Origin of the sequence: Granulicatella sp. HMSC31F03 (assembly GCF_001807725.1) — a bacterium.
GTDB lineage: Bacteria > Bacillota > Bacilli > Lactobacillales > Aerococcaceae > Granulicatella > Granulicatella adiacens.
Genome location: NZ_KV790853.1, coordinates 22,774 through 80,444, shown reverse-complemented (window position 1 = coordinate 80,444; position 57,671 = coordinate 22,774). Strand labels below are relative to the sequence as shown.

Here is a 57,671-nt window from a genome sequence, read left to right as displayed (position 1 = left end):
CCTTGTCACTACAATGACGAGAAACTTCACCAACAATCGAGTCATAATGAACCCCTGCTTCTGCAAAGGCTGATAATAATTCATCTGGACTTAGACTCAATCCTAAATTAGAATTTGTTAAAGAATCATACAAACTCTGTGCTTTATATTGAGTCCCTTCCCCCGAATGTTCTATTAGTTCTAACGATGATGTTGACACATTAATTAATCCCTCTGAAAGAATTTTCGCTTGCATTGCATCTAGATAAATCAATTGAGAACTTGTTACCCCTTCGAGGCTAATAGAATTAGAGTTGGCAAAGGATCTTTTTTTCTTCTTTAGAGATTGCATCCTACTACTTACCATTTCTATTGTCGAAACCAATTGTTCTTCTGCATTAATAATTCGTAATATATTTGCAACTTGTTCATCATTTTCCACAATAGGGTCTAATCCATGTTCACTCAAAATTGGCAGAGTAAATTTATCTCCTACAAATACGCCATTGGAATTTTCACTAATGTTTGTTAACGGATCATTTTTTGCAACGATACGAACAATTCTACCAGTATAGTTCGCAATATCCTCATTTATTTGATTAATATTTTGAGAAACTATGGGACTAATTTTTATTTGAATCCCTTTCATATAAAGCGGAGCTGAATTATAGACTATGGCCATCTTAGAATTGTACCTAAGCGCAACACGCATTGCGACGTTCCCACCAAGAGAATGACCAGTTGGAATTAAATTCTCAGCACCATATTTTTCTGCTAGTTTTTCATAGAATTTGAATGCAGGCGGATAGTGAAACCCTGTTCCTAAGAAAATACCTGAAGCATCGGCATAAATATCTTCCCCTGCATTCCCATCCAGATTGGTCCCAGTATAAGAAACAATTATCTTACCAGTATTTTTGTCACGAAAAGCCGTTCCACTTGTCCCTGTTACCTTATCATAAAAATCATCAAGATATTCTAAATTCTCTGGAATTTTTTTGTTTAAGTTCACTCTTTTAATTACAACAGAGATATCTTGTTCTTTTGGATTAGCAACTCTGTCTTTTTCAAATTCATATGAAAGATTAGAACCATCTAAAGAAGGTATCAAACTTCCAGTTTCTTGAACTCTCCCCATAACTTACCTCCTGCATTAGTCACTAATTCGCTCTATAAATATTAAATTACTACCTACCTCAACTGAAAGTGAGTAGTAATAACCTCTATTCGCATTGCTGCCATGGAATCCCAATGTGACTTGTTGTTGGTTATCCAAATCAAGAAATTGGTTTATTTGTTCATTCTTACCGACATATTCTAAATCAAAGCTACCATTATTATCATTGTAATGGGTTTTCTTCAGTTTAAATTTCGAAAGAATTTCTTTATTCAATGTCATCTTTTGGAATAAAAATTTTTCTACTGGTAAAAGTTTTCTTGCTGCTTCTTCGTTGTCATACAAGAATTTCCCCTTATAATACTTGACTGGAATTTTCTCTTCCTCAGCTCCACTTTTTCTATTTATTTGTTTTATTGTTCCTTCTAAAGGTTTTCCTTTTTCAATTCCTTCTAATTCAAAATCAATAATTCTATCTTCAAACAGATAAGATTGTTCAATCAAAAAACCATTAGGAAATTGCTCAAATAAATCTTCCAAGTTTTTCGTTGGATACACTCGACTAATTTGATTCCCTATTCTGTCCTCTAAGTATGCTCTACTATTTCTTCCGCTACACCCAAAAAGAATCATTAACAATACCCCCAATAAACTAAATTTAATAAATCTTTTCACTAACATACAGAACTCCTCTCTTGTTGAGTTTGTTGCTTTAATCTTATCACACTTCACAAAAAACACAATATATCATCATAAACACTTTTCATTATTCTAGACCCTCTCCTGTCTTCCCTATCTATCAACAATATTTAATATCCAAGATTAGAATTCCTAAGCTACAAGTTAGAAGATTTCCCTCCTTTCGAATGAAGGAATACTTGCACTCACTTCATCGAAGCAAAGCAACAACGTTAAGATACAAAGAAAAAAAGCTACGCGTTTTCGGATAACATAGTAGCCATTATAGCGATTACTAATCGATGCGAATTACGGATGGTTGGAAATTCCTTTCCTACCATCCGTTTGAGGCTCGATAGGATTGAGACGTAGGCTCAATCCGGTACAGCTATATTGGCTAACTCTTCTCATTTCGAATGAAGGAATACTTGCACTCACTTCATCAAAGCGAAACAACAACTTAAACGCTGATAAAACGAAAAACTCCTCAGAGGTTATAGAAAGCATTATAGGGGATGATAACCAATGTGAATTACAGTCTCTAGAAATTCATTTCGTAGAGACTGTTTGAAGCTTGGTAGGTTTGAGACCTTAGACTCAAACCGGTATCCTATAATGCTTTTCTATAACAAACTCTGAGGAGTTTGAAGTGTCTTTATATTATTTCACCACAGTCTTAAAGTTGTTGTTGACTGTTGCTTCGATGACTGGATGTTTGCGCAAGTATTCCGCAATGAGTTCCGTCATGTCAATCTGCACCTCACGCACAATTTTCTCTGGCTTAAACATACTATAGTTTCCGCCACCAACTGCACGATATTGATTTGCCACCACTTCTAATTCATCAGTCGGTTGAACTGGTTTTCCATGATAGTCTAAACGTGTGACACGGTCTCCAAATGGTCTTGTAAAGTCTAAAGTGTACTCGATTCCTTCATACATATCATAGTTGTAGAATTGAGGTTTTGGCTCCACATATTTAGGATTGAAGACTGCTTTTCCATTTTCAACAATGAAATAAGTAGCTACACGTTCAAGAGCCGCTTTCAAGTCCGCCCCGCTCACTTTTAGAACGGCTAATGTATTTGGATAAATGTAGTTTGTAATCACGTCACGCATGCGAATTTCAGAATTGAACCCACGCCCATCATTATTAAATAACGCCGTTCCTGAAATATCCGCACCACTAGCATCCATTTGAACTTTGTTAATAAATTCAACATATGGATGTTCTTTTAAACGCGCTTCGTGAGGATCTTTAATCGTCATATCCCCGACTACTGTTCCAACAGTTGTATCTAACCAATCTTCCACTTCTGCTTGTAAGTCGCTAAACATTTCTACGACTTTTGGATTTGCTGGAACTTCTTCAGTTGGATGAAGTTTTGCTTCGCTTGAAACAACGGTATACTTTCCGTCTACTTTTTCCACTTGTAAGCTGATTTCACCCACATATGCTCCGCGGTATCCTGGCTGAATCACTGGAATCCCATTCACTTTTTGGGCAATCACTCGGTGTTGGTGTCCTGTCACTAAGGCGTCGATTCCTTCTACTTGAGTTGCAATCGCATACCCTTCATTTTCTCCTGTTAATAACTCTGTTGGATCCCCACATGAAAGATCGCACTCGAATCCTCCGTGGTAAGTTACCACAACAACGTCCGCCACTTTACGCATTTCTGGAACGTATTTCTTCGCCGTTTCCAACGCGCTCACGAATACTAAATCTTTCACCGTTGCAGGTTGTTCCCAATTTGGAATATAGGGTGTTGTAATCCCTAGAACAGCGACTTTTACACCTTCTTTTTCAAACACCTTGTAAGGTTCACCGAATGCTGGCTTACCGTCTTTTGTTAAAATGTTTGCACAAAGAATAGGATGATTATAAGACGTGATTGCTTCTCTTAAGTAGTCTAGCCCATAGTTGAACTCATGATTCCCTAGAATCCCTAAATCATAGCCTAAATAGTTTAATACTTTAGTTAAATCTGCAGCTACTTTTGCATCATTTTTACGTACATAATAGCTTAAAGGCGACCCTTGAATAAAGTCTCCATTTTCAATTTGGATTACTGGTCCTTTGGCTTCTTGTTTTAATCGTTGAATGACCGTCGCAGCCTTTGCGGTACTGAATCCTAAATCCAAGTTTCTTTCAGTATAATTCGTTGGCAATACATACCCATGCATATCACTTGTTTCAATAATTTTTATTTCCATAATGCGCCTCTACTTTCTACAAATTCACAGATTATTGTACCATAAAAAAGCCCTATCATAAAGGCACTTCTTTCTACTTCATATCTGGCTTACACACTGATTTCTCTTTCATTTTAAATAAAAAAACAGTAAATTCATCGACTTACTGTTTTCAAACTATTTTACTTCTATAAATATTACTGTTCTTTTTGCAGTAGTTCTGCAATTTTGTCAAAGGTCTTACCATTTCGAATTGTAATCGTCTTATAAAAAGGTTGTTTCAACAACTTCTTATGATAAGTCGTCTTCAAAAACTTCCCTTCATCCATCTTAGCCCAAAAGACTGCATTCTTTCCGATATACACTTTTTCATTATAAAGCTCAGAGTTTTTTGCAAATTCAACGACCTCATCCGAATTGGTCCCCTGAGAATAAAACAAAATATCTTTTCTAGCAAAGTCTTCGTTCCACCACTCTGGAAGATTTGCAATTTCTTCTAAATAAGTTTCTTTTGAAAGTAAGGCAAAAGGAATCGAGAAGTCATAATTCTCTTCTAATAATTTTTCAACTTTCGAAACGATTTTCTCCACACTCTCGCTACTTGTAAAAAATAAATTCCCGCTATTAATGTAAGAATCCACCTCACTGAAGCCTTCACTCTTTAATAGTTCCTTCAGCTCGCTCATTACGACTTTATTTTTTCCTCCGACATTAACGCCCCTTAATAAAAGCACGTACCGCATTAAAATCACCTCTTCTATCTGCCCATTATAACATACTCTCCATAAAAGACACTCAATCCCATCCTGCACCGGTCCGTCATGAATGAGAAACACAATCTAGGGAAAGCCACTCAGCTCTGTTGTGTGGAATCCCCTCAGGAGGCTTTTAGGTGTAGACCGAAAATGTTGATTGCGAAAGAAATAGCGGTTTTGTTGAAAGATTAGTGAGAACATCCATTGAATGCGAATTAGAGACACTTACGAATCCATTCGTTAGTGTCTCTTTGAGGCTTCAAAGACAAGAGACCCTAGGCTCGAGTCGATGGCTCACTAATTCTCTTTCAACAATAAAAACCGCTTGTTTCTAAAACAATCATCACCTCACCCTGCACAGGTCCGTCGTGAATGAGGAACACAATCTCAAGAACGCCTCCCAACTTTTCTCAGCTTTGTTGTGTGAAATTCCCCTCAGGAGGCTTTTAGGTGTAGACCGAAAATGTTGATTGCGAAAGAAATAGCGGTTTTGTTGAAAGATTAGTGAGAACATCCATTGAATGCGAATTAGAGACACTTACGAATCCATTCGTTAGTGTCTCTTTGAGGCTTCAAAGACGAGAGACACTAGGCTCGAGTCGGTGGCTCACTAATCCTCTTTCAACAATAAAAACCGCTAGTTTCTAAAGCAATTAGCACCGTACTTCATACACCTAAAAGCCTCCCCCGAAAGGGGCAAGCACACGCTCCTACACCAAATGTTTCCACACAAAAAGCCTGAGAAAAATTTCCCAGGCTTTCATTGTGATTGTGTTGTGAATGAACTTTATAAGTGATTATTGATTCCACGCAGCATCAAATTGCGCTTTAGAATCTTGAATTAATTGATCTACATTGCCGTTTTGAGTTGCAAAGATTTTTTCTAAAATCGTACGAACTTCTGCATATGCAGGATCTGAGTTTTCAACTACAGGAATTGAGAATAAGTTCTTAGTAGCATCTGCTAAGATTGCAGGAACTTTAGAACCTGATTTCTTGTATTCATCTTTTTCTAGCACTGAAGCAACTGTTGGCATGTAACCAGTTTTTTGTGCCCAGTATAATTGAGATTCAGCTGAAGATAAGAATTTCAAGTATAAGAATGCTGCTGTACGTTGTTCTTCAGTAGTAGAACCTTCGAACATGTAAATATCAGTACCTTGTTGTAGGTTGAATTTATCAGGACGTGGAGCTACGCCGTATTCGTATCCAGCTTCTTTAGCACCTTTAGCTACAAATGATTCACCAGCTGTTGAACCAACATACATTGCTACTTTTTTGTTTTGGAATGGTCCTGATAAGTATTTATCTGAACCAGCTGTACGGAAGTATCCGTCACGAATTCCGTCTGCATAGTATTTAACAACTTCTTTTGAAGCATCACTTGTGAAGTCTAATTCTTTAGTGAAGTCAACGCCTTTGTTCTTCATACCAATTGCATAGTAGTTATTTAATGAGTCGAAACCAGCACCCACAACTTCGTGGTTTGATTTTTCGTAAATTGTTTTAGCGGCTTCTTTTAATTCATCTAAAGTAGTTGGAACTTTAACACCGTATTCTTTTAATAAATCTGCATTGTAGAATAATACTTCTGTAGATTTGTTGAATGGGATACCGTATTGTACTCCGTTGATTCGAGCACCTTCCATTAAGTCTGAACGAATTTCTTCACCTTTCTTGAATCCGATTGTTTCGTTTTCAAGATATGGTTTGAAATCTACTAACGAATCTTGACTCGCAGCATTGAATAACCAGTTAGGATATGCTTGAGTGATTGTTGGTAAATCTTTTGGTGAAGTTAAAGTTGAGTTGATTTTAGCTTGTAAATCTTTATAAGTAGATTGGTTTTGTAACTCTACTTTAATATTTGGGTTAGCTTTCATGAAGTCTTCTGTTAATTTTTGAAGAGCTTTTTCAAGCTGACCGTTCATGGCATGCCAGAAAGTGATTGTTGTTTCTGATTTAACCTCTGTTACGATATCTTTTTTAGTTTCAGCTTGTTGTGAGCCGTTTGATGAGTTAGCTCCACATGCTGTTAACGCTACAACTGATGCTGTTGCTAGTGTCGCTTTTACTAAAGATTTGAATTTCATTTTTCTTCTCCTTTTGTTATATAGTTTTTACAACACAATTTTTTCGCCGCGATACGGCAATATTCTTTTGCCATACGGATTTTCCAGAAGTTCTGGTTTTAACGTATGGATTGGAATCAAACACTTAGGCTCAATCATCGCAATAATTCGGTCTAAATCTTCCGGTTTTGCGTGACCTGAGCAAGCAAGGCGAACAAACTCAATGTTTTTTTCCGCCAATAAGTCCAGAAACGGTTGATAGTTTGGATCAAAGTCTCCTAGAGGCTGTGCATCACTATGGACGTATAAGCTTCCCTCTTGCAAGCGTTCGAAGTGGTCGACCGCTTGCCATAGGTACTTCGAAGTATCCTCTAATAAAGTTTCGTATGGAATTTCTAATGCTGGATCTAGTTCTTCTAGTCGAGGCTCCCCTTCACGATAGTAGTAATGAGCTTCTTTTTGGAAGACTTCTTTAAGAAGTGCTGCCATTGTTGCTTCAAGAACAACAGTACGTCTTGTTCCTTCAACGATTTTTTCAAAACGACGAACATTTGCCGGATATCCATTAAAGGTAATTTGTCGATGTGGATTTTCTTTTTCTAGAAAAGCAATTTGACGAATCACATCTTCTTCTGTCTCTGGTTTGTAAGCCTCCACTTCTACTGGACGGTCACCAAAACTGATAGAGACACCTTCCATCATTAAAATGTCCGTATGTTTTGCTTTTTTACAGAACTCAATTGTATCTTCGGCATTATGACCGTGAAGTCTTAAATCACCTGTATACGTAATATGATGGCCGGGTGTTTTGATGATTAAAGCAGCAGCCCCGTATGCATCGTGATCGACACGAACGATTTCTACTTCGATTTCTCCAACTTTAATCACATCACCAGCATCTAAGCCAATCATGTCTCTTGTAAATGTCTCGTCTTCAAACGGTGATGGTAGCAAAAATACTCCGTTCCGATTGAGAGAGTTTACAATCATTTTTGTTTCCTTCAATGTATATAAAGGAATATTTGGATCTAAATAATTCAACATTCTCGTATGGTCTAGATGCGCATGTGAGATAAAGACGGCCGTATTGGCATAGTCTTTATCTTCATCCCCTTCATATTTGTAAGGAATTCTTGCATCATAAACATTTTTTAAATGTGGAATGACTCTATGATTTACGAGCGTTTGTACCGATTCATCGATCAATTCTAATTTTGGGAGGAATTCTGTTCCAAAGTCGAAAAAGATATGACTATCTTTATAAGCAACTTCAATGACAGTCCCACCAATGGTTAAAATTCCGCTATGAAAGGTAATCGTTGTTTTATCCTTTGATACCATTCTTTGCTACCCCTCTAATAATTTCTTTTCTGAATACAAAGTAAATTAACAGAATTGGGATAACCGTTAAAGTAGCAGCGGCCATTTGCAAATGAACGTCACTTCCGGCTTCAGTTGTGAAGGCAGAAAGACCATTGTTCAATAGACGGAATTCTTTCGTATTTGTAACCAATAATGGCCATAGGAATGAATTCCAGCTTTGGATAAATGTTAAAATCCCTACTGTCACCAATGCTGGTTTACACATTGGCACTAAAATTCGACGGATATATTCCAAATCACTGGCACCGTCAATTTTAGCAGCCTTGTAGAATGTACTTGGGATTCCTTTTAAGTAACCGTTCAAGTAGTAAATATAGAAGATACTTGTTAAGAACGGAATGATTAATGCAATATAAGTGTTTAACAACCCTAATTGAGCGATTGTTTGGTAGTTTGTGAAGATGATTGATTCGTAAGGAACCATTAATAATGAAACTAAAATCATCATTACAATATTTTTTCCTTTGAACTGTAAGCTTGTTACAGCAAAGGCTGCTAGTAACGAAGTAATGACCGTAGCTACTGTTGTAAATAGAGACACAAATAATGTGTTTCCAAAGTAACGTAAGAACGGCGCACGGCTAAATACTTCTAGGTAGTTACTAAATTGGAATGAACTAGGAATAAATGATGGCGGAATGCTTGTTGCTTCTGCATACGTCATTAACCCAGTCATAATCATATAAATAAATGGGAATACTGTAATTAACGCTAAGAAAATTAATAGCGCAACCGAAAATCCATTAAATACTTTTTTCATCTTATCCCTCCGCCTTTCTTAGGAATTTGTTTTGGAGGAATGTTGCAAAAAGAATGATTGCAAATAAGATTACAGTTGCTGCCATGGCAACCCCCGGTCTTCCTGCCACATGGAATTTATCGTAAATATAGTACACAGCAGTTGTTGCTGAGTTGGCTGTACCAGCACTTCCTCCGAACAACGCATAAACTTGAGTATACACTTTGAATGCCCCAATTAAGTTTACTGTTGATAAGAAGGCAATTGTAGGTACTAATTGAGGGAAAGTAATCCGCCAGAAGATTTCACGATCTGTTGCACCAAACATTTTTGCAATTTTGAAATGCTCTGAATCGATGTTTCTTAACCCTGCTAACAAAATAATGATATTGAACGCTAAACTTGTCCATACCCCAAAAATAATTAATGTTGGCATGCTCATATTTACATTATCAAGCCAGTTAACAGCTGGAATACCAATCAAGCCTAAGAAGAAATTGATAATCCCGTAGTCTCCATTGAAGAAGTAACGGAATACAATCCCGATAGCGATTGTACTTGTAACATATGGCATGAAGAAGATAGTTTCAAAGAAACTCTTATGTTTAATCTTCTCAAAAATAATCCACGCAACGACCACTGAAATAAGTAGCGCAACGGGTACAACCGCGAACGCATATAATGCAGTGTTCATAAGCGCTTTATGGAAAACTGGATCTGAGATTACTTTTTTGTAATTGTCCAAGCCTGTATATTGTAATTTTAATAGTGACCCTTTTTGGAAACTCATCCAGAACGAACGAAGTAATGGATAAATATTAAATAAGAGAATCACTCCTAAAGATGGGAGAAGGAAGAACCAAGCTTTAGGTTGGTTTTCTGGATTATATTTTCTCATTAGTAAACACGCGCTCCATCTTTATCAAATAAGAAGATTTTGTGTTTTAGAATGTTAAATGCAAGTGTGTCTCCTTCTTCAATCTTATGTTCCACACTTACGATTGATTTCAAGTATTGTTCGCCTAATGGGAAGTGAAGAATACGTTCACGTCCGATTAACTCAACTCCACTGATCGTTGTAGAGAATAAACCTTCTCCTTCAGCAGCTGGAACTACGTCTTCTGGACGCATTCCTAAATAGTAATGTCCATCTGCTAATTCTTGACGTTTGCGGTCTTGTGATAATTCAGAAGTTGGTAAGTTGAATGATGGGTGAGTAATCACACCGTCTTTAATTTCCACTTCTGTAATATTGATGATTGGGTTACCGATGAATTTCGCAACAAATAAGTTACTTGGTTCTAGGTATAAGTTTTGTGGGTCATCATGTTGTTGAATGTACCCTTCGTTTAAAAGAATGATTTTATCTGAGATAGATAATGCTTCTTCTTGGTCGTGCGTTACGAAGATTGTTGTGATTCCTACTTCTTTTACAAGACGACGGATTTCTTCACGAATTTTCAAACGTAAACGAGCATCCAAGTTACTTAACGGCTCATCTAGTAAGAGCACTTCAGGTTTTTGAACAAGCGCACGAGTGATGGCCACACGTTGTTGTTGTCCCCCTGATAAAGTACCAGGTTTTTTACCTGCTAACTCTTCAATGTTCGTTAATTGCATATATTCTTCTGCAATTTTTTGAGCTTCTTCTTTAGAAATTTTGTTTTTCCCAACAGTTAGTGGGAACATGATGTTCTCTAACACTGTCATATGCGGATATAACGCATAGTTTTGGAATACAAATCCAATGTTACGGTCTTTTGGTTCTGTCGTAACAACTGACGCTCCTTTAAATTGGATGTCTCCCCCAGTAGGTGATAATAATCCCGCGATTAAATTTAAAATTGTTGATTTCCCGCATCCACTAGGACCTAGTAAACATACTAAATCTCCTTGTTCAATTGAGAAATTTACTGACTTCAATGCTTCAAAGCCGTTATCGAATACTTTGTTTAAGTCAATAACATCGATCATGACTAATCCTCCAGTTTTATTTACTTCAATACATTCTATTCTACCATGTTTTTTAGTTTCTGAAAACCGAAATCTTGTTTTTTTTGAAAGCTTTTTATTGTGGACAGTTATCCTATTTTTGAGCACATAAAAAGGACAAGAAAACCTTGTCCTTTTGTGTGATTTTTAATGTGAAAGAAGCCATCCAAAATAGGTTTCTTATTCGAAACAGTCTGCTCTTTGTGAACGTTTTTTTATCGTTTCACAATCTTAAAGTAACTTCTAGAGGTTACTTTGTAGACAATAAAGTAAACAATTAAGAAAATAATCCCAATGACAATCGATGCAATCAATGTGATTTGAGTATTTACTCCGAATAATTGTGCAATCTTCGTATACATTTTAAACGCAAAACCTGTATGCAAGAATGCGGTTAATAGAGGCATGAAGAAGACAATTAATACTTGGCGATTGATGGATTGTTTAACGGTTTTATGATCAATCCCCATTTTTTGTAAGATGACAAAACGGTCTCTATCCTCATATCCTTCAGAGATTTGTTTGTAATAAATCACTAATACCGCTCCCACAAAGAAGGAAACTGAAAGCAAAGCCCCAATGAAGAGAAGACTTCCCATAAATCCATATATTTCTTTCGCAGCTTCTGTTTTACTAGACATGACTAGAGGAACATTATATTGATCCACGTCTATATTTTGATACGCATCAAATTCTTCCTTCAAACGATCTTCTTTTGTATCTGTGTTCCATAGTGAATAGTACTGTACTCTCTCATGATTTTCTGGATTGATAAAGTCATATACATCTTTCACAACCACCATATAAATATTATCCACTAAGAATGATAGTTGAGGCAAGGTCGTCTTATACTTATCGTCGTTTAAATCTCCAACGACTTTATAGGTTTTTTTGGTAGTAGTCAGTGTTGAAAACTCTTTACCGTCTCCTTTTGTATGGCCCACTACCATTTCATTTTCTTTTAAGGAAAGATTCGTTCCAAAAATGCGGTTATAATCCTCTTGAGACATCACCGTCAGAGCTACTACGTTCTCTGCCCCGGGAAAAGAATTCATAATCTCAACAGAATCCCCTTTTTGAAGGCCAAAACGAACGGATTGTCCAAATGAAATTTCATTCTTAACAGTTGATAAAGATTTAGCTTGAATATCTTTCATCGCTTTATTTGCTTCTGCTTCTTGATCTTTGGAAGTCAAAAATGAAGAAGCTGAATATTCCGTAGGATAAGATTCATTTAGTGTTTTAAAAGCTCCTGCTTGTAGGGAAACCGTCGTCCCTAGTGTTACTAATACCATGGTAGATAAAATACACACACTAGCCAATCCAGCAGCATTTTTACGCATACGGAATTTTAAATTGGAGATTGAAATAAAGTTTGTTGGTTGATAGAACAGCTTTTTGTTTTTTTGCAATGCACTTAAAATCGCAATAGAACCTGCATCAAACAGAATGTACGTTGCAATAACAACCATAACAACCGCAACAAAGAACATCACGATGGCTGCCATCGGACTTTCAATCGTTTGGGACATATAGTACGCTAGCCCTAAAATCACAAAACCAATGACTGCGCGCGTCTTCATGAAACGACCTTTTGTTTCACCAAATTTCTTTGTTTTTAGCAATTCTAACGGACGGCTTGTATAAATTTTCGTAGCGTTCAAGAAGAACACGATCAAGAAGATGACGCCCATGAAAATATATACAAAGAAGACACTACCGATTTGTAAGTGATACTCTAGTCCGATTGGATATTGAATCAGTTTCAAAAGAACAGCAAATGCAAAACGGTGAAAAACCATCCCGAGAGCAATCCCTGCCGTCACACTGACGAGTGCAAATAGGAACAATTCCATAAAGCTAAGAATTTGTACATTTTTACGGTCTAAGCCTAAAATTCCATACAAACCGAATTCTTTTGAACGATTCTTCATTACAAAGCTATTGGCGTAAAGTACGATTAATAACGCCACAATTTGAATCACAATCACTCCCAACCCTAAGGAAAGAGCGATAGAAGAACCCCCTCTTAAAGTGGAAAGTTCTGGCATTGAAGATAATGCGTGAACGATATAAGAAATCATCGTAACCATGACTGTTGCAAGTCCAAATGGTAAATAAAGCGAATGATTCTTTTTCAAATTCGTCACGGCTAATGAACTTAGTAGTTTAAACATGTGCCTCACCTCTGTTTGCCATCACGGTTAACGTTTCAGAGATTAACTCAAACATTTGTTGGTCACTTCTGTCTCCACGATACAATTGATTATAAATTAATCCATCTTTAATAAAGAGCACTCGTTTAGCACGACTTGCCGCAACCGTACTATGCGTTACCATCAAAATTGTTTGACCATTTTCGTTGATTTTATCGAACAAATCTAATGTGTTGCTAGCTGATTTAGAATCGAGCGCTCCTGTCGGTTCATCGGCCAACAGTAAACTTGGATCGGTAATCATGGCACGACCAATGGCCACACGTTGTTGTTGACCACCTGATAATTCATAAGGATATTTTTTCAATAAGTCTGAAATCCCAAGCATTTCAGCAATCGGCTTCACTTTTTGTTCCATCTCCGCAATCGGACGTCTTGCTAAGACAAGTGGCAATACGATATTGTCATATACTGATAAAGTTTCTAATAAGTTGAAGTCTTGGAACACGAATCCTAAATGGTCACGTCTGAATTCTGTTAGTACTTTTGAAGAAATCTTTTGGATGTCTTCTCCATTTAATAGAACACTTCCGCCTGTTGGACGGTCTAGAGTCGCTAAAATATTTAATAGCGTTGTTTTCCCTGAACCGGATTCCCCCATCACTGCCACATATTCGCCTTCCTCAATTGAGAAATTAATGTCTTTTAGCGCTGTTACTTCCGCAGCTCCGAATCTTGTTTGATATACTTTTTGTACATGTTGTACGTCTAATAATGTCATTGTTTTCACCCTTTGTTTTAATTTGTTGAACACAGTATAACCGAAATAAAAAGTGAATTCATGACACCATCCTATCATTTTTTATTCGTTTCTTACATTTTTGTCACTTTAAAAATTTCATCAAAAAAGAGGCTCCCTTCGGAAACCTCTTTAGATATTCTTAGGCAATTATCGCTTGATAATTCTGAAGTAACTTCTTGAAGTGATTTGATAAACAACGAGATAAACCACCACGAAAATAGCTCCAATCACCATTGTTGCATTTAAGGTGACACTACCGTCAACGCCGAAGAGTTCGATAATCTTACGGTACATCTTAAAGGCAAACGCCGTATGAATAAACGCCATGACTAATGGTAAGAAGAAGACGATGAGCACTTGGCGATTGATGGATTTCTTAATCGTTTTTTGATCAATTCCCAATTTTTGCAAGATAACAAATCGATCTCTATCTTCGTATCCTTCAGAAATTTGTTTGTAGTAAATGACGAGCGCTGCTCCGATAAAGAAAGCAATAGATAGAAGAGCTCCCACAAAGAGCAAACTTCCCATAAAGCTATATAATTCCTTAGCCGCTTCATTCTTACTAGCTAAGAGTAAATTGCCATTTTTATACTGATTTGCTACTTTTTGATACGCTTTGAATTCTGCATCTCGTTGAGAGAATTCCGTTGTTGTATCCCACAACGAATAATACATAGCCTTTCCGACAGAAGGTTCCATAAACTTCATCGGATCTTGGACAATCGCCACATAAATATTATCAGATACATACGGAAGCTGAGGCATTACTTTTTTATACGCTTGGGCATCAATCATTTCTTTGACTTTCAAAGTCGCATTAAATACAACAGACCAGGTCTTCACCTCGTCCACTTTTGAGACATTCCCTTTGACAAGACCTAGAATGATTTCTTTATCTCCTACCGAATAGTTCGTTCCAAACAAGCGATTATACTCGTCGACCGAAATAATAGTCAACATTGCAGCTGGGCTGTCCCCAGAGTGTACTCCTGTTAAATCAAATCCTTTCTCAGTGCGAGCACCAAAACGAAGTACACTTAAGTAACTTCTTTCATTAGAAAGTTTTCCCTTCGATTGCGCCTTGATTTGTTGAACGATTTCTGGGTATTTGTTCACTTCTGATTGGTCGATAATATATCCAATTGCGGAATAGGCCGTTGGATAGTTTTGATCTAGCTTTTCAGTCGTTCCTTTTTGTAAAGCCACTGTCGTCGCCAATGTCACTAAAACCATAGTTGATAGTACACACACACTTGCAAGACCTGCAGCATTTTTACGCATACGGAACTTTAAGTTTGAAATCGAGATAAAGTTCGTTGGTTTGTAAAATAACTTTTTATTTTTTTGCAGTAGAGCCAGCAACGCAATTGAACCCGCATCAAATAAAATATAGGTTGCAATGACTACTAAAAGAACTGCTAAGAAGAAATAAAGAAGTGCTTTAACAGGTGACTCAATGGCTTGAGACATCGTATAAGCAGTTCCTAGCATCACAAAACCAACAATGGCACGGACGGCTACAAAACGACCTTGTTTTTCTCCTTTTTTCTTTTCCTTCAAGAGTTCAAGCGGACGACTCATATATAATCTTGTCGCATTGATAAAGAACACCAGAGCGAAAATAACCGCTAAAGTAAAGTACACATAGAAGATACTTCCGATTTGTAACGAATATTCAATCCCGATGGAATATTGAATCAACCCCAACAATAAGGCAAAGGATATGCGGTGGAAAATCATTCCAAGAACAATCCCTAGCGTAACACTGACAAAAGCAAAGATGACTAATTCAATAAGACTGAGTAATTGAATATTTTTACGGTCCAGACCCAAGATTCCGTATAAACCGAACTCTTTCGAACGGTTTTTCATCACAAACGCATTCGCATATAAAATAATAACAAGCGATACAATTTGAACAATAATAACCCCAAATTGCAATGTTTTAGCCATCTGGGCACCGCCGTTTAAGGTTGCAAGTTCCGGCATTGCAGATAAGGCATGTGTAATATAAAGAACAACGGTTACCAATACCGTTGCTAGAGCATAGGGTAGGTATAACGAATGGTTCTTCCGTAAATTCGTAATCGCCATCGAACGAAGTAAATTAAACATGTGCCTCACCTCTGTTTGCCATCACAGTGAGCGTTTCTGAGATTAATTCAAACATTTGTTGATCCGTTCTGTCTCCACGATACAATTGATTATAAATCAACCCATCTTTAATAAAGAGCACTCGTTTAGCGCGACTGGCAGCCACGGTACTATGCGTTACCATTAAGATTGTTTGGCCATTTTCATTGATTTTATCAAACAAATCTAATGTGTTGCTAGCTGATTTAGAGTCCAGAGCTCCAGTTGGTTCATCGGCCAGTAGTAAACTTGGATCGGTAATCATGGCACGACCGATTGCCACACGTTGTTGTTGACCACCTGATAATTCATATGGATATTTTTTTAGTAAATCTTCAATCCCAAGCATTTCCGCAATTGGTTTCACTTTCTTTTCCATTTCTTCGATTGGTCGACGAGCCAATACGAGCGGAAGCACCATATTGTCATACACCGATAATGTTTCTAATAAGTTGAAGTCTTGGAACACAAACCCAAGATGATCGCGACGAAATTCTGTTAATACTTTGTCTGAGATTTTTTGAATATCTTCACCATTTAGAAGAACTTTCCCTTCTGTTGGACGGTCTAGAGTCGCTAAAATATTTAAAAGCGTCGTTTTCCCTGAACCAGATTCCCCCATGACGGCTACATATTCTCCCTCTTCCACAGAGAAGTTAATATCTTTCAAAGCTGTTACTTCAGTTGCTCCGAATCTTGTTTGATACACTTTTTGTACGTGCTGTACGTCTAATAATGTCATTATTGTCACCTTCATTTTGAAATTGTTAACCATAGTATACCGTAAAATAATTACAAATTCATGACATTCTACTATTATTTTATGGACTTCCCCCTCTTTGGATCAAAATCATTAGTGTTTCCACTTGCAAAAACGAACGAATTTAAAAAACACCATCTTTATAGTACGTATATTTTACCAATTCACGAACTATTTCATAAAAACGTTTCTTATAGTTTGTTTTTAAGATTGACAACCTTCTTTATTTCTAGTATAGTCTTTATATAACTTATTTGAAACGCTATGAAAAGAGAGTCAAAAATAGAGCTTACCGCAAACCGAATATCACTCTATTTTTAACGAGGTTTTTGAGCTGATTGTCTAATTCGCTAAGACAATACGGGTTCTCCCGTTACAGAGTTACCGTATAGTTGTACGGAAGTAATCTTCTATAAGAAGACTGTAATGGCGCCACCACAACTTCAACTCGTCCTTTTAGCGTTGGCTAGAAGTGCGGGCTTTTTTTATTTTGTTTCAATGATCGGAGGAATAAACATGGCTGAAGTAGAAAGCTTTACACTCGACCACAACAAGGTCATCGCTCCTTATGTTCGATTAATTGCGAATGAGCACGGAAGAAAAGGAGATGTGATTTCAAATTTTGATATCCGTTTCTTACAACCGAATAAACAAGAAATGCCAACAGGTGTTGTTCATACCTTTGAGCACCTATTAGCCGATCTTTTACGAGACCGCTTAGAAGGAATTATCGACATCTCTCCTTTTGGATGCCGTACAGGATTCCACTTGATTTTATGGGAAGAGCGCTCACCAGAAGATATCGCTCGCGCATTGAAATCAACGCTAGAAGAAATCGTTGAGAAGATTCAATTTAAAGATATTCAAGGCGTCTCCGCCGTTCAGTGCGGAAACTACCGTGACCATTCATTGTTTGGCGCAAAAGAATACGCCAAACAAGTATTGGAACAAGGTATTAGTATCGATCCATTCGAGAGAAAAGTCATTTAATCACTCATTCAGTAAGAAACATTAGACACCTAGACTGGAGGAACCCCCAATATGAAATTAAAAACGATCGCTAAATCCCTTATCGCACTCTCTACCGTATTCATCTTAGGCGCTTGCGGAAATAACACTGCTTCAAGCTCTCAAGCTTCAAAAGGCTCAGAGAGTGAACTTAAAACCGTTAAAATTGCTTCGGTTGGTTCTGATGCGGATATTTGGAGACATATTGCCGAATCTGAACAAGCTAAAAAAGCTGGCCTTAAAATTGAAGTCCAAGAAATTAACGGTGGCGTGCCATTGAACGAAAGTGTGGCTGACGGAACAGTCGATGCCAACGCATTCCAATCAATCGGATACTTACAAGGATTTAACGAGTCTCACTCAAACAAACTCGTTCCAGTGGGAACAACATATATTGAACCAATGGGGCTTTACTCTAAGAAAGTGAAAAGTCTAAACGAATTACCAAACGGTGCAAAAATTGCACTTCCAGATAGTCCATATAATACAACTCGTGCCCTTCGTTTATTAGAAAGCGCGGGACTGATTAAACTATCTAGTTCTTTCAAAGATGGAACAGGAACTACCAGTGATATCATTGAAAACAAGAAAAACTTTGAGTTCTTAATGATTGATGATACGACTAGCGTACGTGTCTTAGACGATGCTGATTTAATCGCAATCGGAAACACCATCGCACTTGAAGGTGGATTAAATGTATTAAAAGATGCTTTATTCTATGAAAAAGCGGATGAATCAACCATTACTAGTATCAATGTGATTGTTGTAAAGGCGGAGAATGCCGATAAAGAAGAATACAAAAAATTAGTAGAACTTTACCACGACCCAGAAATCCAAAAATATATTTCTGAACAATTCGCAGGAACTAAGGTAGAAGTAAGTAAACCTATTTCTGAAGTGTGGGGGAAATAATTCATGAAGATTGCGATTGTTGCTGCCATGAAAGAAGAACTCCTTCCGTTTGAAGAGCACTTTTCTCCGGGAAACGTCATCTTTTCAAAAGGACCTATTCGTATTTTAGAAGTGCATGAGAATCTGATTCTCGTGCAATCGGGTATTGGAAAAGCGAATGCTGCTGCGGCTAGTGCTTGGTTATGCGATAAAGTCCATCCAGATCTCATCATTAACACCGGAACTACAGGAAGCTTTAATCCAGAATTAGGCTTAGCAGACGTGATTGTCTCTACGAAATTTGCCTATAGCGATGTGGATGCGACCGGATTCGACTACGCTTGGGGACAAGTCCCTCAAATGCCAGCCGATTACCCTGTCGATGTAAAATTACAACAAAAAGTACTCACGCTTCTTCGCGAACAAGTCCAAAATTTCTCTGTCCATAGCGGATTCATCGCCACAAGTGATTCCTTTATGAGTTCGGTTGATGCGGTTGCGAACATTCGTGCTAAATTACCGGATATCACAGCCAGCGACATGGAAGCAGCACCTATTGCGCAAGTGGCTAGTTTCTATGACATCCCTGTGTTGAACATCCGTGGCATCAGTGATCATGTGGGGAAAGACGCTCCGGATACTTTCGAGGAAACCCTTGAAAAAGCTTCTCAAAACGCATTCGAAGCAGTACGGATACTTGTTGAGAACTTCTTATAAATCTTCCTAGATTTACTTAAATACTAAACACAAAAAGGAGCAGGCTACTCGCCTCGCTCCTTTTTGCGTGTTGTCGAAGCTCATCGCCTCCCTACTTTGGTTGAATAAAAAGAGATATTAGCATTGAAAAGGCACTCTCCTCATAAAAAAAGAATCAGTTGATTGAAAGAATGGTGAGGCTCAAGACGGTGCCCCACTATGACTCTTTCAATAACAAACTGATTCTTTCAATTTTTTTACTCTTTTATCATTTCACTTTCAAGATATCTTCTTTCGCGTGGATAAGCTCTGTAATTAATTGACAGTACGGGGTTGGAATGCCATATTCCTTCCCTTTTCTAGCAACAAATCCATTCAAGAAGTCCACTTCAGTAAAGCGGTGATTTTGAATTAAATCTTGATGCATTGAAGGATAGTGACTACGAACTTTATTAGACGCAGTATACACATAATCTTTCATTGCAGCTGGATCAAGATGCACGCCTTCTTTTTCCGCAACAGCGACAAATTCAGCAATAATTTGTGTTACAATCGCTTCGGCTGTTGAAGTATCGAACACTTCGCCGATGTTGGCATCTAAGATGGCACATGTTGCGTTCATCGTACCGTTTACACACGCTTTACGCCATGTTGAAAAATGAACGTCTTCGCTGTAGCTTGCGTTCAAGCCCGCTTTATCCATCACTTCTACTAATTCTTTAGCAATCGCTACACCACTTGGGTCAGCCGCTTGCATTTCCACCGTACCAGTTCCACCTAGACGTGCTACCCCTGGTTCGATTAGACCCGCAGTCCAAATCGTTACCCCCATAATAATGTTTTTACGAGGAACGTATTTTGCCATTGTGTCTTCATGCCCTAAACCATTTAAAAGACAAAGTACTTTCGTATCTTCGTGGATAATCGGTTTAATCTTTTCTAGCATTTCGCCTAACTTCATTGATTTTGTAAAGGCAATAACTACATCTACCTCATCTGTTGCTTCTTCTGGTCGAACAATCTTAATATCAATCGTATCGGTATTGTCACCATCGACCACTTTCAAGCCATTCTTTTGAATCGCTTCGATATGCGCTGGCCATTCATCGATCAGCGTCACCTCTTGTCCTGTTTTTGTTAACATGTAGCCAAAACGGCATCCCATTGCTCCTGCTCCTGCAATCGCGATTTTCATTATAACTCCCCTTTTCTCTTAAACGGTTAATTTGTAATCCTCTGGTTGAATCCATTTTAACACTTTTTCAAACAAATGAACGAATACGATGTTTAATGCAATTGGCGCAACGACGAAAATAAGCGTCACAATAACGATATTCATCACACTCCATCCGCCCTCTGCTAAGTTTAGCGCATTGATAGGTCCCACTAATCCACTGAACCCAAACCCTGCACTTTGAGGGGTTCCTTGGATATTAAATAGAGCCGCTAATACTCCTAGTACGGCAGATGTGCACATCATTGGTAATAAGATTTTTGGCTTTGCTAAAACATTTGCCATCGACATTTTTGGTGAACCGATGAAATGCGCAATTGCAGTTCCTTTTGGATTCACTTTCCATCCAGCAATCGCAAGACCAAACCCAGCTGCACAGATACCAAGGTTAGCTGCCCCTGAACCAACACCGCTAAGGCTAATCGCCACGGCAATCCCTACCGTTGTAAATGGAGAAACGATTAACATACAGAAAATAACGGCTAATAATAAACACATAATAACGGGTTGTAATGATAATAGATTTCCAATTCCTTGTCCTAGTAAGGTTGTTAAAGTTTTGATGGTTGGTAATGCAAGGCGTCCCACCCCACCGACACCCACTAATAACACCGTTGGAATAACGATAATCGAGTAGGCTTTTGCTTTATTGCCAATCCATAAAATGACTGCTGCACCTAATGCTGCAGTAAGCCCCATCGTAATGATGTCTCCTGTACCACTAAACACAATTCCTTTTACGTCCGGATTAAAATTCGCAACTCCGCCTGCAAATAAGACTGCAAGTGCCAACGCTCCTGTTTGAATTGGAGTGAATTTGAAGAATTGACCGACCATCAATCCGATAATTGCTCCCATTAATGTATTGGCCACTTGTGTTGCTTGGATAATCAATTGGCCTTGTGGGAATACTGGAAGGAGTGCCTTTACTAATTCGCCCAGTAGTGCTCCAGGGATAAGAGTAACCACAACGCCTAATGCAAGTGCGTTAAGGACGTTCATCGTGAACTCTTTCCCGCTGTATTTCTTTTGCTCCATAAAGCTTCCACCTTTCATAAGATTGGCTTTATTATACCATATCCCCCCACTTCTATTGTGATATTTTTAACTAAAATGCAAAATAAAATAAAAAGCCTGCGGCTGATTGGAGTTCTTCATAATGGCTGTAATAGCTGTACCGGCATGAGCCAGAGTCTCATTGCCTATTAAGCTTCAAACTGACTCTACAAAATAAATTTTTAGAGTCAGTAATTCACATTAATCACACTCGCTATTACTGCCATTATAGACTCCAATCTCCTCCGGCTTTTTATCTACCATTTTACTTAAAATAGAATAGTGCTGCGAAGAGTATTAAAGCCAATCTTAAAAAAGCTTCGTTAAGGTGGGATGAGTTCCAGATTGTGTGTGCTTCTAACGGCTTGCTGATGAGGGGGTTACACTTCGGAACATTACGTTGGTGAAATTATCATATATGGTAATTATCATATATGATAATTTTCAGAATTTAGGCAAAAGAAAAAGGCCGGACAAACTGCCCAGCCCTAGAGTCTTCAAAAATTATAAACCTGGTGCTTCGTTGATTGTTGCTGTAAGCATCCAAACTAATTTTTCTAATGCACCTTTTGCACCAGTGAAGATATCTTGTGTAACATCGTCGCCTTCTTCGCCAGCTACTTCAATACCTTTTTGGTAAAGGTCGATTAAGTAACGGTATCCTACTAATAAATGACGGATACGGTCTTCCATGCTGTCGCTGTAGTTTCCTTTAGCATCGGCAATCTTAGTGTTTTCAGCAAATTCACGTAATGTTGAATAAGGTGCTCCACCTAATGTGATTAGACGTTCTGATACTTCATCTAATTGAGCGTCTAACAATTCCATGTGTTGATCCATTAATGGATGCATTGTAATGAAAGTTGCACCGCGCATGTACCAGTGAGCTTGGTGTACGATTACTGATTGTTGGCTTAAATCAGCCACTAATTGATTTAATACTTGTTTTGTTTGTTCTTTTGACATATCTATTACCTCCTGTTTCTAGTTTAGAATTATTCTAAACTATATATAAAGTATATCCCCATTTTGGAACATTGTCAATAAAAAGATACGAAAAAAAGGGTTAGATTTTTCTAACCCTAACTTAGTTACTATATCCATTCATAAAGTAATTTTTATAATTTAAAAAATATCTTTCCGATAACGCATCATTTTCTCTATATAAACTCTCTGCAATCAGAAAAGATTTTCTAATAGCAGAAACATTATTAGAGTCACATAAAATTACATACGCTGTCGACAACTCCCCACTTGGAACAGTTAATGCAAAACAGTTTGCCATATTAGCTATTCGGAGAAAACCTTTATTAGCAGCAACCTGTATCTTTTTGGTTTTATCAGCAAAATGTCCAAAGACAGTATCTCCAAACCCATTCAAATCTACTGGACCTTCTTTACTCACAATAATATCGTATTTCTCCAATAATCTTTTTGCGGTTTCTATTAATGCTAAACGTTCATTATCATATTTCCCTTCAAACGAGCTAACTTCAAGATTCTCGTCCTTCAGCAAATTACAGATGTTTTCGTCATCAACCAGTATTTTCGTTTCTCGATTAGAATTTTCTAAAGCTCTTAAATTTAAGTATAATTCTCGAAGTAACTTTAGATTTTTAGAAATTAAACCTATAGATGGTATAAATGAAATTCCATCGGTCGATACTTTCTCAATTTCTTTTTTTCGTTCTTCTTGAAACAATAATGGATCAATTACAGAAAATAAATTTAAAGAAATCGCCGGGGCTAGAACCGACCCACCACCGTCTGTACCCATTCCTATATCATTTATCCCTAAGAAGACATTGATTGCTGTTCCACTAGAAGAGCCTGTCATAGGTAAACCTGTTATTGGATTCTTTAAATCAATATCAATAGCACGGCCACCTAAACTAGATTGATCTCGAGTATGCAAATAGTACGAACATTGTTTTAATTTTTCTTCCATCGCATTCGTTAGATATAGACTATTTTTAACTCCAAAATAATACCCATCATGATTAGAAATCTCATCAAAAGCCAAGGGATATACCCTATCTACTGATTTTAACGGATTCTTCATCGCCAGCATTGTTTTATAAGCGTATTTTTGTATTTTTTCCATAGTAAAAACCTATTTTTCAAAAATTCTATTTAAGAAGGAATGTCCATGCTGCGGAGAATCCACATTAAAGTATTCTCCAACAGTAGCAGCAACATCAGCCATAGTATCACGTTCTCCAACATATTTCCCTGTAATACCAGGACTGTGTATCAGAAGAGGGACTCTTTCTCTCGTATGATTACTATGACCTATTGTTGGGTCATTTCCGTGGTCCGCCATCACAATTAAAATATCACCGCTATTTAATTGCGGAAGTAATTCCGCAATACGTTTATCGCTTACTTCTAACCTGTCTGCATATCTCTCCACATCTTCAGCATGACCAGCCAAATCGGTTTCTTGAATATTTAATGCAATAAAGCCATTTTCGATGCTCTTAACTTCTCCCATTAAACAATCAAACAAATATTCAGAGTCGACACCAGGGAAAAGTCTTGTGCTTGTTGTTTGTATGATATCCGCTATCTTACCTAAGAAAGAAACTGTAATTCCTTTTTTATCAAGAATCGTTGGTATTTGAACATTCTTATCAATTCCATACCCTAAATGAACTACCTGATATCCGTGATTATAAACTCCTGACTCTGGAGCATCTACCCCTGCTATCTTGTCATTCTTCACTTTTCTAGCTCGTAAAAGGTTATCCAGCGTAATTTGTTCTCCTCCAAAAGTGATAACCCTTGATACTTGAACAACCTCTCTAACAACATGCCCAATCCTACTTAACTCTTCAAAGCTAATTAAATCTAAGCAAGCTGAAACATTATAAACTTGACCATAATCTGTTTCTAAATTATCGCCTACTGTTGCTACTTCATTCACTACAAGAATTTGTAACCCCGGTTCTCCAACACGTCTAACTTTATAACCATATTTTAATAGGTTCTTTTCAACTTCATCTATTTTTTCATTAAACGGTTGAATCAACGGAACTTTCGGAGTAGTCCCCATTATTTCTTGATGCCCTAAAAAGGAATCTGCTCCATAATGAGTTAAATTGGCTGTCCCATAATTAGCCGTATCCGAAAATTTATGTTCTCCGACTTCCTCACCAATAGCGTTCATAAGTCCTAATTTTTCTAACGTAGGAATTTTTATATCAGGTTTTGATTGAATGATATGTTTTGCAGTATTACTTCCTACATCTCTAGGTCTAACTTCTGCACAATCTTTCATGGCTCCTACGCCAAAACTATCTAAAACAATGAGAACAAATCTTCCCATTTTTTCACCTTCTCACTTTATTTCCCAAACTATCATAGATTCCAATCAAATGAGGTTCCCCACTCTGCAGTCCTGAAACAATAGCTAAATCACTTCGAGTAACAAAAATCTGTGTTCTAAAAGAACCAATCACAGTTGCTCCAACTCGATGCTCATTTTTAGTCTCAATATAATAATCAATACTCTCATCTTTCAGAGGAAGAACTGTATCAAAAACAACATTATCTCCATTAACAACTTCCACATTCTCAAAATGACCTCGCCTATAATATCCTCCACCATAAAAATATGAATGGCCATCTAAATTATGAGAGATTTCGCTAACATACACTAAGGCAGGAATTTCTGGTAAATCCAACACAGCATGAAGCGGAGTGGTTCCCGTCAAAGCATGCCCCGGTTCTCCTTGGTGTCCTCCTAATTTTCGAATTTCTGGGATTGTCACTGAGCAAGTAGCAGATGGCATATTCAGTATTGGTTGAATTCCTTCTTTTTCAAGAATTTCTTTCGCTTTTTTTACTGTTTTCATGTTATTTGTTGGAATAATATTTTCTTTACCATCAAATAAAAAACAAGGAAAAGAAGTTAATCCACCTATTTCTACCCATTCAGACTCTTTAACAATAGCAATGACCTCATCTAAATCAGACAAATGAAAGCCACCGTATTGGCCATCATAAATATTGTCGCCTTTCTCAATAACTTTCAACAAAAGCTTCTGATGTTTTTTTAATCGATTCGCAACACGAATAATCTGCTGTACTTTCTCAAGTGAGTATACCGTAATATAATCTGTTCCATAAGAAATGATTTTCTCCAACAAGGCATCCGGAATTTGTACTAGATGTCCCACATTCCCTAAAGACAATCCCTCTTCCATCATTCTTAATGCTTCTTTATAGTCAACAACAACCGCTTTTTTTATATTTGAATTTTCAGCAATCGCTCTTGCTATAAACGGATTTCTTCCAATCTGTTTAAGCATATAATAAAGCTCAATATCTTCTTTATTCGCGATTTTGGACATATATTTTGCATTCTGAATAACCGCATCTAAATCAATCACATAGGTATCCGGAAGAATTTCACCATCTTGATGCAGCTTGACTGCAAAATCGACTAAAGATCGATTTCTTCTATTCACAAGATCAAGAAACATCTTTGTCACCTTCTAACAAATTCAATAAATGAAGATAAATAAACTCTAATTCATTCTCCAAATACACTTCTTCACCGATATAATTTGATAAGCGGCTCCAAACTTCTTTACATTCAGCAAAATTATGATGGTTATTAACTTCATTTCGAATGATTTCTTCCATTTTGGCATCCAACACTTCATTTTTTCTGCGTCTCGATTCAGCCATCGCTAAATGAATAAGAAATACTTCGACCTTCGTGTCATCATTAATCTTCATTTCATTTCGAAAAAAGTCACTAGCCTTCAATATATATTTTTTTGTATCTTCATCTATAACATCCGCCACTACCAGAACATCTAATTTCTCTTCTAGCATGAACTCACCCCTTTTAATATTGAGGAATCATCTCATTATTTTTCACTTTTTCTTGAATCTCAATTATTTTATCTGCAGCTACACTCTGATTAAAAAAAGCTCTTAGCGAATCATCATCTTTATGAACTACAACAACTGCAGATGTCATATCATCAATCCACCGATTGTGTTTTAATTTCGAATAGCTTAAATCGGAATAATCTTTATCCATTAATTCATCTAAATTCCAAACACCAACGTCTACAATTCCCTTTCTTAACGCTGTTAGAATTTGAAATCCAGGCATTTCAACTAATTGAACATTCTTACCTTTTACAACTTCTTCAGTTAGTAGATATTGGTCGATTGAATTATAATCAATAGCTACTTTCTTGCTTTCAATAGTCTTATCAGTATTTTCACTAGAAAAGACAACAACGTGCTCACTTAAATAACTATTTTTACCGAAGTCTAGTGCTACTTCTAACGGTTCGCGATTATGAATAGCTTGTTTAGCAGCAAATTTAGAAACAATTGCAAAACGATAAAACTTACTCGTAACTGCTTTAATTCTTTCTTTAGACCCACGAATATAACCTAAATTCAATGGAATATGGTTATTGCGGAATTCTTCGTAAATTCCGGTTGCTAAACCTTCATAGAGTTTAGAGTATGGCAACGTCATAGTCCCAAGAACCGTTTCTGACAATGCATAAGATTGTAATATTTCATAATTAATTTCTGAAATAAACGAACCTTGGTGTCCTTTGCTGATTAATTTAAAGGCCCCCTCACTTTTTAAATAAGAAATCGCATTTTGAACGGTCCCACGAGCTACTTCTAAATCTTCTTGATATTCAGAAATACTAGGCACCTTATCTCCTACCGATTTCTTTAAGAAATCAGATGCAATAGCATTGATTACTTGACCTTTTTTCATTAAAAACTTTTCTACCATACTCTTCCTCTTATTTATTCTTTCACTTTTTCTATAGATTCTTTCAATATTCTTATAATAGTTTTAGCCCCAGAGCGATTCGGATTAATTCGGATCAAACGCTTTTCTGCTGTTGGATCCGCATTTCTAAAAGTGCCGGAAACTCTATAAAACAAAGGGCAAAACTCATATTGAGATTCAGCTCCTACAGGATACGGCAACGCACCTAACTTCGTCGCTTCCTCAATCACCGCTTCAGCAATCGGTTCTTTTAATTCTACAATCAAAACTCTCGATTGTGCATTCACAATAGAGGCTTCTTTAACCATATCTAAGGTCCCCTGATTTAGCGATTCACATACTTCCTCGCCAACTTTAGCGGAAATAGCTTGAGAAACCGGAACATATATCATCCCTTTTAAAACATCTAGAGCTTCATGTCCCTGCACTTGTCCTCCACCAGAATAGTTTTCTTTTTTCAAGCTTTGTAGCGATTCGGAATTTCCTACTAAACAACCTATTCCTTCTGGACCTAAGAGCTTAAATGTTGAAAAACAAGAAATATCCGCTCCATATTGAACCCCAATCTTTTCTGTTTTAAAAACAGAGTAGTTATCATCTGTAATCACAAATATATCAGGGCGCAACTCTTTAATTGTTTTAATAACTGTTTCTGTTTCATATGAATCAGATGGAAGTTGTCTCGTAACTTGAACCAGAGCTGACGTTATTTCTTTACTTTTAATGATATCTTTCAGAGCATTTAAATCATTAAAGTCCACTTTTTCATATGCGATACCTAACATCTCAAAACTCACATTTGTTGTTGGGTAAATAGGTGCATCATGAATTAATATTTTCTTTTTACGATTAACACCCACATGCAATGCCAGTCTTATAGCATTCGTTCCTGACCCTCTAACTAACAACGCTTCGTCTGCGTCAAAAAAGTTTGCAATAACCTTTTCGACCTTTCTTGTATACACAGGTTGATTCAGACCTTTAACTACTCCTAAATCTCCCCTAGTTAAAATTTCATTTCCAGGAAAGACTTTAGTAATCTCATCTACTAATCTGAATTGCATTTCTTGCGCTTCTACGAGTGTCAAACTTTTTAAAGGATAACTTTTCATCTTTTACTCCTTACCAAAAATCGCTTAGGATTTTCCACTAACATTTTACGGATGAATTTGTCTGAGACTCCTCCCTCTCGTAACATTGGAACAAAACGATCTAATAGATAAGAATAACCTATTCCACCTTGATATTCTAGGTTTGACTTCCGCGTAATATCCATAGATAAGAATACCTTGTCTTCATAGCCTCTTTGCTCAATTTCCTTTAGCATTTCTACTCTCAATAAGTCGGGTTGGTAGTTCTCTTTACCCACAGTATCAAACTCTACATAGACACCTTCATCTAACATCTTAAGAATATAATTTACATCGCCCGTTAAATCGACATGTCCAATAATGACTCTATCTAAGTCTACATTCTCTTTTTTAAAGAAAGCGACTTGCTCATGACCATATGTTCCTAGAGTTGTATGAGTAGTAATTGGAACTCCTAAGTCTTTATGAACAATTGACGAGGCGAGAAAAACCTTTCTTTCTCTATCAGTCATCATATTTTTACTTGTTCCTATTTCACCAATAATTTGCGCTTTTATATTGGTGCCATCAATTCCTTCCAGAATCTCTCTACGCATCAAATCAGCTAACTCTTCCACACTCGCATCAGTCACGAATTCCGGTAAAAATTTATCTTGATAAAAGCCTGTCGCTTGAATAATATTAATTTTACTAAGCTCAGCAACCTTTTGAACATATAAAGGATTTCTTCTCATATCAAGATTCGTAACATCTACGATGTTACGAACCCCTTTAGCATATAATTTTTTAAATTCTTCTACTGTTTCATCAAAGCAATTTAAATTAGTATCATCAATATTTTTTAATCTAGATAAATCAATGGTCGTATGCTCGTGCATATAAGTAATTCCATCTATGAACGTCATATCAACAATCTCCTATCCAGCAACTGGTGTGAATAATCCAACCATGTAAAGAATATTAACAATAATTCCTAAACTGATTGCTGCAACTGGTCCGATAGCTAGTTCAACGATAGGACTTTTAGCCTTTCTATTTAGAAGAAGCAAGCCGATAACCCAGAAGTATCCAATCCCAGGTGCGATTTTTTCAGATGCAATAGCACCACCAACTAATAAAGCCACTTCTAAGACTTTATTCATTGCTGTACGAATGTGTTCGCCCATTTCACGAATTCCAGGGAATTTATCCAATCCTTTAGCCACTAATGCTAACAATTGAACTTCAACAAACATCAATGCCGCACCGGCAATAAATGCAACTAACGGATTACCATTTAGTAACATCCCCACTACAAATACAAACGTCGCTCCAGCTGGGCTATAAACCCCTGTTACAATTGCTGTTGAGAAGACTAACGGAATAAATCCAATACCTCGAGCAAAAGCAGCTAAAGCAGCTTCACTAATTTTTCCTTCAGTTAATAATTTTAATGAAATTGGATCCCCAGCAAGAATCATTAAACTAGTAGAAGCAGATACAAGACCTCCTGTAAGTGATAACCAAAGCCAATTTTTCTTAATTCTATTTACACGTTCTAAGAATACACTCACTAAAGTCTCATTCGAATTACTTCCATCTCCTTTTACTTGCATTGCAAATACAATCATGAAAATCATACCTACAAGTAAAGACATTCCTTCTGCACTTAGTTTAATGGTAGTCGCTTCTAATTTAATCGTTCCAAATTGTTTGACTGTAAACAATGCTAATAAAGTCGCTAATAGAGTGATTGCTGCTTTTTTAAATCCATGTTGGCTTGCAATCGCAATTGCAGGGAAAATACTAAACCCTACGATAATAGGCGATCCTACAGAAGATAGTGCAGGCATAAAGTTCACAGGTAGCATATTGAACAAATCAACTACAGCTTGTAAACCTAACACAAGTCCCACACCATAGAGTGCTCCAACTACTCCTGATACAACCATCCCGATTTTTCCTTCTGGAGCCCAAGAACCGATAATATCTGTCATCAATAAAATACTATGCACTAAAATAATGGAAGCCCCAATCGATACTGGAATACCAAATCCGATAACCAATCCAAAACTCAACGCAAAACTTGTTGCTGCTAATTCCTTTTTACCAATCTTCTTTTCTAAATATTCTGGAAGAATTGGTCTTAACCCATCATTAAAAACAGCGATTCCTTTATTCGCTAGAATCGAACACAATGCGCCTAGCAACGCAATAACTATTAATTCTAAAGTTTTATCCATCGTCTTTCCCTCTTTTTCTATTAAATTTTATTTAGTTCTTCCATGATAATTGGGATAACATCATTTTTATGTTGCGCTGTAAATCCAAATGCTTTCTTTCCACTTCGAACATTTTCCCTAATTTCTTCTTCTGGCATTATTTTTCCAGGCATCGAAACCGTCACACAATTATCTCTTCCTAAAAGAGCTAGAGCCATCGCCAAAGCTCCTCCCCCGCCAGTGTTGCAAGCTCCAATATAATAATCAGCTGTCCCAGATTTAATAGCCATCGCAGCATCCAAATCACTCTTCACTTCCACGCTATCTTCTGGCAAACCATACTGAAGTACTAAAGCTTTTACTTCCTCTTTATCAATTTGACCACCAACTACAATTTTTTTCATTTAACATCCTCCTCTATTTTTCACTTAAGAATTCATTATGGACTGCATAATTGACTGCGCTAGCAAAATCGTGAGTGTTACTATAATTTCCAGATTTTTGTTGTCCATTATTCATTTTATTGGTCAGAACAATTACTACTATCTTATTTTTTGGAGAAATTGTTACATAAGTGCCCGTAAATCCATTGTGTCCAATCGCATCTTCCGCCAAAGATTGCATCCACCCAGCATTCTTTAAATATCCATAAGATTGAATTGAACCTGATTTTGTTTTAAATACATCTTGTAAGAATAGTTCCACGGTTTTTTCGTCATATAGAACCGTATCTCCTCGTTTTCCTTTATCTACTAAAACTTGATATAAGGTTGATAAATCAGTAGCAGTAGAAAACAACCCTGCGTGACCAGCATATCCTTCATTTGCCATAAAAGCATTCCCATCATTCACTTCACCTTGGAGCTCGTAATTACGCCATCCATTGAACTTTTCGAACGCTTCTTTATCTGCTGTCATGTCATATCCAAATTTAGGGAAATTTACCTCATCGATCATCATCTTTTCAAAAGGATTTCCGTATGAAGTTACCGCAATTTTTGATTTATCAACACCATTTTTAGTTGGGTTAAACATCGTATTTTTCATTTCAAGCGGTTCATAAATCGTTTTAGCAACATATTTGTCAAATGCTTCTCCTGTAATTTTTTCTGCAATAAACGCTAAAGTCATATAGCCTAAATCACTGTACTTATACTCTCCAGGTTTAAATTCTAACTTTTGATCTTCAATGTATTTCAATGTATCTTGTCGATTGTTTGAATATAAATAAATTGCTTTCCATTGTGGAAGACCGGATGTATGACTGAGTAATTGACCAATTGTTACATCTTCTTTTCCATTCTTTCCAAATTCAGGTAAATATTTCGTTACCTTATCATCTAGCTTCACTTTTCCTTCATATACTAAATGCATAAAAACTTGAGTTGTCGCACTAATTTTTGTAACTGAGGCTAAATCAAAGAGCGTATCATCAGTAACTGCAGAAGGATTTTCAATCTTTTCAGCAGGATTCTTCGAAAAATCAAACGCTTGAATCGTTCCATAGCTCTTTTTAAAAACTATTTTTCCATCTTTTAAAACAACAATTTGCGCTCCAGGAGTAGCTTTAGGGTTTGTTTCTGCTAATTGGCTTTTCACATAAGAAAAAGCAACTGCGTCAATTGCTTTTTCAAGAGCTTTTGACGACTCATTGTTTTCTTTATTCTCAGCCACAACTGTTGTTTCTGAACTTTGAGGAACTGTTTTATTTGAACATCCTACTAATCCTAATGCACATACTACAGAGCTAATCATTAACACTTGCTTCTTAAAATTTTTTAACATCATAACTCCTCCGTTCAATATACATTTTTTTGTACAATAGAAACTATCTTTCCTTAAACGATCATAAAAAGCACCCCCATTTATGAAAATACACTTTTTTGTACCTTATCTATACGCCAAGTATAATACTATCTTAAATTTTTGTAAACCCTTTCTTTAGATAAATTCTGCTATTTATAATACTAAATCATAAAAAAAGGCGCTTCTCTTTCGATAGCGCCAGAAGCTATTTATATTATTTTTTCGCCAAATTCGTGATGTAATCGAAGAAGGCATCGCGGTCGACGTGGTAGACAAGGTCGACTGGGCGGCCATTCTCTGCTTTGATGGTACGGCCACGGCTTGCACCGGCAACAATCACGTCACTATTCACCACAGAACGTTTGACAAGGTCTTCTTTCCCGAATGAAGCGGTCGTTAACACGTCCCATAGGAAGTATGTTGAGTTCGTTACGTAGTGAGTAAGAGGAGGCACGATTGCGTAACATTGCCCTAAGAAGTCAACGCCTTCGATGGCACGTTCTTTTGCCCAACGGTCGCGAACATCAAGAGATAATGGCACCATGTTTGTACTTTCAAGCGCCACAAGTTCGATTTGGATGCCTGATTTCCAAACGCGTTTTGCCGCAAATGGATCCCAGTACACATTCCACTCTGCAGTTCCGTCGTGTTCAGGGTCTTCCACGTTCCCCATATCAAGGAAAGTTCCACCCATCCAGTAAAGTTTTCCGATGTTTTCTTCGATGGTTGGGTCTTGATCTAACGCACGAGCTAAGTCTGTTAATGGTCCTACGAATACAAGGTCCACTTTCTCATTCGATTCTTTTAAGGCACGGATTAAATCTTCGTGCGCTTTTAATGGTGAGTCTTGCACCGTGATTGGTTTATGTTCGTTTAAGATTGGAAGTGCGTCCACTGTGAAGGTATGCATTCTCCACTCTTTCGGGAATGGGTTCACAGGGCGAGAGTCTGAAGAAGCAACTTTCAATTGTTTGTCTTTTTCAGAACCGAATTTATGGATAATCTTCTTGCTGGCTTCCACCGCTGGTACTAAATAGCAGTCCGCTTCGATGACGCCGACCCCTACTAATTCCACGTCTTCCATTTTTAATAGTAAATATAATGATACTAAATCATCAACGCCACCATCGTGGTTTAAATAAACTTTACGCATTTATGAGTTACGCTCCTTTAAAATGGTTTTCTTGCACGCTTTATTATACCTAAAAACGAACAATAAAGAAACTATTTTATCCAACGTTAGGTTTTGTTTTCAAGTGCATTCATTCTCAGTTTATGTTAAACTATTTTTAATTATTTTTTAATGTTAGGAAGTGGTTCAATGAAAAAGAAATTCATAGATATTATCATTATCGGTTTTGCTCTGTTTGCCATCTTCTTTGGAGCCGGAAATTTAATTTTCCCACCTTATCTAGGAGTGACGGCAGGAGAAAATTGGGGAACTGCAACCTTTGCATTTTTAATCAGTGACCCTCTGCTATCCGTCGTTGCCGTAATGGTCGTGGCCACTCTTGGCGGAAGTGCACTAGCGGTCGGACGACGGATTCATCCTGTTTTTGCAGGCGTCTTGAATGCTATCTGCGTTCTCTTAATCGGGCCCATTTTTGCGGTTCCTCGTACAGGAGCGTCAACGCATGAGATTTTCGTACAATCGTATTTTCCTGACGCACCTCAATGGATCACTTCCCTCGTATTCTTTGGAGTTGTCCTCTGGATTACATACAAGGAAAACTCCGTCATGGATGCCATCGGAAAATATTTAACACCGATTCTATTACTTATTCTCTTCTGTATCTTTGTCGGAGCCATCCTTCAACCAAATGCAACATTTGCCACAACAGACGGAAGCGGACTATTTGCACAAGGTTTTAAAGAAGGCTATCAAACCATGGATGTGCTCGGAGCACCTCTCTTAGCCGGAGTCGTGATGAAAGATATTACGCGTCGCGGGTATTTAAATCGAAAAGAACAATTCAGAATGATGTTCGGTGTCGGCATCGTAGCCTTCATCCTACTTGCTGTCGTATACTCAACACTAGCTTACAGCGGGGCCAGCATGAGCACAGTGATCGACTCAACTGAGCAACGTTCTGCTATTTTAACAACCATTGTTAAAACTTTACTCGGATCATGGGGGCAACTCGCGATGGGACTTGCGGTCTGCTTTGCCTGCCTCACAACTGCGATTGGACTAACAACCACTTGCGGACAGTATTTTGAAGAAGTCTCTAAAGGAAAATTACAATACAAGAAAATTATTCTTGTCACGGTAGCAGTGGAATTCATCATCTCGCTTGTCGGCGTGGATTCACTCATTAACCTTGCTGTTCCAGTATTGACCTTCATCTTCCCAATCGTGATTGCACTCATTCTCTTCTCGGCATTTGACCAATACCTCCCATACGACTGGACGTATCTTGGAGCGGTTGTCGGAGCTGGAATCGTTGGACTTGTACAAGGAATCAACACCCTTTCACAATTACTCGGCGGAAACTTACTAGGAGACGTAGCCTCTTGGATTGGAACTCTCCCACTAGCCACATACGGCCTTGAGTGGATTGTCCCAACCTTTATAGGCGCCATCCTTTTCACCATTGCATCCGCCATCTTAAAACCAAAACAACTTGAATTTGATTAAAAAAACGGAGCCCCGCGCTCCGTTTTTTGTTTCCCATCCGCCCCTCTCTAAAAAGGACGGTTTGTATATGGTTGCCATGTGATATAGGTAATCCCTGCTCCAAATGCAGATCCCCAAATCTGTAGGCACAAAAGAAGCAAAGAAAAAATCCTACGGATCCAATAATGATTGTAGTACGGTTTAGTAACCGATGTGAATTACTGACTCTGGAAATTTATTTCCTAGAGTCAGTTTGAAGCTCGGTAGGCTGTAGACCATAGGCTACAGCCGGTACCCGACTTACAATCATTATTGATGAATCCGTAAGGATTTTTCTTTGCTTATATAATAGTTTCTAATCCACAGACTTGAGGGCTTCTAGCATATCGATGCGTTGGAGGAGATGGTTCACCATATACCCTAGCGCCACCAAGATGACAATCACAATCACACTTGGCAACACATATACAAACCATCTGACCGTGGGATTAAACATAACAAACCCCGGCGCCACCGTCTCAATAATCACCCGATGCAGCACTCGCCCGAACAACAATCCCACAACAATCCCGATGACCGATAATAAAATCGTTTCACGGTAAATATACAATGTGACTTCTTTGTTCAAGAAACCGAGTACCTTAATCGTTGAGAGCTCGCGAATCCGTTCGGCTACGTTGATATTTGTTAAGTTATACAAGATTACCACCGCGAGTAAAATCGACACAGCCGTTAAAATCATCATTACGCGACTTAACGAACCAACAATCGTATTGATACGACTCACCATGGACGTGTTTTGCACAACGGCTTTCACCCCGTCAAGAGCCATTAAGTCTGCTGCGGCTTTTTGTACGCTAGAAGCGTCTTTGTCTTTGAACTGAACAAAGATGGCGTTGTCAGTTGGCATCTCTCCATAGGTCTTAGCGTACACTTCTGGGGTCATGATGACGAAGTGGCCAGCGTACATTTCTACGATGCCTCCAACCGTTAACGTCACATCCTCACCGTCCTTATTTGGAAGCGTAAAGGTGTCGCCTGTTTTCACGTTCAAGAGTTTAGCTAATTTCTCGGAAATCAACACGCCACCCTCTGGAAGTGTCACAGCTTTCTTCGTCTTCGCATCATTCAAATGAAGATACGGAGAAAGGTTGGTTTCCTCCCCGACAAGCACTGTCACGGACTGCTCATCGTCCACACCTGGCACCTCACGTGTTACCGATTCGCTATAGACGTCGCTATAAGCAGTCACGTTTGAAGAGGTTAAATAGTTTTGTAATGCTGTTTGTTCGGAAACCGTCAACACGGACTCTTTTGACACAATCGCATCATAGGTAATCAATTCCTTGAACTGACGATCCGCAATCCCGTCTAGTGACCCGAGAATTCCGCGCCCTGCAAAGAGAAGCGCCACGCTCCCAGCTACCCCGAAAATCGTCATGAACATCCGTTGTTTATAACGGAAAATATTCCGCGCCGTTACCTTATGCGTGAAGCTGAGGCGGTTCCAAATGAACGGAATACGCTCGAGAAGAATCTTCGACCCAGCCACTGGAGCTTTCGGCAAGAGAAGCGCTGAAGCTTGCTCATGAAGTTCACGGCGGGCAATCCATAATGGAGGTACCACGCTACAGATAAGCGAGCAAATAATCGCAATCACGGCGATGAGTGGATGGAAATTCAACTGGATACTTGGCAATACCGTATCCTTCATCAAGGTCGCACCTAAAGCACTTGGCAATGCATACGTTCCAAGTAAGATACCTAGAATAGTTCCTGAGACCCCTGCCGCAAATCCATACACGGCAAATTTCTTCATCACGTCTTTTGTTTCATACCCTAGCGCCTTCAACACTCCGGCATTGATTCGTTCTTCATTCACAAAACGCGTCATCGTCGTTACCGTTACAAGAGCCGCAACGGCATAAAGCACAATCGGGAAGAGGTTCCCCACCGACGTAATCCCTTCGGCTGTCGTCTTCATATTGAAGAATCCTTCGCTTCCAAGCATCGTCGAGCGCGTGTATACGGAGTACTTCGGTTTCGTGAGTTTTGAAACGTCCACTTTCGCCTTTTCAAGGTCCGATTCCGCCTTCTGAATATCCTTGTCGGCTGATTTTTTCTTTTCGTTGTACGTTTCTTCGCTTTCTTTTAGCTGCGTTTTGGCATCCGCGAGTTTAGCTTCACCGTCCGCTAACGTTTTCTTGGCTTCAGTTAGTTTCGCCTTGCCTTCTTCTAAAGTACCAGCGTTGGCTTCAAAAGTTGCTACTCCTTGGCGATATTGTTCTAGCCCATCGACGTACTGGCTGTAGCTAGCATAATACTTGGCTAGGCCTTGTCGGTATGCTTCTTGCCCTGCGAGTAATTGTTGTTTCTTCGATGCAAGTTCAGCCTCAGCATTTGAAATCGCCGTTTGACCCGCTGTGAGTTCTTGTTCTTTTTGAGTGAGCACTTGTTCTTTGGCCGTAAGTGTCGCCTCTGTTTGAGTAAGCTGGGCTTCTGCTTGCGTTAAAGCTGTCTCCATCGCTTGAAGGCTCTCTTTGGTAATTCCTTTTGCAGCAGCCGCAGCAGGGTCACTAGCTAAAAGTGCCTTTCCTTGCGCTAAGGCTGTCTTCTTCGTTTCGAGGTCTACCTTACCCGCTTCTAGTTGCGCTTTGGCCTGTGCTAATTGCGTTTTGCCGGCTTCAAGCTGTTCCTGTCCACTTGCAAGCTCTTCTTTTTTGGCCGTGAGTTGCGTCTCGGCTTCTGTTAACTTGGCACTTGCATCATCCAACTGAGTTTTCTTCTGGGCTAAAGTAGCCACGGCTTGTTCGATTTGCACACGGGCACTTTCGAGTTGTTCGCGGCTAGCTTCCAACTGATTCCATGCAGCGTTTAACTTCGCATCTCCAGAAGCAATCATTGCTTCGTTGTCAGCTACTTCTTTTTGCCCGTTTGCAAGCGTCTTTTCGTTCTTTTCGATTTCACTCTTACCATCTGCTAATTTCTTCTCGGCATCCGAGAGTTGCGTCTTGGCATCGGTTATTTTTTCTTTACCTTCTGAAATCTTATCGTCGGCCGTCGCCTTCAATGCGTCTAAGCGCACCGCTCCATTGTCAGCCAACTTTTCTTCTAGCGCCTGTTGCAACTCCGTCACCTTGTCTGAGTACTCACGGCTCGTTGTTTTCCATTTGCGCAAATCCGGATAACGAAGTCGCGCAATCGTATAAACTTCAGAATCGAACGCGTCTTTTGGCACGACAGCAAACCCACTAAGGTCCCCGCTCCCTGCACTAGAAGCGCCTTTAATCGTCTTCGAAAGAATCTCGCTGGAGTTCACAAACCCCGTAATGGTAAATTCATGTTCTTTCAGTAGAGCGTTACTTCCAGATTCATTCAATCGAATCGTGTCGCCAATCTTGTACTGATTCGCCATCGTTTGGGCAAGCGCCACTTCATTTGATTTCGTAGGCAACTTACCACTCACCAATTCGAATGTTGAAATATCTGTCGTCTGAGAGAACACACGAATCGCGTTCGGCGTATCGCCAATCACCGTATCGGCAAAATAGCCAAACTCCACATCGGCGTTCTCTTGCTTGATCTCGGCTTGGTCTTCGCCACTTAACCCGTAGCCTGCCACCACGAATAAATCGGCAGCGTTGGACTGTTCCATATAGCTGTTCAAGGTGTCTTCAATATCCGGCCCCGATACTTTTAGGCCCACAAGAGCAAATGCCCCGAGCATCATGAGTAACATAATAGAAAGGAAGCGGCCCTTCGACTGGCGAAGTGAGTTCCTTATATCCTTATTTAATGTCTTCTTATTCAACGTCCTCCCCCCTTCTAATATTCAAGCGTTTGAATATCTTGTGGATTTGGATTGAGTTCCATTTTCTTCACGCGCGCGTCATGCATATAAATCACGCGGTCGGCAATCGGCGCAAGCGCAGAGTTATGCGTTACGATAATGACCGTTGCGCCTTGGTTACGCGACATATCTTGTAAAATTTGAAGCACTTGTTTTCCTGTATGGTAGTCGAGCGCTCCGGTTGGCTCGTCGCAAAGTAATAACTTTGGATTTTTGGCAACCGCACGTGCGATGGAAACGCGTTGTTGTTCCCCACCCGATAATTGGGCTGGGAAATTATTGATGCGGTGTTCAAGCCCCACTGCCTTCAAGGCTTCCTCTGCATCTTGAGCGTCTTTTACGATTTCAGCCGCTAACTCCACATTTTCCTTCGCCGTTAAGTTCGGCACTAGATTATAAAATTGGAAGACAAATCCAACATCGTCTCTTCTATAGTAAGTGAGTTGTTTTTCATCAAAAGTCGAAATGTCCACGCCGTCAATAAGGACTTGTCCTTCGTCGTTGGTGTCCATGCCACCTAAAATATTGAGAACCGTGGATTTTCCTGCACCGCTGGCCCCTAAAATAATGACCAACTCGCCTTTTTCAATTTCAAAATTCACATCATTATTTGCAATAATCTCTGTATTGCCGACATGATACCGTTTATAGCTATTCTTCATTTCGATATAAGCCATGTCTATCCCTCATTTCTATCAACGCAGTTAAATGAACACTGTGTTGATTATCCTTCATTCATACTTTATAATAGGCCTAGCGAAAAAACAATACACAATACTCAACAATGTGTTGATTTAAGAAAGAGTTTAAAAAATGACGATTCAAAAACGTAAAACCACAACGAAAAGTGATTTAAAAGTTGCGCTCACAAGACTCCTGAAACAAAAGGACTTCGAAGCGATTAGTGTGAGTGATATTGCAAAGGAAGCCGGAATCAACCGCGGAACCTTCTATCTGCATTATGTCGATAAATTTGATATGATCGACCAGCTGATTGACGAGATTTTACAAAACATTATTTTCTTATTGAATAAAGACCAGCCGAAAACGAAAGAAGAAGCCTTTGCGCCCATCGTTAAAATCTTCGAGTATTTAAAAGAAGATTTCGACTTTATTCATGCCATCTCGCTCAACCGGTTTAACTATACTTCTCATCTAGTCCGAAATTTCTTACTGGAATTATCCAAACAAATCGGTCCGATTAAAGAGACCATCAAGACCGTCTATCCGCTACCGGAAGACTATGCCGCAGAAGTCTTTATTTATAGTAATAGCGCGATTTTCTTCCACTGGATTCAAAAAGGTGGCGTGGAAAGTCCCGAAGAAATCGCAAAAATCTTTTTTAGAATGACTGTATAAAGGAGCAAACTCATGCAAAAAAATATTATGAAAGACCCACTCTTCCTCAGCCAAAAATCAAGTGTTGCCGACCCGAAAGCCGATGCTCAGGTCGTCCGCGACTTACAAGATACGCTTCGCGCTAACCGCGACCGTTGTGTGGGGATGGCAGCGAATATGATTGGTGTGAAGAAAAACATTATTATTGTAGCGATTGGTCCGATGGATTTGGTAATGCTGAACCCACGGATTACGAAAAAGCAAGGGCCCTATGAAACGGAAGAAGGATGTCTGAGCCATACAGGCACGAAGAAGACGACGCGCTATCAAACGATTGAAATAACGTACACCGACCCAAGCGGCAAGAAGCATACGGGGACGTTCACCGACTTCACGGCGCAAGTCATCCAACATGAGATCGACCACTTAGAAGGTATACTCATATAAATACGATTACTCCAATCCTTGCGGATTGTTTCATCATAGCTGTAATGGGGCAACGGCTTGAGCCTTGTGTCTCAATCTCTACCAAGCTTCAAAGGGCGGGTAAAGGTTGTTCCTTAACCCGCCCTAATTCACATTGGTTGCTATCCCCCATTACTGCTACGATGAGTCCGCAAGATTTCCGTAATCGTATCTTACTGCGCTTCTAAATGGACGAAGAAGGAGGCTTGTTCCGGGAAGGCGAACACCCGCTTCTTAGCGGCGTGTCTTCCTTCTTCGTTTCATATAGTAAAAAAAAGAAAAAGAAAGAGAAAAGGCTTGACCCTTACGTAACGTTATAGATTACACTGTATATTGTTAGGAGTTGAAAATATGTATTTAATCAAACAAGTGAGCGAAATCAGTGGTGTATCGGTGCGCACTTTACATCACTATGATGAAATTGGCTTACTATCCCCCAAAAAACATGAGAATGGATATCGCTATTATAGTGAAGAGGAATTGTCCCTCCTTCAAACCATCCTGTACTATAAGTATTTAGGATTTTCACTAAAAGACATCAAAAATCTCATGAAACAAGAAGAGGAAGATCTCTTGCCTCACTTGAAACATCAGTTGATTTTAATGCAAAAAGAAAAAGAACGTCTTCTAACATTAATCGACACTTTAGAAAAGACCATTGAGTCAAAAGAAAGGAAAATGACAATGACAACAGAAGAAAAATTCAAAGGCTTCACCTTCAAAGATAACGAGAAATATAAACAAGCCGCGACTGAAAAATACGGTGAAACAGTAATGAACGAGACTGCAGAAAAACAAAAAGGCAAGGAAGAAATCATAGCAGACGGCTTCAACAAGATCTGGTTCGCGTTTGCTGAAAATATCGAAAAAGGCCTCCCAGCATCAGACGCTGTGAACGTGGACTTAGCAAAACAACTCCACCAACACATGTGCGCCTACGCGTTCGACTGCTCCATCGATGTCTTCTCAAGCATCGGATTCGGCTACGCTCAAAACGAAGAGTTCAGAACGAACCTCGATAAATACGGCAAAGGTGTGGGCCAATACGCTTGCGACGCGATTCAAGCCTATGTCGCACAGAAGAAGAAATAAAAAGATTCGTTCCCTAAGCATATTATAATCCATAATTATAAGCAGTCATTGACTGCTTATTTTAATATCATTAAACTTCTTATTCTCTCATTTTTTCAAATTCATTATGCTATAATATCAATTGAGAGCGACAATTTTTACAAACATAATTTACTTTTAGAAGTTTAAGGAAGATGATAAATGAGTTATTACGTAAAGTTTAACGACATTACCTCCATGCATGGCCAAACGAATCAAACCATCCAACAATGGGGCGCGTCAATAACAAACCTAAGCAAAGCGGTTGAAGGATTTGCGGGGAACAGTAGTCTTCAGGGGAAAGCGATGACGAGTGCGCAAACCTATATGAGAGAAGTTCATGGAACACTTCTTCAAACTTTTCTTCAACTAATGAATGACTATTCTACGAGTTTGTTACTGTATAAAGATGGCTATTATCAAATCGACACTCATAACCATGCGGAGTTGCCTGAAGATGTCTATAAGGGGCTTCATTCAGACCTAGGAAAGTCTAAGCAACGATTCGAACAACAGTTGGAGCAGTTAACAGCTGCCAAACTGAGAGTCGCAGGGTTAGTGAATTACCAAGGCTCTAGTCACACAAAAACGAAATTCACGTATGAGAAGCTGATGAAAGATATTAAGCATCTAGACGAATCCATTACGCAGTACGAAGAAATGCATGCTCGCCAAGATTTGCAGGCGTTTAAGGAATTGCTAGATGCAACGAAAAGCTTGTTAGCGGAACATTCGAGTAGAAATCGGAGTCTTGAAAGTTATCAATCGGGTGCCTTTGGAAAACTACCCTCTGTTCAACGGTTTATGGTAGCCTATGAACAAGTGTCAGCCCAACTAAATGATCGTATGGGCATTATTCAAGTAGCTCTTGAACGTGATCAAGTGCGCATGGAGGCACTTCATGCCGAAGAACGAACCAAGCAAGGGCTTATGAATCTCGTATTTGGAGTCTTGACGGTTCTAGCCGGTGTCTCGGCGCTAGTCATGTCCGGAGGGACTGCTTTGCCGATTGTGGCGCCGATGCTTAAGATTGCGGGAGTTGGAATGTATCTTCTAGGTTCATCGAACTCATTTGAAGAGGTTCAAAATATAATTTTAGGTTCCATAGGAGATGGCAAAACGGTAGCTTTTAATCCGATTAGAGATACGATATTCTTTGGGAATGCAGAACTTTATAATCATGTAGGCCAAGTGTTCTCATTAACAACAGGGATGTTAATACCAATTGCCCAGACGCAAAGTATTGCACAAGGAATCTCGCAGTTCTTCTGGGGAACAGTCGGAGGTTTAGCAACTGGTCAAGCAGCCTATCACGGAACAAAACTTCTCGGTGGAAACGAAGAAACCGCACAGCTGATGAACTTATTAGGAAACTTTGTTGGTGGGTACGCTGCTTCTAAAGCCGTTAAGAAATTTAGTTTGAATGGAAAGACTGCGCCAAAAACTTCAATAACTAAGGTGCAAATTCAAGAACCTGAGTTGTTGAAGTCATCAATAAAAAATATGTCTGATGAGGTATATACAGAAATCAGAAAAATGAGTATTAAAAATCCTGAATCTGATACAATGACATTAGGAAAATATGAACCTACAATTAGACCAGATGGCACCGAGGATTATGGGATTCCTGGGCCGGGTTCATATATTAAGAAGGCGGGCAAAACAACGTATTTTGATTTAGGCGAGTATTGGAATAAAATAAAAGAGAAGTTTCACTTAGATGATAAGCAAATGTTTGATGCGTTTAATAAATCAGCGTTAGACGACGCTGTAGCACAAGGCAAGACCATTCGTTTTTCTCATGATCCTACTTTGGATAAGTATAAAAATTCTGCACTACGGTGGGAATGGGATTATTTACAAGAACAACATGGATATAAAGATTTAGATTTAATAGGAGATTATTGGTATGCAAACAAATAATATGCTAGAACTTGCGAGAGAAACTCGAAAGAAAATCAGGGAAGTTTTTACGGATAAAGTAGATACTATTACGGCATATGATATAAATGATGAACCCAATCGTCATACATTCAAACTGAAATTTCTCATCTATAACTTTGCTGGGGTAAGATTTATATACGAAAACGATTTATTTGAAATTCACCTACTTCTTAATCTTAACAAAGAAAAAGTGATTTCTAAGCCAAATAGCCATTACAGCGAAATAAGTGACTGGGACAGCTACCTAAAAGAAATCATGTTAGACATCGAGTCTTATATCCCAGAGAAATTTTTAAAAGCCAAGGGTTGGAGATGAAAGATCAGGAGGTGTTCATATGTTGAAAAAAAGTATGCAAGAGCTAGCGACAGAAGTGAGCGAACGTATTCAAAGAGCGTTCGGAGATAGAGCTTCAGACATGACCATTTACGATGTGGTAGATGTGCCAAATCATCAAATGTTTAGTATTAAATTTAAAGCCTATGATTATTATGAAGCTCATTTTGGTTATGAATTAGGTTTTACAGATTTTTATATTGTGATTAGTAAAGGGATTGGAATCTCACTTCCCCAAAAAAAATATTTTTTTGAAGAAATAACAGATTGGGACAGCTACTTAAAAGAGATCATGGCAGAGATTGAACTGCGTATCCCCGATGAGTATTTAAAAGCAAAAGGATGGCTGTAGAGGTTAAAATACAAAAAAATGATGATACCACTGGATTACCAGTGGTATTTTTGTGTATTAATTTTGAATAAATACCGAATTTATTTTCATGAATATGGTATGATAAAAATGCAGAAGAAGTTAAATCTTATAACGAAATTGGCCAAGTCTTCACCTTAACAACAGGGGTGTTCATACCGATTGCCCAGACGCAAAGTATTGCCCAAGGAATCTCTCAGTTCTTCTGGGGGACAGTCGGAAGTATAGCAACTGGGCAAGCAGCCTATCATGGAACAAAGCTTCTTGGTGGAAGCGAAGAAACCGCACAGTTGATGAACTTATTAGGAAACTTTGTAGGTGGGTATGCTGCTTCTAAAGCCGTTAAGAACTTTAGTTTGAACGGAAATACTGTGCCAAAAGTTGAATCAGCACTTGAAATAAAAAATCAAGTATTGGAGAATATAAAATTAAATAAGGCGGCAAGAGAAAGTTCAGGGTTTAAACAGTATGTAGCGAAGGAAAAATCTATACTTGACAGTTGGAATCAGAATACTTCCAAATTCAAAATGTACAATATGGATGACTTAGCTAAACTCCAACACACAGAGAACTTTACTGAGAAGTCTTTAATTCACATTTTTGAAGGTGACATAAATAGGAAAGGTCGAGCAGGAGGTTATCACTATGATATGGTAGAGGGGACTTCTGGTAGTATCATAGAAGGGACGAAAAGTCCTGCCTTAAACGATGCTGGAGTTTATGAAGCGAAAGTTGCAGTAAATGAAACTCTTAAGAAAGCTAACGGAGGGAAATCAACCTTCTTCCCTGACCATATGAGCCCTCAGGAGGTTGTGGATTCTATTAATGAGGCATATGAAACAAGGGCATTTGACACTAATTCAAAAAACAAATATGAAGGTATAAGTAAGAATGGAATGAAAATTACGATGTATTTAGACTCTGAGAAAAAGATTATTTCAGCTTTTCCTAGCAGTAATTAGAAAGGGACGTAACAAATGTTAAAAAGACAATATGGAATATTTAAATATCCTGACGGTGATATTAGATTATCAATAAAATTTTTGGATGAAAAATATCAAACTTTAGGCGAGTTTTTTATCACTGAGGTTGATAATTTTTATCTGGATGTTCGAGAAGCTTTGGAGAGTGTAATTTCTGGGAATATGGAAGAATATGCTTTTGATGGTAATATGTTAGGGATTGAAATTGGAAAAGAAATAACAGAAGTTTACTTCCAATTTGAGGAAGAAATATTAGGTGAACCATGTTTTATTTCAACTGATGAATTGTATAAACTAGTCATTGAGTGGAAAGAAATGGAAGATAAAATGTTCAGGGGGGAAGATATTTTTCCGCTGATAATAGAGGATTGAGATGTATTAGAGGGCATCGTAAAATAACAAGCAAAAGAGGAGTAAGACGGCTGTCCTACTCCTCTATTTTCATCTCACAAACACCAACTTTTCTGGCTTCGACAACTCCGCATCAAACGTAAACCCATCTTCACTAAAATCCTCCAACTGCTTCACATCCATCACTTGTTCGCGCATGGCAAAACCTACTAGCAACCCACGCCCTTTTTTCGACGTTGTGGAGTGTTGTTTCAACTTGCCATCTTTGCGTTCGTAAAATTCCACGTCCACCCAGTTGTAACGCGAGCGCTCGAGTAACGTGCTGAACTCGTCACTGGCACAGTTGACCACCGTTTCCCCTTCTTCAAACAACTCGGCCCACTCCGCTTTCCAGTATGCCTTCAAGCTCATTCCGTCTACGCGCGATGGTCGCAACATATCCAAACGGTACGGTTTTATATAAGTAGTTGGCGCCACAGCCCCATACAAGGCAGACAAAATACGTACATGCTCACTTCCATAGCCTAATCCCTTATTCCATCCCTCGACTTGCTTCAACCAGCGAAACGCCAGTCCGTTATAGAGTTCAATGGCAGGAGCAGACCTAGCCACCTTCCAACCTTCGATAAAGGCTTTATTTTCTTCAAGCAACTTCCCTTTGACTCCAAGAACGCGGGCAAGGTCTTCTTCAAGCACTGCGCTCACAGCCTCCACTACTTTTCTAGCAGCCGGACTCACTTCCCAGTCGCGCTCCTCTAATACGTCACTATTCATTTCCTTTGCAGGCGATAGTATGAGTTTCATCTTTGTCCTCCTTTCGTTCATGTCCTCCTTAGTGTACCGCACCCGCCGGATTTTGACAAAACACAAGGAGCGATTTATACTGATTACTATCAAGCTTAAAGGAGAATTGTATGCCTCAACCATTGACACTTCTGATTAATTCCATCGCCTCATTTTATTTATTACCATTTTTAAGCGTTGGAATCTATGCTATTTGGGCCAAAAAATATTCACTCGCAAACTTCTTACTTTTCTTTGGAGGTGTCAACGCTCTCCATTCAATCCGTCTCATCTATCAAAAATCAGTTACTGGATATATCATATGGTTTGTAGCATGGGCGCTGATTCTTTACGCGTCTTACTGGAATAACCAGCACGAAAAGCCCTATAAAACAGAAAATGCGATGATGGACTTTCTGGTTCGTATTGTGAATGGAAATCCGTTCCCTGATAAAATCGAAGACCCAAACAAAGCTCGTGCCATCATTGCACTCGTACTCACAATTTTAATGATTATCGCCTAACAAGGAGGACTTCATATGGACTTTGTATTCATCTTATTTTCTATTCTTAGTTTCTTTATCGTTACATTTGCTTTCTTACATCTACTCGCAGGTAGCGTCGCTCTTCTAAAAGGAGACAAAACAACAGGAAACATCCTCATTTTTGTAGGAGGCCTTATCGCACTTCCTGCAATCCCATTACTAGCAATGGTCCGCGGACTTTCATTCGTTACATGGATTGTTGGGGCAACGCTTTGCTGCGTGGGAGCCTATATAAACGGAAAACAAAATGGCAACTTCCAAAAATCACATCACGTTATCCGCATCACCATTGCAGTAATTCTCACGATTGGACTGGCGCTTGTTTAATGATTTTTTAAACGACGTTATACCAAAAAATAAGGTTTATCTAAAATCAGATAAACCTTATTTTAATTTATTAAAAACCTAAACGTTCTTCATCCCAATTGCCGTACTCATCATAACCATCTTCATACGGATCCATAGCATCACGACCAACTTCCTCTAACCATTCACCACACTTCTCACAATAATAAGCATCATTTTCTGGTTCTGAAATACTCCAGTCAATTTTTGATTCAGAAACTAGTCTTCCACATTCGCAACATTCGTATCTTTTACCCATATATATTCTCCTTTTATTATTAGTTTTTTTATAAATCTAGCTCGTTTTCTTCTATAAAGGCTAACTTTTCTTCTGGAGTTCCACCTCTAACATACTGCAAACCAGTTGCTGCCACTTTAACCAAATGAACAATTGGTGATTTTCTGAACTCTGGATAATTATGATGATTCTCTAAATCAATATCTGATAATTCAACTAATCCTTCTAAGTCGTCCCCTCCATCATCCTCAGATATTAAATCAGTGGATGTTTCACTACCTGATTCCAACAAAAAGGCAGTTACAATAACTCCTGTTATAACAAATCCTGCTAGCAGCTCCCATTTACGTTTCTGGAACCATCTGCCAATTTTTTGCACCCTGCCCTCTTTTTTTGGATATGCTACATAAATCCTATTAGAATCTTCTTCCTTCTGCAAAACATATAATTCAATTATATGTTTGTTGTTAATAAATTTTTCAGCATCAATTTTTCTAATTTTCTGTAAATTTTCAAGTGTTATTTCTTCTAAGACAAAAGAGTAGAACACATCAGTATCTATCATTTCACTTAATATTTCATTGTAAACTTCATTTAAATTGGTTATTTCATCAAGAAGATAAACTTTTCTATCAGAATTAGTTTCTTCCTTCCATCCGATTACTCCGCTTTTTAAAATACTAGAATTTGACAAAATGTCAGTTAATTTATGTACTAACTGGACGTCTGTCAAATCAGTTTGTGAGTAATTCAATTGATTTTCTGATGATACTAAAAATTTTTTTCGCATAGAATCCTCCTTTTAACTAAAAAAAATATTTATTTCACGAAAAGTAAACCCTTACATCATTTGTTTTAAAAATCCTTAATGCTTTGTTCAATATTTCGCTTTTAGTTAAAAAACTATTTAATTTACCACACCATTAAAATAGTCCCTGTTGCAATGAGCGCACAACCGATGAGTGATTTCACCGTAAACATATCCTGTAAAAAAATAAACGCTAAAATCAAGGTGAAGACAATGCTCAGTTTATCCACCGCAGCTACTTCAGTAGCCTTTCCTAGTTGGAGCGCTCGGTAATAGCACAACCATGACGCCCCTGTCGCAATCCCGGATAAAATGAGAAACACCCAACTTTTCTTACTAATTTGTGCCAGTCCTGACTGATTGTTCGTGATAAACACCATCAACCACGACATCACAACGACCACAACCGTCCGCACTGCCGTTGCCAAATTCGAATTCACTCCATCAATCCCTATTTTGGCAAAGATCGACGTCAACGCCGCAAACACAGCCGATAACAACGCAAATACAATCCACATTTGAAAGACCCCTTTATTTACATCTTTCTACTATTATACCTAATTTAGAGTAAGAATGATTTATAAAGCAATTTAAAATCTGAAAATAGATTCGTTAAGTTTCACTTTTTCTTTAGAATATATTTTTCTTTAAAAAGTTAGTGCTATAATTAGAATTTAGGAGGGATACTATGAGAGCACATACTGTTATTTTAGGAGCGGGAGCCACTATTGCCGCAATTCCAAAAGGTGATAAAAACGGCAAAAAATCTTCTGTAATGAATGGATTAATAAAAAAATTAAATTTAGAAGAGCTTCTTGCCAACATTGAGTTGCAAACCAAAAGTGATAACTTAGAGGATATTTATTCAGAACTATATGAAAGAGAAGACTGCACAAAAATTGTTAAAGAACTCGAAGATAGACTGTACAGTTATTTTTCATCTTTAGAATTACCTGACGAAATAAACCTTTACGATTTTTTAATACTAAGTTTAACTAAAAAGGATTGTATAGCCACATTTAATTGGGATCCTTTATTAATTCAAGCCTACGTTCGTTGCTCACAGATTACTCGTAATTTACCATTAATTCTTTGTTTGCATGGAAACGTTGCAGTTGGATATTGTAATGAACATATTGAATTTGGAACATTAGACTGTACCTGTCCAAAATGTTTTAAAAGATTAGCGCCTACTAAATTATTATACCCAGTAAAACATAAAAATTACTCTTCTGATAAATACATTAATTTTTGTTGGGAAGCATTACATTACTATATTGATCAATCATATATGCTCACAATCTTTGGATATAGCGCTCCTAAAACTGATGCAGAAGCGATTAAGCTAATGAAAAAAGCCTGGGGAAACATTGACAAAAGACCGCTTGAAGAGGTTTCAGTAATTGATATTATAGATGAAGAATCTATGCTAAATACGTGGAAAGACTTCATTCATACTCATCATTATAGATACTCAAATTCATTTTTCGATTCCTATTTAGCAAAATTTCCAAGAAGAACTTGCGAGACAATCTTCGCTACATTTTGTTTAAATCTATTTTCGGATGGTAGCAACGGATTTAAAGAAAATTTCGATTGGGAACAAACAAAAGATTTTTTATCAGATCTTCTAATCGAAGAAAGGAATAATGACGGAACTTCAAATCTCAGCTCACGATACTTAGTAAAATCCTTATAAAAAACTCGGATAGTCCGGTGGTCGACGAAGCAAATTTTAATCATTGAAAACCGAAACCTCTCGTTTTTTGTAAATTTACATTGAATAGATTGATAAGTTCTAAACGAATTTATTTCTTTGGATTCTGCGTTAAACCGATTTGGTGGATAACGAAAAGAATCAGTTGATTGAAAGAATAGTGGGACTACGCATTAAAACGAATAAGGCGGAGTTAGGAATTCATTCCTTACTCCGTCTTTGAGGCTTTAAAGGTGAGAGACCTAGGCTCGAACCGGTGCCCCACTATAACTCTTTCAATCATCAAACTGATTCTGAACTCGTTTATCCACCCAAGCACAAAACCCCTAAAATCCAAAGAAATAAAGCAACGCTTTATCCCCTATAATTCATCAATCTATTCAATGTAAACTAAGCACACACAAAATTTTTGCACACAAAAAGCCGAGAGGCTTCTCGGCTTTTCAGAATGATTATTTGTTTGCTAATAAGTCGCGGATTTCTTTTAAATAATCTTCCGCAGTTGGTGCAGCTGGTGCAGCTTCTTCAGCAGGTTTGTTACCTTTTGCTAATTCAGCAGCTTTATTCATCCCTTTAACGATTAAGAATAATACCGCTCCAACGATTACAAAGTTGATGATTGCAGCGATGAACGCTCCAATACCGATTTGAGCAGAACCTAATTTAAATGAAACTGCTGCGATATCGCCAGTGTTAGCCACCATTGCGATGATTGGTGAGATAATGTCTTTTACTAATGAATCAACGATTGCTTTAAAAGCACCACCGATAATAACGGCTACAGCTAATTCAACGATATTCCCACGCATTAAAAACTCTTTAAACTCTTTTAACATTCGTTTTTCCTCCTTTTATAAAAAGTTACATAATTACTTTTAATAGAATACTAAATTTTGATTCAAAAAACAAATAAAATTATGTTATGTTTCTATGTTTTTCTTATATAATTTTTTGGAGGATAATTTTCAACGGCAAAATCAACAGTCTCTTTTGCGGATAACCGCGCTAATAATTCGCCAATCCAAACGCCACTCGTCAAACCGGAAGAACCCAGTCCACTCGCCACAAAAGCATTAGAAGTTTCCGGAACTTTCCCAAAAAACGGTAGAAAATCAGAAGTATACGCGCGAGTTCCTACACGGACCCCGCTTCGTTTCGCGTCTCTCAACGCTGGCAAACTCGCACAGGCTTCTGCATACATTCCGTCTAACAACGCTTCATCTGGGGTTAAATCGAACCCTTGCGTATTCTCATGCGTTGCCCCGACTAAAATCTTGCCATCTGGAAACGGTAGGATATCAATCTCCCCATGAAGCATACACACCGGCCATTTCGACGTATCTTCACTCGTTTCCAGTTCCAATTCAATCAATTGCCCTTTTTGCGGACGAACATCCACATAGTAGTCGAGGTCTTCTAATAATTCCTTGACCCAAGCGCCACTGGAGAGAATCACCGCATCAAAAGAAAGGTCCTCTTCACCGTCTACCACTCGAATCTCTTCGCCTTCTTTGGATAAAGTAACTTTTTGATGCTTCACTGTCGCTCCGTTTTTGGCTGCTTGTTCTAGAAGGAGCGCTACGAGCTTTTCTCCGTCCACACGACCGCCACCGCTACAATACAAAGCTCCATCTGGATTTGCCCATCCTGGGATCACCTTTGCGACGTCTTCTCTCGACAGCGCCTCTACTTCCCCAATCATCGGCGCATCCACTCGGCGTTCGACTGCCATTTCTTCGACCTTTTTCAGTTGTTTTTCAGTATGTTTGAAAATATACGCCCCGACCTGTTCATACGGCAAGTCCGCAACTCCATCCGCACGTAACTGTTCCATTAAAATGGGATAATACGCAGCCCCATGCGACACGAGTTGGTACCAGTCTTTATTGCGGCGTTGCGATAACCACGGACAAATAATCCCCGCTGCGGCCTTGGTGGCTTGGCCGACGCCCGCATCAAAAACGGTCACGGCGATTCCTTTTTTACTGAGTTGGTATGCCGCAGTTGCCCCTACAATCCCAGCTCCTACGATTGCTACTGATTTTGTCATCTTGTTCACTCCTAGCTGAACTGTCTCATTTCAAATTGCCCTTGTTTTTCAAACCACTCTGCCACTTGCAGGAGCAATGCCTCTTGCCCACGAGCTGCCATGAATTGCACGCCGATTGGTAAACCTTTATCACTCAAATATACCGGCAAGCTAATGGCAGGTGCACCTGTAATATTCGATAATTGCGTAAATGGCGTCAACGCCAAGGTGCGATCAAACATCCGCCAAATCACACTTTGTTGCTCAGGGACGCTGAGTTCTTCAATCTGGTTGAGCGCCTGACGGACCGATTCCTCCATCGGAAATTGCGTTTGAAGAGGCGCCACATCACTTACGGTCGGCGTTACAATCAGGTCAAACTCCTCATGCACCTTCTCCATCGCATGTGCATAAGTATCCCATTTGGCAAGAGCCACACTGTAATCTTTGGCAAGAATTTGCTGGCCGGATTGATAAATGCCCCATGTCATCAGTTCCATATCGTCCTTGGTGAGCGCTCGTCCAAGACTGGCTTCCAAGCCTTGCATCATCGCTGCGGTCTCCACACTATTCATTAAGTAGTAATTCTTCATCACTTCCACACCGTCGACAGGCCATCCGATGGGTTCCACTTCACAGCCGATTTCTTCAAGGAAATGAACCGCCTTACGAAGCGCGGCTTTAGCTTCTGGAGCGACCACGCTCTCAATCGGGGATTTTTCAATGACGCCCACTCGAAGCGGACGCTCTAAACGGACTTCCCACTCGCGAATCAGTGGCGCCAAAAACGGACTATCCTTCTGCTCGACTTGCAAAGCGCGCAACAATTCACGCGTATCGCGCACACTTTTTGTCATCGCAAAATTCACCGAAGCGCCTTGCCAGCCACGATAGCTACCAGGACCGACAGGAATTCGACCACGACTCGGCTTCAAGCCTAATAATCCTGAAAAACTTGCGGGAATACGAATCGAACCGCCGCCATCACTGGCTGCTGCAATCTGCACCATGCCACTTGCAACGGCTGCTGCTGCTCCTCCGCTAGACCCACCGGCATTGCGTTTCAGATCATAGGGATTATTCACAGGCCCCCAGAGCTTAGCTTCCGTCATATTTTTAAACCCAAACTCGGGAGTATTCGTCCGCCCCACGATAATAAACCCGGCCTCTTCCAGACGCTTCACAAAGTTGTCGGTGCGTTTCATTGGGATGTCCTTTAACAGTTTACTACCACAACTGGACGGTTCCCCCGCTTGATTTTGCCCGAGGTCTTTCAATAGAAGTGGCACTCCTCCAAACGGCAAGCCCTCAAACGAGCGCGTCTTCGCTTCTTCTAGCGCCCGCTCTGCTTGGATGTGAACAACCGCATTCAACTCGGGATTGAATGCCTGGATTTTTTCTAAACTTTCTTGTACTAATTCAACCGGAGAGACTTCCTGATTCCTTATAGCCTCTCGCATCTCAATGGCGTCTTTCCACATAGTTCCACGTCCTCTCTACAGCTTCATTGTACAAGGAAAAAGAAAGAGGGTAAAGGGTAAGACCGCTGCTTTGGTGCGATTTAACAAAGATTTTACTCCTTGAAGTTCGACTCATCCTCTTCCGTCTCCACTAAATAGAGCTCCTGGAGGTCGCTGATAGATAGCCACCTTGCTTCTGCCTGCGACTCCACGTAGACGGCTTCGTCGCTCAATTCCACGGGGACACCGACCACCATTTCGTGCCCTTCCTTCTTCTTCACGCGAAAACACGCCAGTTGCCGGTGGACATAGAGTTGAGTCAGCAGCGTCCATTTTTCCTCTTTCGTGAGGCGACTTGTGTAATGCTCCATCCTCTTCTCCTTGGCGATTTCACTCGTATGCTCGGACAAGAAGAACCCTTGCCACTTCGCCATGCCACGGTCTTGGTATTCTCTGGTTGATTTATACGGCAAATACATACGCATATTCATGTCAATCCATCTAACCCTCCTGCCGAATGCCCTCCGACGAGCTGACTGCGCGCCTTCACGCGGGACGATTCCAATAGAGAGTTCGCCTTCAAGAGCGAGGTGAAGCCGAATTCGTCGCGAATCGTATCGACAGCCTTTTGCAATTTTTCTTCCTTTTCGACCTGCTCGTAATCGTCGAACAATGAAAACACCGTAATCGCCTCATCTACGAGCCCTTGATAGGAAATCCCTACTCGACGCACCGCACCACTCGTATATTTCTGGCGAAACAAGTCTAGTACCACTTCCGTCAGAGGCTTCGTTTGATTCGTGGGGTCGATTTTTCGTTGCGCCTGAATCGATTTTTTCTCCTCCGTTCTGGAGTACCCCACATGAATGGATACACAAGTCGTCTTCTTGCGGACCCTGCGAAGTCGAACGGCTACTTGCTCGACCATTTCTCTTAAAATCAACTCGATATCGCCCTTACGACGGTAATCTTTCGGCAAAATTTGCGAGTTCCCGATACCGTGTGATTTCACCTTGTAGGGATGATGGACATTGCTCTCATCGATGCCATTCGCGTGAAACCACAGCTCCACGCCCATAATCCCCAGATGCTTCTTCAATAGATCGGCATCCGCATGCGCCAATTCCTTAATCGTGTAAATCTTCAGCTGGTTCAGCCGCTTTTCCATGCGACTGCCAATCCCCCAGAAATCCGTCATCTTCTCAATGCCCCAGACCTTCGTTTCCACGTCCTCGTACGACCAGTTGGCGCGCATATTTTTCGCGTTCTTAGCCTCATTATCCAGCGCGAGTTTAGCAAGGAGCGGATTCGCATTAGACATCCCTACCGTCGAATAGAGACCCGTTTCCTTCCAAATCGCCCGCTGAATTTGCGCGGACAAGAGGTCTAATTTTTCCTTTCTGGACAGTGCCTTATCCGGGAAGAAATAATTCAAAGAAGTCGTCAAGTCGACAAAGCCTTCATCAATGGAATACGGATAAATCTCACTCGTCGTGGCAAAGTTTTGCAAAATACGCTGAATCTGCATATTGATCCGGATATACTCGGACATCCTTGGCGGGACAATGACGGTCGCTCTCGCCCACGCCTCGATAAAACGCACAAAGGCCGCATCCGTGGGAAGCCCTTGACGCTCAGCCGTATAATAAGAAAAGCGACGCGTATGAATATCAAACGGCAAATCGTAAGTCCGGCCGACATTTTTTCGCCCGAAAACTTTCTTGAAGACGGGAGAAGACGCCAGAATGAGCCCTTTGCAATTATCCGCGCGACTCATCACACATAGCGACGCCTTGAGCGGATGAAGTCCCCTGGCGATACATTCGACGCTGGCATAGAACGACTTCATATCGATAAACGCAATGTCGCTTCTTGGTTCCAAACTGTAGTCAATCAGACTCATCGAACACGCCTCCCTTCTTGCGATGCTTCTGCTGTGAAACGATTAATTTTGCACTCTCCCCCTAGAAATAGCTCTATAGCAACGTTTCTAAGGAGCTTGTTGTTGAATTTTTTCTCTTTTAGTGCCGAATCTGTTTGAACTACCTTAGTTATAACACGAACATATGTTCTCTTTCAAGCGAAATTCCTTCTCACTTTTCAAAAAATGAAGTCCCCGAAAAAGAAAATTTTTACAAGGAACGTTCTTGAATTTCCCCAAGCGTGCGCGTATAATTTCCCTTATGAAAAAGACCGCTATTAACTTAACAGACGGACCGATTTTGCGGTCCATTATTACGTTTGCAATTCCAATTGTTATTTCAAATATATTCCAGCAACTCTATAACACTGCCGATATTATGATTGTAGGGAGGTTCCTTGGGCAGGATGCGCTGGCGGCTGTCGGGGCGACCGCAGCCATCTTTGAACTGATTGTCGGATTCGCACTCGGCGTCGGCAATGGAATGGGCGTCATCATCGCACGCTACTACGGCGCCAATAACCATCGTCTCTTGAAACGCGCCGTCTCGGCCACCATCGTCATCGGGGCCGTTCTCAGTCTCCTCGTAGCTCTTGGAGGAACGTTTGGAATGTATCCACTGCTCGAGTTTCTTGGAACACCCGCTAGTATTATCGACCAGTCCTATGCGTATATCTCGATCATCGTGCTCGGGATCGCGGTGACCTTTGCGTATAATTTATGCGCAGGGTTGCTCCGCGCCGTTGGAGATAGTCAGGCCGCCCTTTACTTCTTGATTTTCTCAGCGGTGGCGAATATCTTCCTCGATATTTTACTCATTACAACGTTCAACATGGGCGTTGAAGCTGCGGCCATTGCGACGATTATTGCTCAGGGCATATCGGCCGTTCTCTGCTTTATCTATATCAAAAAACGCGCCAGCTTCCTCATTCCGGCCAAAAGTGATTTTGTCCGCGACGATGAACTGTATTTAGACCTCATCAGCCAAGGATTAGCCATGGGACTCATGTCATCCATCGTCTCTCTAGGATCTGTGATGCTCCAGTCCTCTATCAACGCGCTTGGACCAGTCATCATCAGTGCGCAAACTTCTGCCAGACGGATTTTCGCGTTCTCGACCTTGCCATTTGCGGCGATTGCAGCGGCAATGACGACCTTCACTTCGCAAAACTTCGGGGCCAACAAAGTGCACCGCATTGCCAAAGGGATTCGTCAAGGCAGTCTGCTAGCCTTTGGATGGGCGATTTTGGTCTGCATCATTTTATTCTTTGCAAGTCCATTCCTAAACGAACTCGTCTCTGGATCGAGCGACCCGCTTCTACTGGATAATGCCGCGCTGTATAACCGCATCGGATCGCTCTTCTATGTGCCGTTAGCGCTCCTTCTGATTTTACGAAATAGTTTGCAAGGGCTCGGGCAAAAGGTGACGCCGCTTGTGTCGAGTTTTATCGAGCTGGCAGGGAAGGTACTTTTCGTGGTGTTTGTGATTCCGCAGGCGGGGTATCTTGGGGTGATTTTTGCGGAGCCGATTATTTGGTGCCTGATGGCCATCTATCTTTCCTACGCCTTCTTGCGTCATCCGCTCATTAAAGAAGTAAGGCATGAGATATTTTAGAAAAGAGACAAAATAAAACCCTCGGTTTCTTCATAGTGTTGATGGTAAGGATATCGGACTGAGCTAAAATCTCAGTCCTACCAAGCTTCAAACTGAGTCTACGAAATCAAATTTCTAGACTCAGTAATTCACATTGGTTATTCCTCCTTACCATTTACACTATAGAACCGAGGGATTTTTGTCTCTTTTCAGCATTTCTATAGTTTGAGGGGTGATGCAAGAAACTTCAGTGACCTTTCTTTGTTGAACCTCACAATATTAGGTGCAACAATCGGAAAGAGCCGAAGTCTCTTTGCCTATCGAACTTCAAAGGGCGTC

The 57,671-nt window shown here is 39.4% G+C and carries 54 protein-coding genes (1 of these 54 running past the window's edge); 16 read left to right on the top strand and 38 right to left on the bottom strand.

The genetic code is table 11. The features are described from left to right. The 13 genes from HMPREF3106_RS05185 to HMPREF3106_RS05125 all read right to left on the bottom strand — a co-directional run. Positions 1-1,117: the 5' portion of a Tle-like phospholipase domain-containing protein gene (locus HMPREF3106_RS05185; RefSeq protein ID WP_070444808.1), read on the bottom strand. The gene continues 122 nt to the left of window position 1, outside the view; only the first 1,117 of its 1,239 coding nucleotides appear in the window; its start codon is at positions 1,115-1,117; its stop codon lies beyond the left edge, outside the window. 15 nt (positions 1,118-1,132) lie between these two features. Continuing rightward, on the bottom strand, positions 1,133-1,777 hold the full coding sequence (locus tag HMPREF3106_RS05180) for a hypothetical protein (protein ID WP_070444806.1): 645 nt from the start codon (positions 1,775-1,777) through the stop codon (positions 1,133-1,135). 657 nt (positions 1,778-2,434) lie between these two features. Next, positions 2,435-3,991, bottom strand: a complete 1,557-nt coding sequence (locus HMPREF3106_RS05175; protein ID WP_070444803.1) for a bifunctional metallophosphatase/5'-nucleotidase — start codon at positions 3,989-3,991, stop codon at positions 2,435-2,437. A 176-nt stretch (positions 3,992-4,167) separates the two neighbouring features. Beyond that, entirely contained in the window at positions 4,168-4,713 is a 546-nt protein-coding gene (locus tag HMPREF3106_RS05170) for a DUF1697 domain-containing protein (protein ID WP_070444800.1), read from the bottom strand. A gap of 809 nt (positions 4,714-5,522) precedes the next feature. Further along, a complete protein-coding gene (locus tag HMPREF3106_RS05165) occupies positions 5,523-6,818 on the bottom strand; it encodes an extracellular solute-binding protein (protein ID WP_049554861.1) in 1,296 nt (431 codons plus the stop codon). Positions 6,819-6,845: 27 nt separating this feature from the next. After that, positions 6,846-8,138, bottom strand: a complete 1,293-nt coding sequence (locus HMPREF3106_RS05160) for an MBL fold metallo-hydrolase (RefSeq protein ID WP_070444797.1) — start codon at positions 8,136-8,138, stop codon at positions 6,846-6,848. Beyond that, on the bottom strand, positions 8,122-8,940 hold the full coding sequence (locus HMPREF3106_RS05155; protein WP_049554863.1) for a carbohydrate ABC transporter permease: 819 nt from the start codon (positions 8,938-8,940) through the stop codon (positions 8,122-8,124). Before HMPREF3106_RS05155 ends, HMPREF3106_RS05160 begins: the two co-directional genes overlap by 17 nt. Position 8,941: 1 nt before the next feature. Then, entirely contained in the window at positions 8,942-9,817 is an 876-nt protein-coding gene (locus tag HMPREF3106_RS05150) for a carbohydrate ABC transporter permease (RefSeq protein ID WP_070444794.1), read from the bottom strand. Then, positions 9,817-10,893 carry an ABC transporter ATP-binding protein gene (locus HMPREF3106_RS05145; protein ID WP_070444792.1) on the bottom strand — a complete coding sequence of 359 codons (1,077 nt, stop codon included), beginning with the start codon at positions 10,891-10,893 and terminating at the stop codon, positions 9,817-9,819. The genes HMPREF3106_RS05150 and HMPREF3106_RS05145 overlap by 1 nt, the downstream gene beginning before the upstream one ends. A 233-nt stretch (positions 10,894-11,126) precedes the next feature. Continuing rightward, complete coding sequence (locus HMPREF3106_RS05140; RefSeq protein WP_070444790.1) at positions 11,127-13,088, bottom strand: FtsX-like permease family protein; 1,962 nt, start codon at positions 13,086-13,088, stop codon at positions 11,127-11,129. Continuing rightward, entirely contained in the window at positions 13,081-13,848 is a 768-nt protein-coding gene (locus tag HMPREF3106_RS05135) for an ABC transporter ATP-binding protein (RefSeq protein WP_070444788.1), read from the bottom strand. The genes HMPREF3106_RS05140 and HMPREF3106_RS05135 overlap by 8 nt, the downstream gene beginning before the upstream one ends. Before the next feature lie 168 nt (positions 13,849-14,016). Beyond that, positions 14,017-15,987: an ABC transporter permease gene (locus HMPREF3106_RS05130; protein ID WP_070444786.1), complete on the bottom strand. Its 1,971-nt coding sequence runs from the start codon at positions 15,985-15,987 to the stop codon at positions 14,017-14,019. Continuing rightward, a complete protein-coding gene (locus HMPREF3106_RS05125) occupies positions 15,980-16,747 on the bottom strand; it encodes an ABC transporter ATP-binding protein (RefSeq protein WP_049554868.1) in 768 nt (255 codons plus the stop codon). The genes HMPREF3106_RS05130 and HMPREF3106_RS05125 overlap by 8 nt, the downstream gene beginning before the upstream one ends. A gap of 534 nt (positions 16,748-17,281) precedes the next feature. Here HMPREF3106_RS05125 and HMPREF3106_RS05120 point away from each other — a divergent pair. From HMPREF3106_RS05120 to HMPREF3106_RS05110, 3 genes are read left to right on the top strand one after another with little or no spacing between them, the layout of a single operon-like run. After that, positions 17,282-17,755 carry an S-ribosylhomocysteine lyase gene (locus tag HMPREF3106_RS05120; RefSeq protein ID WP_039848953.1) on the top strand — a complete coding sequence of 158 codons (474 nt, stop codon included), beginning with the start codon at positions 17,282-17,284 and terminating at the stop codon, positions 17,753-17,755. 51 nt (positions 17,756-17,806) lie between these two features. Then, positions 17,807-18,685, top strand: coding sequence for a MetQ/NlpA family ABC transporter substrate-binding protein (locus HMPREF3106_RS05115; protein ID WP_070444783.1), 879 nt, complete (start codon positions 17,807-17,809; stop codon positions 18,683-18,685). Between the two features lie 3 nt (positions 18,686-18,688). Then, complete coding sequence (locus HMPREF3106_RS05110) at positions 18,689-19,381, top strand: 5'-methylthioadenosine/adenosylhomocysteine nucleosidase (RefSeq protein ID WP_070444781.1); 693 nt, start codon at positions 18,689-18,691, stop codon at positions 19,379-19,381. Positions 19,382-19,628: 247 nt separating this feature from the next. Here the strand turns inward: HMPREF3106_RS05110 and HMPREF3106_RS05105 are convergent, their stop codons facing one another. The 14 genes from HMPREF3106_RS05105 to HMPREF3106_RS05040 all read right to left on the bottom strand — a co-directional run bounded on the left by HMPREF3106_RS05105 (position 19,629) and on the right by HMPREF3106_RS05040 (position 33,683). Then, complete coding sequence (locus tag HMPREF3106_RS05105) at positions 19,629-20,555, bottom strand: 2-dehydropantoate 2-reductase (RefSeq protein WP_070444779.1); 927 nt, start codon at positions 20,553-20,555, stop codon at positions 19,629-19,631. An 18-nt stretch (positions 20,556-20,573) separates the two neighbouring features. Continuing rightward, entirely contained in the window at positions 20,574-21,632 is a 1,059-nt protein-coding gene (locus HMPREF3106_RS05100) for a PTS sugar transporter subunit IIC (RefSeq protein ID WP_070444777.1), read from the bottom strand. Positions 21,633-22,154: 522 nt separating this feature from the next. Further along, positions 22,155-22,616, bottom strand: coding sequence for a Dps family protein (locus HMPREF3106_RS05095; protein ID WP_049554872.1), 462 nt, complete (start codon positions 22,614-22,616; stop codon positions 22,155-22,157). Between the two features lie 121 nt (positions 22,617-22,737). Continuing rightward, positions 22,738-23,754 carry an amidase family protein gene (locus tag HMPREF3106_RS05090; protein ID WP_070444775.1) on the bottom strand — a complete coding sequence of 339 codons (1,017 nt, stop codon included), beginning with the start codon at positions 23,752-23,754 and terminating at the stop codon, positions 22,738-22,740. A gap of 9 nt (positions 23,755-23,763) precedes the next feature. Beyond that, a complete protein-coding gene (locus HMPREF3106_RS05085) occupies positions 23,764-24,978 on the bottom strand; it encodes a phosphopentomutase (protein WP_070444773.1) in 1,215 nt (404 codons plus the stop codon). A 4-nt stretch (positions 24,979-24,982) separates the two neighbouring features. Further along, complete coding sequence (locus tag HMPREF3106_RS05080) at positions 24,983-26,137, bottom strand: alanine racemase (protein ID WP_070444771.1); 1,155 nt, start codon at positions 26,135-26,137, stop codon at positions 24,983-24,985. Beyond that, entirely contained in the window at positions 26,127-26,495 is a 369-nt protein-coding gene (locus tag HMPREF3106_RS05075) for a hypothetical protein (protein ID WP_070444769.1), read from the bottom strand. The genes HMPREF3106_RS05080 and HMPREF3106_RS05075 overlap by 11 nt, the downstream gene beginning before the upstream one ends. Before the next feature lie 13 nt (positions 26,496-26,508). Continuing rightward, positions 26,509-27,432 (bottom strand): GntR family transcriptional regulator YhfZ, encoded by a 924-nt coding sequence (gene yhfZ / locus HMPREF3106_RS05070; protein ID WP_070444767.1) that lies wholly within the window; start codon positions 27,430-27,432, stop codon positions 26,509-26,511. 14 nt (positions 27,433-27,446) lie between these two features. Beyond that, a complete protein-coding gene (locus tag HMPREF3106_RS05065; RefSeq protein ID WP_070444765.1) occupies positions 27,447-28,544 on the bottom strand; it encodes an aminotransferase class V-fold PLP-dependent enzyme in 1,098 nt (365 codons plus the stop codon). After that, complete coding sequence (locus HMPREF3106_RS05060) at positions 28,541-29,428, bottom strand: phosphotriesterase family protein (protein ID WP_070444763.1); 888 nt, start codon at positions 29,426-29,428, stop codon at positions 28,541-28,543. Before HMPREF3106_RS05060 ends, HMPREF3106_RS05065 begins: the two co-directional genes overlap by 4 nt. Positions 29,429-29,440: 12 nt before the next feature. After that, a complete protein-coding gene (locus HMPREF3106_RS05055) occupies positions 29,441-30,745 on the bottom strand; it encodes a YhfT family protein (protein ID WP_005606210.1) in 1,305 nt (434 codons plus the stop codon). A gap of 20 nt (positions 30,746-30,765) precedes the next feature. Next, positions 30,766-31,128, bottom strand: a complete 363-nt coding sequence (locus HMPREF3106_RS05050; RefSeq protein WP_005606212.1) for a DUF2620 domain-containing protein — start codon at positions 31,126-31,128, stop codon at positions 30,766-30,768. Positions 31,129-31,141: 13 nt separating this feature from the next. Then, entirely contained in the window at positions 31,142-32,509 is a 1,368-nt protein-coding gene (locus HMPREF3106_RS05045; protein WP_210384824.1) for a serine hydrolase domain-containing protein, read from the bottom strand. 235 nt (positions 32,510-32,744) lie between these two features. Next, positions 32,745-33,683 (bottom strand): nucleoside hydrolase, encoded by a 939-nt coding sequence (locus HMPREF3106_RS05040; RefSeq protein ID WP_070444761.1) that lies wholly within the window; start codon positions 33,681-33,683, stop codon positions 32,745-32,747. Positions 33,684-33,851: 168 nt separating this feature from the next. Between HMPREF3106_RS05040 and brnQ the strand changes: the two genes are divergently transcribed. Further along, positions 33,852-35,168, top strand: coding sequence for a branched-chain amino acid transport system II carrier protein (gene brnQ, locus HMPREF3106_RS05035; protein ID WP_070444760.1), 1,317 nt, complete (start codon positions 33,852-33,854; stop codon positions 35,166-35,168). A gap of 334 nt (positions 35,169-35,502) precedes the next feature. Here the strand turns inward: brnQ and HMPREF3106_RS05030 are convergent, their stop codons facing one another. Together HMPREF3106_RS05030 and HMPREF3106_RS05025 are read right to left on the bottom strand one after the other, a co-directional pair. Then, entirely contained in the window at positions 35,503-38,958 is a 3,456-nt protein-coding gene (locus HMPREF3106_RS05030) for an FtsX-like permease family protein (RefSeq protein ID WP_070444758.1), read from the bottom strand. A gap of 14 nt (positions 38,959-38,972) precedes the next feature. Beyond that, a complete protein-coding gene (locus HMPREF3106_RS05025) occupies positions 38,973-39,674 on the bottom strand; it encodes an ABC transporter ATP-binding protein (protein ID WP_070444757.1) in 702 nt (233 codons plus the stop codon). A 136-nt stretch (positions 39,675-39,810) separates the two neighbouring features. Here HMPREF3106_RS05025 and HMPREF3106_RS05020 point away from each other — a divergent pair, with 136 nt between their 5' ends. The 8 genes from HMPREF3106_RS05020 to HMPREF3106_RS04985 all read left to right on the top strand — a co-directional run bounded on the left by HMPREF3106_RS05020 (position 39,811) and on the right by HMPREF3106_RS04985 (position 45,913). Then, positions 39,811-40,356 carry a TetR/AcrR family transcriptional regulator gene (locus tag HMPREF3106_RS05020; protein ID WP_070444754.1) on the top strand — a complete coding sequence of 182 codons (546 nt, stop codon included), beginning with the start codon at positions 39,811-39,813 and terminating at the stop codon, positions 40,354-40,356. A 12-nt stretch (positions 40,357-40,368) separates the two neighbouring features. Further along, positions 40,369-40,782, top strand: coding sequence for a peptide deformylase (locus tag HMPREF3106_RS05015; protein ID WP_070444752.1), 414 nt, complete (start codon positions 40,369-40,371; stop codon positions 40,780-40,782). 369 nt (positions 40,783-41,151) lie between these two features. After that, entirely contained in the window at positions 41,152-41,892 is a 741-nt protein-coding gene (locus HMPREF3106_RS05010; RefSeq protein ID WP_070444750.1) for a MerR family transcriptional regulator, read from the top strand. Between the two features lie 180 nt (positions 41,893-42,072). Next, the gene (locus HMPREF3106_RS05005; protein ID WP_070444748.1) at positions 42,073-43,833 is read left to right on the top strand and encodes a T7SS effector LXG polymorphic toxin; all 1,761 of its coding nucleotides are present in this window, start codon (positions 42,073-42,075) and stop codon (positions 43,831-43,833) included. Further along, complete coding sequence (locus HMPREF3106_RS05000; RefSeq protein ID WP_070444746.1) at positions 43,820-44,170, top strand: hypothetical protein; 351 nt, start codon at positions 43,820-43,822, stop codon at positions 44,168-44,170. The genes HMPREF3106_RS05005 and HMPREF3106_RS05000 overlap by 14 nt, the downstream gene beginning before the upstream one ends. Positions 44,171-44,189: 19 nt before the next feature. Further along, positions 44,190-44,540: a hypothetical protein gene (locus HMPREF3106_RS04995; protein WP_070444744.1), complete on the top strand. Its 351-nt coding sequence runs from the start codon at positions 44,190-44,192 to the stop codon at positions 44,538-44,540. A gap of 167 nt (positions 44,541-44,707) precedes the next feature. Beyond that, complete coding sequence (locus HMPREF3106_RS04990; protein WP_070444742.1) at positions 44,708-45,520, top strand: EndoU domain-containing protein; 813 nt, start codon at positions 44,708-44,710, stop codon at positions 45,518-45,520. A 15-nt stretch (positions 45,521-45,535) separates the two neighbouring features. Beyond that, positions 45,536-45,913 (top strand): hypothetical protein, encoded by a 378-nt coding sequence (locus HMPREF3106_RS04985; RefSeq protein ID WP_070444740.1) that lies wholly within the window; start codon positions 45,536-45,538, stop codon positions 45,911-45,913. A gap of 69 nt (positions 45,914-45,982) precedes the next feature. On the opposite strand, the gene HMPREF3106_RS04980 is transcribed toward HMPREF3106_RS04985, so the two are convergent. Continuing rightward, positions 45,983-46,696, bottom strand: a complete 714-nt coding sequence (locus HMPREF3106_RS04980; RefSeq protein WP_070444739.1) for a YaaA family protein — start codon at positions 46,694-46,696, stop codon at positions 45,983-45,985. Positions 46,697-46,806: 110 nt separating this feature from the next. On the opposite strand from HMPREF3106_RS04980, the gene HMPREF3106_RS04975 reads away from it, so the two are divergent. Together HMPREF3106_RS04975 and HMPREF3106_RS04970 are read left to right on the top strand one after the other, a co-directional pair. Further along, complete coding sequence (locus tag HMPREF3106_RS04975; protein ID WP_070444737.1) at positions 46,807-47,199, top strand: hypothetical protein; 393 nt, start codon at positions 46,807-46,809, stop codon at positions 47,197-47,199. A gap of 15 nt (positions 47,200-47,214) precedes the next feature. After that, the gene (locus tag HMPREF3106_RS04970) at positions 47,215-47,547 is read left to right on the top strand and encodes a hypothetical protein (RefSeq protein ID WP_049554889.1); all 333 of its coding nucleotides are present in this window, start codon (positions 47,215-47,217) and stop codon (positions 47,545-47,547) included. 70 nt (positions 47,548-47,617) lie between these two features. Here the strand turns inward: HMPREF3106_RS04970 and HMPREF3106_RS04965 are convergent, their stop codons facing one another. The 3 genes from HMPREF3106_RS04965 to HMPREF3106_RS04955 all read right to left on the bottom strand — a co-directional run bounded on the left by HMPREF3106_RS04965 (position 47,618) and on the right by HMPREF3106_RS04955 (position 49,129). Further along, complete coding sequence (locus HMPREF3106_RS04965; RefSeq protein WP_049554890.1) at positions 47,618-47,824, bottom strand: hypothetical protein; 207 nt, start codon at positions 47,822-47,824, stop codon at positions 47,618-47,620. Positions 47,825-47,852: 28 nt separating this feature from the next. Continuing rightward, positions 47,853-48,593: a hypothetical protein gene (locus HMPREF3106_RS04960; protein WP_049554891.1), complete on the bottom strand. Its 741-nt coding sequence runs from the start codon at positions 48,591-48,593 to the stop codon at positions 47,853-47,855. Positions 48,594-48,715: 122 nt separating this feature from the next. Continuing rightward, positions 48,716-49,129 carry an EamA family transporter gene (locus HMPREF3106_RS04955; protein ID WP_049554892.1) on the bottom strand — a complete coding sequence of 138 codons (414 nt, stop codon included), beginning with the start codon at positions 49,127-49,129 and terminating at the stop codon, positions 48,716-48,718. A 170-nt stretch (positions 49,130-49,299) separates the two neighbouring features. Here HMPREF3106_RS04955 and HMPREF3106_RS04950 point away from each other — a divergent pair, with 170 nt between their 5' ends. After that, entirely contained in the window at positions 49,300-50,310 is a 1,011-nt protein-coding gene (locus tag HMPREF3106_RS04950) for a hypothetical protein (protein WP_049554893.1), read from the top strand. Between the two features lie 470 nt (positions 50,311-50,780). On the opposite strand, the gene mscL is transcribed toward HMPREF3106_RS04950, so the two are convergent. The 5 genes from mscL to HMPREF3106_RS04925 form a co-directional block, all read right to left on the bottom strand. Continuing rightward, positions 50,781-51,164: a large conductance mechanosensitive channel protein MscL gene (gene mscL, locus HMPREF3106_RS04945; RefSeq protein WP_049554894.1), complete on the bottom strand. Its 384-nt coding sequence runs from the start codon at positions 51,162-51,164 to the stop codon at positions 50,781-50,783. Between the two features lie 92 nt (positions 51,165-51,256). Next, positions 51,257-52,378 carry an NAD(P)/FAD-dependent oxidoreductase gene (locus tag HMPREF3106_RS04940; RefSeq protein ID WP_049554895.1) on the bottom strand — a complete coding sequence of 374 codons (1,122 nt, stop codon included), beginning with the start codon at positions 52,376-52,378 and terminating at the stop codon, positions 51,257-51,259. Between the two features lie 11 nt (positions 52,379-52,389). Further along, entirely contained in the window at positions 52,390-53,838 is a 1,449-nt protein-coding gene (locus tag HMPREF3106_RS04935) for an amidase (protein WP_049554896.1), read from the bottom strand. Between the two features lie 92 nt (positions 53,839-53,930). After that, positions 53,931-54,308: a hypothetical protein gene (locus HMPREF3106_RS04930; protein ID WP_070444735.1), complete on the bottom strand. Its 378-nt coding sequence runs from the start codon at positions 54,306-54,308 to the stop codon at positions 53,931-53,933. Further along, positions 54,305-55,720: a Y-family DNA polymerase gene (locus tag HMPREF3106_RS04925; protein WP_070444733.1), complete on the bottom strand. Its 1,416-nt coding sequence runs from the start codon at positions 55,718-55,720 to the stop codon at positions 54,305-54,307. The genes HMPREF3106_RS04930 and HMPREF3106_RS04925 overlap by 4 nt, the downstream gene beginning before the upstream one ends. Positions 55,721-56,000: 280 nt before the next feature. Here HMPREF3106_RS04925 and HMPREF3106_RS04920 point away from each other — a divergent pair, with 280 nt between their 5' ends. Further along, positions 56,001-57,353 carry an MATE family efflux transporter gene (locus HMPREF3106_RS04920; protein ID WP_070444871.1) on the top strand — a complete coding sequence of 451 codons (1,353 nt, stop codon included), beginning with the start codon at positions 56,001-56,003 and terminating at the stop codon, positions 57,351-57,353. Positions 57,354-57,671 lie beyond the last annotated feature (318 nt).

Bases quoted from the DNA above. Each gene is read 5' to 3' on its own strand.
- HMPREF3106_RS05180 (WP_070444806.1), bottom strand. From the start codon at position 1,777: ATGTTAGTGAAAAGATTTATTAAATTTAGTTTATTGGGGGTATTGTTA.
- HMPREF3106_RS05175 (WP_070444803.1), bottom strand. From the start codon at position 3,991: ATGGAAATAAAAATTATTGAAACAAGTGATATGCATGGGTATGTATTG.
- HMPREF3106_RS05170 (WP_070444800.1), bottom strand. From the start codon at position 4,713: ATGCGGTACGTGCTTTTATTAAGGGGCGTTAATGTCGGAGGAAAAAAT.
- HMPREF3106_RS05165 (WP_049554861.1), bottom strand. From the start codon at position 6,818: ATGAAATTCAAATCTTTAGTAAAAGCGACACTAGCAACAGCATCAGTT.
- HMPREF3106_RS05160 (WP_070444797.1), bottom strand. From the start codon at position 8,138: ATGGTATCAAAGGATAAAACAACGATTACCTTTCATAGCGGAATTTTA.
- HMPREF3106_RS05155 (WP_049554863.1), bottom strand. From the start codon at position 8,940: ATGAAAAAAGTATTTAATGGATTTTCGGTTGCGCTATTAATTTTCTTA.
- HMPREF3106_RS05150 (WP_070444794.1), bottom strand. From the start codon at position 9,817: ATGAGAAAATATAATCCAGAAAACCAACCTAAAGCTTGGTTCTTCCTT.
- HMPREF3106_RS05145 (WP_070444792.1), bottom strand. From the start codon at position 10,893: ATGATCGATGTTATTGACTTAAACAAAGTATTCGATAACGGCTTTGAA.
- HMPREF3106_RS05140 (WP_070444790.1), bottom strand. From the start codon at position 13,088: ATGTTTAAACTACTAAGTTCATTAGCCGTGACGAATTTGAAAAAGAAT.
- HMPREF3106_RS05135 (WP_070444788.1), bottom strand. From the start codon at position 13,848: ATGACATTATTAGACGTACAACATGTACAAAAAGTATATCAAACAAGA.
- HMPREF3106_RS05130 (WP_070444786.1), bottom strand. From the start codon at position 15,987: ATGTTTAATTTACTTCGTTCGATGGCGATTACGAATTTACGGAAGAAC.
- HMPREF3106_RS05125 (WP_049554868.1), bottom strand. From the start codon at position 16,747: ATGACATTATTAGACGTACAGCACGTACAAAAAGTGTATCAAACAAGA.
- HMPREF3106_RS05120 (WP_039848953.1), top strand. From the start codon at position 17,282: ATGGCTGAAGTAGAAAGCTTTACACTCGACCACAACAAGGTCATCGCT.
- HMPREF3106_RS05115 (WP_070444783.1), top strand. From the start codon at position 17,807: ATGAAATTAAAAACGATCGCTAAATCCCTTATCGCACTCTCTACCGTA.
- HMPREF3106_RS05110 (WP_070444781.1), top strand. From the start codon at position 18,689: ATGAAGATTGCGATTGTTGCTGCCATGAAAGAAGAACTCCTTCCGTTT.
- HMPREF3106_RS05105 (WP_070444779.1), bottom strand. From the start codon at position 20,555: ATGAAAATCGCGATTGCAGGAGCAGGAGCAATGGGATGCCGTTTTGGC.
- HMPREF3106_RS05100 (WP_070444777.1), bottom strand. From the start codon at position 21,632: ATGGAGCAAAAGAAATACAGCGGGAAAGAGTTCACGATGAACGTCCTT.
- HMPREF3106_RS05095 (WP_049554872.1), bottom strand. From the start codon at position 22,616: ATGTCAAAAGAACAAACAAAACAAGTATTAAATCAATTAGTGGCTGAT.
- HMPREF3106_RS05090 (WP_070444775.1), bottom strand. From the start codon at position 23,754: ATGGAAAAAATACAAAAATACGCTTATAAAACAATGCTGGCGATGAAG.
- HMPREF3106_RS05085 (WP_070444773.1), bottom strand. From the start codon at position 24,978: ATGGGAAGATTTGTTCTCATTGTTTTAGATAGTTTTGGCGTAGGAGCC.
- HMPREF3106_RS05080 (WP_070444771.1), bottom strand. From the start codon at position 26,137: ATGTTTCTTGATCTTGTGAATAGAAGAAATCGATCTTTAGTCGATTTT.
- HMPREF3106_RS05075 (WP_070444769.1), bottom strand. From the start codon at position 26,495: ATGCTAGAAGAGAAATTAGATGTTCTGGTAGTGGCGGATGTTATAGAT.
- yhfZ (WP_070444767.1), bottom strand. From the start codon at position 27,432: ATGGTAGAAAAGTTTTTAATGAAAAAAGGTCAAGTAATCAATGCTATT.
- HMPREF3106_RS05065 (WP_070444765.1), bottom strand. From the start codon at position 28,544: ATGAAAAGTTATCCTTTAAAAAGTTTGACACTCGTAGAAGCGCAAGAA.
- HMPREF3106_RS05060 (WP_070444763.1), bottom strand. From the start codon at position 29,428: ATGACGTTCATAGATGGAATTACTTATATGCACGAGCATACGACCATT.
- HMPREF3106_RS05055 (WP_005606210.1), bottom strand. From the start codon at position 30,745: ATGGATAAAACTTTAGAATTAATAGTTATTGCGTTGCTAGGCGCATTG.
- HMPREF3106_RS05050 (WP_005606212.1), bottom strand. From the start codon at position 31,128: ATGAAAAAAATTGTAGTTGGTGGTCAAATTGATAAAGAGGAAGTAAAA.
- HMPREF3106_RS05045 (WP_210384824.1), bottom strand. From the start codon at position 32,509: ATGTTAAAAAATTTTAAGAAGCAAGTGTTAATGATTAGCTCTGTAGTA.
- HMPREF3106_RS05040 (WP_070444761.1), bottom strand. From the start codon at position 33,683: ATGCGTAAAGTTTATTTAAACCACGATGGTGGCGTTGATGATTTAGTA.
- brnQ (WP_070444760.1), top strand. From the start codon at position 33,852: ATGAAAAAGAAATTCATAGATATTATCATTATCGGTTTTGCTCTGTTT.
- HMPREF3106_RS05025 (WP_070444757.1), bottom strand. From the start codon at position 39,674: ATGGCTTATATCGAAATGAAGAATAGCTATAAACGGTATCATGTCGGC.
- HMPREF3106_RS05020 (WP_070444754.1), top strand. From the start codon at position 39,811: ATGACGATTCAAAAACGTAAAACCACAACGAAAAGTGATTTAAAAGTT.
- HMPREF3106_RS05015 (WP_070444752.1), top strand. From the start codon at position 40,369: ATGCAAAAAAATATTATGAAAGACCCACTCTTCCTCAGCCAAAAATCA.
- HMPREF3106_RS05010 (WP_070444750.1), top strand. From the start codon at position 41,152: ATGTATTTAATCAAACAAGTGAGCGAAATCAGTGGTGTATCGGTGCGC.
- HMPREF3106_RS05005 (WP_070444748.1), top strand. From the start codon at position 42,073: ATGAGTTATTACGTAAAGTTTAACGACATTACCTCCATGCATGGCCAA.
- HMPREF3106_RS05000 (WP_070444746.1), top strand. From the start codon at position 43,820: ATGCAAACAAATAATATGCTAGAACTTGCGAGAGAAACTCGAAAGAAA.
- HMPREF3106_RS04995 (WP_070444744.1), top strand. From the start codon at position 44,190: ATGTTGAAAAAAAGTATGCAAGAGCTAGCGACAGAAGTGAGCGAACGT.
- HMPREF3106_RS04985 (WP_070444740.1), top strand. From the start codon at position 45,536: ATGTTAAAAAGACAATATGGAATATTTAAATATCCTGACGGTGATATT.
- HMPREF3106_RS04980 (WP_070444739.1), bottom strand. From the start codon at position 46,696: ATGAAACTCATACTATCGCCTGCAAAGGAAATGAATAGTGACGTATTA.
- HMPREF3106_RS04975 (WP_070444737.1), top strand. From the start codon at position 46,807: ATGCCTCAACCATTGACACTTCTGATTAATTCCATCGCCTCATTTTAT.
- HMPREF3106_RS04970 (WP_049554889.1), top strand. From the start codon at position 47,215: ATGGACTTTGTATTCATCTTATTTTCTATTCTTAGTTTCTTTATCGTT.
- HMPREF3106_RS04965 (WP_049554890.1), bottom strand. From the start codon at position 47,824: ATGGGTAAAAGATACGAATGTTGCGAATGTGGAAGACTAGTTTCTGAA.
- HMPREF3106_RS04960 (WP_049554891.1), bottom strand. From the start codon at position 48,593: ATGCGAAAAAAATTTTTAGTATCATCAGAAAATCAATTGAATTACTCA.
- HMPREF3106_RS04955 (WP_049554892.1), bottom strand. From the start codon at position 49,129: ATGTGGATTGTATTTGCGTTGTTATCGGCTGTGTTTGCGGCGTTGACG.
- HMPREF3106_RS04950 (WP_049554893.1), top strand. From the start codon at position 49,300: ATGAGAGCACATACTGTTATTTTAGGAGCGGGAGCCACTATTGCCGCA.
- mscL (WP_049554894.1), bottom strand. From the start codon at position 51,164: ATGTTAAAAGAGTTTAAAGAGTTTTTAATGCGTGGGAATATCGTTGAA.
- HMPREF3106_RS04940 (WP_049554895.1), bottom strand. From the start codon at position 52,378: ATGACAAAATCAGTAGCAATCGTAGGAGCTGGGATTGTAGGGGCAACT.
- HMPREF3106_RS04935 (WP_049554896.1), bottom strand. From the start codon at position 53,838: ATGTGGAAAGACGCCATTGAGATGCGAGAGGCTATAAGGAATCAGGAA.
- HMPREF3106_RS04930 (WP_070444735.1), bottom strand. From the start codon at position 54,308: ATGAATATGCGTATGTATTTGCCGTATAAATCAACCAGAGAATACCAA.
- HMPREF3106_RS04925 (WP_070444733.1), bottom strand. From the start codon at position 55,720: ATGAGTCTGATTGACTACAGTTTGGAACCAAGAAGCGACATTGCGTTT.
- HMPREF3106_RS04920 (WP_070444871.1), top strand. From the start codon at position 56,001: ATGAAAAAGACCGCTATTAACTTAACAGACGGACCGATTTTGCGGTCC.